49 protein-coding genes and 1 tRNA gene are annotated in these 48,171 nt (G+C 30.4%); 23 read left to right on the plus strand and 27 right to left on the minus strand.

The window, feature by feature from the left end; genetic code table 11:
- Positions 1-282: 282 nt before the first annotated feature.
- The 8 genes from ITB9_RS00005 to trmD form a co-directional block, all read right to left on the minus strand.
- A complete protein-coding gene (locus tag ITB9_RS00005) occupies positions 283-525 on the minus strand; it encodes a DUF6095 family protein (RefSeq protein ID WP_054850618.1) in 243 nt (80 codons plus the stop codon).
- Positions 515-1,333 (minus strand): N-acetylmuramic acid 6-phosphate etherase, encoded by an 819-nt coding sequence (murQ, locus tag ITB9_RS00010; protein WP_054850619.1) that lies wholly within the window; start codon positions 1,331-1,333, stop codon positions 515-517. Before murQ ends, ITB9_RS00005 begins: the two co-directional genes overlap by 11 nt.
- A gap of 104 nt (positions 1,334-1,437) precedes the next feature.
- Positions 1,438-2,250, minus strand: a complete 813-nt coding sequence (locus ITB9_RS00015; protein WP_028607068.1) for a DUF4249 family protein — start codon at positions 2,248-2,250, stop codon at positions 1,438-1,440.
- 4 nt (positions 2,251-2,254) lie between these two features.
- The gene (locus ITB9_RS00020) at positions 2,255-4,630 is read right to left on the minus strand and encodes a TonB-dependent receptor (protein ID WP_054850620.1); all 2,376 of its coding nucleotides are present in this window, start codon (positions 4,628-4,630) and stop codon (positions 2,255-2,257) included.
- A gap of 135 nt (positions 4,631-4,765) precedes the next feature.
- The gene (locus ITB9_RS00025) at positions 4,766-6,991 is read right to left on the minus strand and encodes an NADP-dependent isocitrate dehydrogenase (RefSeq protein WP_054850621.1); all 2,226 of its coding nucleotides are present in this window, start codon (positions 6,989-6,991) and stop codon (positions 4,766-4,768) included.
- A gap of 155 nt (positions 6,992-7,146) precedes the next feature.
- Entirely contained in the window at positions 7,147-7,719 is a 573-nt protein-coding gene (locus ITB9_RS00030; protein WP_054850622.1) for a pentapeptide repeat-containing protein, read from the minus strand.
- A 567-nt stretch (positions 7,720-8,286) separates the two neighbouring features.
- A complete protein-coding gene (gene rplS / locus ITB9_RS00035; RefSeq protein WP_054850623.1) occupies positions 8,287-8,640 on the minus strand; it encodes a 50S ribosomal protein L19 in 354 nt (117 codons plus the stop codon).
- A 148-nt stretch (positions 8,641-8,788) separates the two neighbouring features.
- On the minus strand, positions 8,789-9,466 hold the full coding sequence (gene trmD / locus ITB9_RS00040) for a tRNA (guanosine(37)-N1)-methyltransferase TrmD (protein WP_054850624.1): 678 nt from the start codon (positions 9,464-9,466) through the stop codon (positions 8,789-8,791).
- Positions 9,467-9,817: 351 nt separating this feature from the next.
- Between trmD and ITB9_RS00045 the strand changes: the two genes are divergently transcribed.
- Both ITB9_RS00045 and ITB9_RS00050 read left to right on the plus strand, forming a co-directional pair.
- On the plus strand, positions 9,818-10,441 hold the full coding sequence (locus ITB9_RS00045) for a hypothetical protein (protein ID WP_054850625.1): 624 nt from the start codon (positions 9,818-9,820) through the stop codon (positions 10,439-10,441).
- Between the two features lie 178 nt (positions 10,442-10,619).
- The gene (locus ITB9_RS00050; protein ID WP_054850626.1) at positions 10,620-12,257 is read left to right on the plus strand and encodes an ABC-F family ATP-binding cassette domain-containing protein; all 1,638 of its coding nucleotides are present in this window, start codon (positions 10,620-10,622) and stop codon (positions 12,255-12,257) included.
- A gap of 1 nt (position 12,258) precedes the next feature.
- Here the strand turns inward: ITB9_RS00050 and ITB9_RS00055 are convergent, their stop codons facing one another.
- Genes ITB9_RS00055 through ITB9_RS00065 form a run of 3 tightly spaced genes read right to left on the minus strand, consistent with a single transcriptional unit; the run spans position 12,259 to position 15,081 of the window.
- Positions 12,259-13,185: a DUF4421 family protein gene (locus ITB9_RS00055; protein WP_054850627.1), complete on the minus strand. Its 927-nt coding sequence runs from the start codon at positions 13,183-13,185 to the stop codon at positions 12,259-12,261.
- Positions 13,186-13,187: 2 nt separating this feature from the next.
- Positions 13,188-13,859, minus strand: a complete 672-nt coding sequence (locus tag ITB9_RS00060) for an NAD-dependent deacylase (protein WP_028291314.1) — start codon at positions 13,857-13,859, stop codon at positions 13,188-13,190.
- Between the two features lie 4 nt (positions 13,860-13,863).
- Complete coding sequence (locus ITB9_RS00065; RefSeq protein ID WP_054850628.1) at positions 13,864-15,081, minus strand: lipopolysaccharide assembly protein LapB; 1,218 nt, start codon at positions 15,079-15,081, stop codon at positions 13,864-13,866.
- A gap of 249 nt (positions 15,082-15,330) precedes the next feature.
- Here ITB9_RS00065 and ITB9_RS00070 point away from each other — a divergent pair, with 249 nt between their 5' ends.
- Positions 15,331-15,999, plus strand: a complete 669-nt coding sequence (locus ITB9_RS00070) for an RNA methyltransferase (RefSeq protein ID WP_054850629.1) — start codon at positions 15,331-15,333, stop codon at positions 15,997-15,999.
- 67 nt (positions 16,000-16,066) lie between these two features.
- On the opposite strand, the gene ITB9_RS00075 is transcribed toward ITB9_RS00070, so the two are convergent.
- The 4 genes from ITB9_RS00075 to ITB9_RS00090 all read right to left on the minus strand — a co-directional run bounded on the left by ITB9_RS00075 (position 16,067) and on the right by ITB9_RS00090 (position 20,934).
- Entirely contained in the window at positions 16,067-16,912 is an 846-nt protein-coding gene (locus tag ITB9_RS00075) for a carboxypeptidase-like regulatory domain-containing protein (RefSeq protein ID WP_028291317.1), read from the minus strand.
- A gap of 113 nt (positions 16,913-17,025) precedes the next feature.
- Positions 17,026-18,888, minus strand: a complete 1,863-nt coding sequence (locus ITB9_RS00080) for a DEAD/DEAH box helicase (RefSeq protein WP_054850630.1) — start codon at positions 18,886-18,888, stop codon at positions 17,026-17,028.
- 327 nt (positions 18,889-19,215) lie between these two features.
- The gene (gene arsB / locus ITB9_RS00085) at positions 19,216-20,262 is read right to left on the minus strand and encodes an ACR3 family arsenite efflux transporter (RefSeq protein WP_054850631.1); all 1,047 of its coding nucleotides are present in this window, start codon (positions 20,260-20,262) and stop codon (positions 19,216-19,218) included.
- Positions 20,263-20,358: 96 nt separating this feature from the next.
- Positions 20,359-20,934, minus strand: a complete 576-nt coding sequence (locus ITB9_RS00090; protein WP_054850632.1) for a non-canonical purine NTP diphosphatase — start codon at positions 20,932-20,934, stop codon at positions 20,359-20,361.
- 59 nt (positions 20,935-20,993) lie between these two features.
- Between ITB9_RS00090 and ITB9_RS00095 the strand changes: the two genes are divergently transcribed.
- Together ITB9_RS00095 and ITB9_RS00100 are read left to right on the plus strand one after the other, a co-directional pair.
- Entirely contained in the window at positions 20,994-21,188 is a 195-nt protein-coding gene (locus tag ITB9_RS00095; protein WP_054850633.1) for a hypothetical protein, read from the plus strand.
- Between the two features lie 15 nt (positions 21,189-21,203).
- Positions 21,204-21,710 (plus strand): tetraspanin family protein, encoded by a 507-nt coding sequence (locus ITB9_RS00100; RefSeq protein ID WP_054850634.1) that lies wholly within the window; start codon positions 21,204-21,206, stop codon positions 21,708-21,710.
- Between the two features lie 8 nt (positions 21,711-21,718).
- Here ITB9_RS00100 and rlmH read toward each other — a convergent pair whose 3' ends face one another.
- On the minus strand, positions 21,719-22,192 hold the full coding sequence (gene rlmH, locus ITB9_RS00105) for a 23S rRNA (pseudouridine(1915)-N(3))-methyltransferase RlmH (RefSeq protein ID WP_054850635.1): 474 nt from the start codon (positions 22,190-22,192) through the stop codon (positions 21,719-21,721).
- A 102-nt stretch (positions 22,193-22,294) separates the two neighbouring features.
- Here rlmH and nadC point away from each other — a divergent pair, with 102 nt between their 5' ends.
- From nadC to priA, 4 genes are read left to right on the plus strand one after another with little or no spacing between them, the layout of a single operon-like run.
- Entirely contained in the window at positions 22,295-23,155 is an 861-nt protein-coding gene (nadC, locus tag ITB9_RS00110; RefSeq protein WP_054850636.1) for a carboxylating nicotinate-nucleotide diphosphorylase, read from the plus strand.
- Positions 23,156-23,166: 11 nt separating this feature from the next.
- Positions 23,167-24,138, plus strand: coding sequence for a YihY/virulence factor BrkB family protein (locus ITB9_RS00115; RefSeq protein ID WP_051419304.1), 972 nt, complete (start codon positions 23,167-23,169; stop codon positions 24,136-24,138).
- A 2-nt stretch (positions 24,139-24,140) separates the two neighbouring features.
- Positions 24,141-24,560: a DUF2147 domain-containing protein gene (locus tag ITB9_RS00120; protein WP_028291326.1), complete on the plus strand. Its 420-nt coding sequence runs from the start codon at positions 24,141-24,143 to the stop codon at positions 24,558-24,560.
- 33 nt (positions 24,561-24,593) lie between these two features.
- Entirely contained in the window at positions 24,594-27,047 is a 2,454-nt protein-coding gene (priA, locus tag ITB9_RS00125) for a primosomal protein N' (RefSeq protein ID WP_054850637.1), read from the plus strand.
- Positions 27,048-27,103: 56 nt separating this feature from the next.
- On the opposite strand, the gene ITB9_RS00130 is transcribed toward priA, so the two are convergent.
- A complete protein-coding gene (locus ITB9_RS00130) occupies positions 27,104-27,799 on the minus strand; it encodes a LytTR family DNA-binding domain-containing protein (protein ID WP_028291328.1) in 696 nt (231 codons plus the stop codon).
- 205 nt (positions 27,800-28,004) lie between these two features.
- Between ITB9_RS00130 and rpsF the strand changes: the two genes are divergently transcribed.
- The 4 genes from rpsF to ITB9_RS00150 all read left to right on the plus strand — a co-directional run bounded on the left by rpsF (position 28,005) and on the right by ITB9_RS00150 (position 32,387).
- Positions 28,005-28,343, plus strand: a complete 339-nt coding sequence (gene rpsF, locus ITB9_RS00135; RefSeq protein WP_054850638.1) for a 30S ribosomal protein S6 — start codon at positions 28,005-28,007, stop codon at positions 28,341-28,343.
- 2 nt (positions 28,344-28,345) lie between these two features.
- Positions 28,346-28,642 (plus strand): 30S ribosomal protein S18, encoded by a 297-nt coding sequence (rpsR, locus tag ITB9_RS00140; protein ID WP_028291330.1) that lies wholly within the window; start codon positions 28,346-28,348, stop codon positions 28,640-28,642.
- Positions 28,643-28,655: 13 nt separating this feature from the next.
- Positions 28,656-29,099 (plus strand): 50S ribosomal protein L9, encoded by a 444-nt coding sequence (gene rplI / locus ITB9_RS00145; RefSeq protein ID WP_054850639.1) that lies wholly within the window; start codon positions 28,656-28,658, stop codon positions 29,097-29,099.
- 135 nt (positions 29,100-29,234) lie between these two features.
- On the plus strand, positions 29,235-32,387 hold the full coding sequence (locus ITB9_RS00150; RefSeq protein WP_054850640.1) for a carboxypeptidase regulatory-like domain-containing protein: 3,153 nt from the start codon (positions 29,235-29,237) through the stop codon (positions 32,385-32,387).
- Positions 32,388-32,473: 86 nt separating this feature from the next.
- Here the strand turns inward: ITB9_RS00150 and ITB9_RS00155 are convergent, their stop codons facing one another.
- Together ITB9_RS00155 and ITB9_RS00160 are read right to left on the minus strand one after the other, a co-directional pair.
- A complete protein-coding gene (locus tag ITB9_RS00155; RefSeq protein ID WP_028291333.1) occupies positions 32,474-32,848 on the minus strand; it encodes a hypothetical protein in 375 nt (124 codons plus the stop codon).
- 14 nt (positions 32,849-32,862) lie between these two features.
- Positions 32,863-33,186, minus strand: coding sequence for a roadblock/LC7 domain-containing protein (locus ITB9_RS00160; RefSeq protein WP_028607086.1), 324 nt, complete (start codon positions 33,184-33,186; stop codon positions 32,863-32,865).
- Between the two features lie 217 nt (positions 33,187-33,403).
- On the opposite strand from ITB9_RS00160, the gene ITB9_RS00165 reads away from it, so the two are divergent.
- The 5 genes from ITB9_RS00165 (at position 33,404) to ITB9_RS00185 (ending at position 37,268) form a co-directional block, all read left to right on the plus strand.
- Positions 33,404-33,796, plus strand: a complete 393-nt coding sequence (locus tag ITB9_RS00165) for a hypothetical protein (RefSeq protein WP_054850641.1) — start codon at positions 33,404-33,406, stop codon at positions 33,794-33,796.
- A gap of 150 nt (positions 33,797-33,946) precedes the next feature.
- Positions 33,947-34,891: a glycerophosphodiester phosphodiesterase family protein gene (locus ITB9_RS00170; protein WP_148638287.1), complete on the plus strand. Its 945-nt coding sequence runs from the start codon at positions 33,947-33,949 to the stop codon at positions 34,889-34,891.
- A gap of 4 nt (positions 34,892-34,895) precedes the next feature.
- The gene (locus ITB9_RS00175) at positions 34,896-35,363 is read left to right on the plus strand and encodes a DUF6495 family protein (RefSeq protein WP_054850642.1); all 468 of its coding nucleotides are present in this window, start codon (positions 34,896-34,898) and stop codon (positions 35,361-35,363) included.
- Between the two features lie 149 nt (positions 35,364-35,512).
- A complete protein-coding gene (gene hisS, locus ITB9_RS00180) occupies positions 35,513-36,895 on the plus strand; it encodes a histidine--tRNA ligase (protein WP_054850643.1) in 1,383 nt (460 codons plus the stop codon).
- 13 nt (positions 36,896-36,908) lie between these two features.
- The gene (locus ITB9_RS00185; RefSeq protein WP_054850644.1) at positions 36,909-37,268 is read left to right on the plus strand and encodes a hypothetical protein; all 360 of its coding nucleotides are present in this window, start codon (positions 36,909-36,911) and stop codon (positions 37,266-37,268) included.
- Here the strand turns inward: ITB9_RS00185 and ITB9_RS00190 are convergent.
- The 3 genes from ITB9_RS00190 to ITB9_RS00200 form a co-directional block, all read right to left on the minus strand.
- Positions 37,261-38,598, minus strand: a complete 1,338-nt coding sequence (locus ITB9_RS00190) for an exonuclease domain-containing protein (protein WP_054850645.1) — start codon at positions 38,596-38,598, stop codon at positions 37,261-37,263. The genes ITB9_RS00185 and ITB9_RS00190 overlap by 8 nt on opposite strands.
- Positions 38,595-39,368, minus strand: a complete 774-nt coding sequence (locus ITB9_RS00195; RefSeq protein WP_054850646.1) for a LexA family transcriptional regulator — start codon at positions 39,366-39,368, stop codon at positions 38,595-38,597. The genes ITB9_RS00190 and ITB9_RS00195 overlap by 4 nt, the downstream gene beginning before the upstream one ends.
- Positions 39,369-39,637: 269 nt before the next feature.
- Positions 39,638-39,711 (minus strand) — tRNA-Met (locus ITB9_RS00200).
- 142 nt (positions 39,712-39,853) lie between these two features.
- On the opposite strand from ITB9_RS00200, the gene ITB9_RS00205 reads away from it, so the two are divergent.
- Together ITB9_RS00205 and ITB9_RS00210 are read left to right on the plus strand one after the other, a co-directional pair.
- Positions 39,854-40,240 carry an START-like domain-containing protein gene (locus ITB9_RS00205; RefSeq protein WP_028291342.1) on the plus strand — a complete coding sequence of 129 codons (387 nt, stop codon included), beginning with the start codon at positions 39,854-39,856 and terminating at the stop codon, positions 40,238-40,240.
- 52 nt (positions 40,241-40,292) lie between these two features.
- Entirely contained in the window at positions 40,293-41,135 is an 843-nt protein-coding gene (locus ITB9_RS00210) for an aminotransferase class IV (protein ID WP_054850647.1), read from the plus strand.
- Here ITB9_RS00210 and ITB9_RS00215 read toward each other — a convergent pair.
- The 5 genes from ITB9_RS00215 to ITB9_RS00235 form a co-directional block, all read right to left on the minus strand.
- Positions 41,132-41,692, minus strand: a complete 561-nt coding sequence (locus ITB9_RS00215) for a YqgE/AlgH family protein (RefSeq protein ID WP_054850648.1) — start codon at positions 41,690-41,692, stop codon at positions 41,132-41,134. The two genes, ITB9_RS00210 and ITB9_RS00215, sit on opposite strands and share 4 nt — an antisense overlap.
- A 123-nt stretch (positions 41,693-41,815) precedes the next feature.
- The gene (locus tag ITB9_RS00220; RefSeq protein ID WP_028281811.1) at positions 41,816-42,088 is read right to left on the minus strand and encodes an HU family DNA-binding protein; all 273 of its coding nucleotides are present in this window, start codon (positions 42,086-42,088) and stop codon (positions 41,816-41,818) included.
- 193 nt (positions 42,089-42,281) lie between these two features.
- Positions 42,282-43,232, minus strand: a complete 951-nt coding sequence (gene fmt, locus ITB9_RS00225; protein WP_054850649.1) for a methionyl-tRNA formyltransferase — start codon at positions 43,230-43,232, stop codon at positions 42,282-42,284.
- Positions 43,229-45,130 carry an ATP-dependent DNA helicase RecQ gene (locus tag ITB9_RS00230; RefSeq protein ID WP_054850650.1) on the minus strand — a complete coding sequence of 634 codons (1,902 nt, stop codon included), beginning with the start codon at positions 45,128-45,130 and terminating at the stop codon, positions 43,229-43,231. Before ITB9_RS00230 ends, fmt begins: the two co-directional genes overlap by 4 nt.
- Positions 45,131-45,673 (minus strand): AAA family ATPase, encoded by a 543-nt coding sequence (locus ITB9_RS00235; RefSeq protein WP_054850651.1) that lies wholly within the window; start codon positions 45,671-45,673, stop codon positions 45,131-45,133.
- 89 nt (positions 45,674-45,762) lie between these two features.
- Here ITB9_RS00235 and ITB9_RS00240 point away from each other — a divergent pair, with 89 nt between their 5' ends.
- From ITB9_RS00240 to murA, 3 genes are all read left to right on the plus strand, one after another.
- Positions 45,763-46,056, plus strand: coding sequence for a DUF493 family protein (locus tag ITB9_RS00240; RefSeq protein WP_028291348.1), 294 nt, complete (start codon positions 45,763-45,765; stop codon positions 46,054-46,056).
- A gap of 71 nt (positions 46,057-46,127) precedes the next feature.
- Positions 46,128-46,787 (plus strand): DUF4290 domain-containing protein, encoded by a 660-nt coding sequence (locus ITB9_RS00245; RefSeq protein WP_054850652.1) that lies wholly within the window; start codon positions 46,128-46,130, stop codon positions 46,785-46,787.
- Positions 46,788-46,795: 8 nt separating this feature from the next.
- Complete coding sequence (gene murA, locus ITB9_RS00250; protein ID WP_028291350.1) at positions 46,796-48,112, plus strand: UDP-N-acetylglucosamine 1-carboxyvinyltransferase; 1,317 nt, start codon at positions 46,796-46,798, stop codon at positions 48,110-48,112.
- Positions 48,113-48,171: the final 59 nt, after the last annotated feature.

Below are 48,171 nucleotides of genomic sequence, written 5' to 3' on the forward strand. Positions count from 1 at the left end.
GTATACTCATCATATTTTAAACTAATTACAGAATACTTTAATCCTTAAAGTGTGTTTCATCTATTTATTAAGAAAAAGAGTATAATACACGAGGTCATATCCATTTAATTTAGGTCATAGTGTGACAAGTTACCTAGTATTAAAACCAAAGACTATTACTGTAGAATAAAATTAATTTAATAAGAGTTTAGAACACGAAATCAAATTTATATCAACACTAGATACTAAATTTGAAAATTAGATGTTTTATTATAGTCTTTAAATAAGATTGTCCAAAAAAGATTATTTATACTTCTTACTTTTAAATATACTATCTAAAATAGTATTGATACCTTTAAATATAAATATTACAGCTATACAACATATGATTATCGATATTGTTAATAGCAAATAAAAGAATGGTCGTTCTCTGTTGGTTAATACTAAATGTAATAAAGTAGGTCCAAGTATTAATAGTGTAAGTGCAATACCTAATTGTTTTATTCCTTTTACTAATATATCTTTATCTGTAGATTTAGTTTTCATTGTTGTAGGTATTTATTGCTTTACGAACCGTTTTATGTTTTGTAAGTAATGAGTTAGCTTCAGTATATGGTATATTTAATTCGCTCATGATCATTTTTATACCTCTATCAACTAATTTATCATTGCTTAATTGCATATCAACCATTTTGTTGCCTTTTACTTTTCCTAATTGAATCATTGTTGAAGTAGATATCATATTAAGTATTAGTTTTTGAGCAGTTCCTGCTTTCATTCTAGAACTACCAGTCACAAATTCAGGTCCTACAATTACTTCAATTGGGAATTGTGCTGTTTGACTTAACGGACTGTTTTTATTACAAGTAATGCATCCTGTAATTATATTGTTTTTATTGCATTGTTGTAATGCTGAAATTACATATGGAGTTGTACCTGATGCTGCTATCCCAATAACTACATCATTATCTGAAATTTTATGTTTTTGTAAATCTGTCCAACCTTGGTTTGTAGAGTCTTCAGCAAACTCTACAGCCTCTCGGATTGCTTTATCTCCTCCAGCTATTAACCCTATTACTAAATCATACGATACTCCGAAAGTTGGTGGACATTCTGATGCGTCTACGATACCTAATCTTCCGCTTGTTCCTGCTCCAATATAAAATAATCTTCCTCCTTGCTTTAACTTTATGACTATTTGATGTACTAAAGTTTCTATTTGGGGAATGGCTTTTTGAACTGCAAGAGGTACTGTTTGGTCTTCTTTATTTATATTGTTTAACAGGTCTGACAAGGACATTTTTTCTAAATGATTGTAATTTGAATCTTGTTCGGTTGTTTTTATAAATGACATTGCTTAATTATTGTTGTGTTTTGCGTTAGGGATTGAGGCATTTGTTGAAGCTCCTCGCAGAGAGCGACTGCCGAAAGCGCGACCCTTGTGGTAACGCCCAAATTTTATTGTACAATATAGGTAAATTGATAGGCTTGTGAAACCCTAAAGTATCCTAATGGATAGTTTTCTGGATTTGTTATATTGACACAGTTACCTCTAACGGTTGCTGGTTGTGTTTCAAAAGGACCTCCAGAATCAGAACTTGATTGTTGTAATAATAGATCCATGAATTGATAGAACTGTTGTGAGATACCATAATTTGTGATTGTTACTTCGTCTCCTGATTGTAAGTCTTCTTCTGTATAGAATGCAAAAATTTGGTTTCCGTCTGTAAATTGATCATCATATACTTCAAGATTTGGTATCTGTGCTATGTTTGTTTCGAATTGATAGAAGTAATAATTATCGATGTTTGCTGGATCTGTGTAATAGGCTTTAAGTTCTATATCTTCTCCAGAAAATCCGCCTTCATCATTTTGTTCTACATAGTCTACAGCTGTTGTTGTAATTAATGTTTCTGTACCAACATAGGTTTGATTATTATAAATAATTGTTAGATTATATTCTTGATTTATTTCTGGTATGAAATTGTTTGTTTGATAGATTCCTGTGTTATTAATTTCTGTAAAATTAAATAGGTTTCCGTTTGAATCTTCAACGTTTATTATGGCATTATTTGCTGGTGGAACCTGACTGTCAAAAAAAGGAGCTGATAGTGATAGTTTTATTTGTTGTTGAGATCCATCTGTACCTTCAAACCAATTTAAAGAAGCCTCTATTACTAATTTTGGATTAGCAGTTGGTAAATCTAATTCTATTACATCCTCACAATTAAATAACAATATTGTTATTATTAAGTATATTGTTTTTTTCATGTTATTAAAATTTAAAATTGTAAGATACTGAAGGTATAAGCCCAAAAATTGCTAGTCTTGTTGCTTCGTTATTACCTGACATTCTATTTTCTCCAAAAGTTATTGAAGCAGCATTACGACGATTATACGCATTATAAATACTAAATACCCAATAGCTTTGCCATCCCTTATTTGTTTCGGATTTAGGTGTGTAATTTGCCGAAAGATCTAAACGATGGTAACTTGGTAATCTATCGGCATTACGATTACTATAACTTGGTATACTTATATTATTATAAATATATTGACCGTTTGGATACGTTGTTGGTTGTCCTGTTTGGAATAAGAAATTTGCATTAAACACCCATTTTTTATTATAGTCATAACTTGTCGTTATAGATAAATCATGAGTTTTGTCGTAAGCTGTATTATACCAATTACCATTATTTATTCCTGTTTCTTGTGGTGTTCTTCCAGGTGTTTTTTGTTCTGATTTAGATAATGTATAGGCTAACCATCCTTTAAATTTACCTTGATTTTTACGAAGTAATACTTCTAATCCGTAAGCTCTAGCTTCTCCGTTTAAAATGACTTGCTCTATTGCATCATTTGCTATAAGATCTGCTCCATCTATATAATCAATTCGGTTTTTTATTTTTTTATAGAAACTTTCTACTTCTAGTGAGTATTTGTCTTCATTTATACTTTTAAAATAGCCAATTGCAACTTGATCTAATTTTTGAGGTTGTATGTATTTACCACTTGGAGCCCAAACATCCAAAGGTGTAGGAGAGGATGTATTGGATAATAAATGTAAGTATTGAGTCATTTTATTATAACTGGCTTTTACAGATGTATCTTCATTTAATTGATAAGATAATGCAAATCTTGGTTCAAGATTTGTAAAAGTCTTTATTATGTGACTACGATTAAAGCTTTCAGTTCCTGTGGGTTCTGCTTTTTGATAAATTTGAAAATCTTCATTAAATACTACAGCTTGATTGTTGTTGTATGTGTTTAATTGATCTTGCCCTAATCTTAAAAACGAGCTTAATCTAAATCCATAACTTAAAGCTAATTTATCGTTTATAGTATGTTCTGCATCTACATATAGTGCATTTTCAAAAGCATATTTGTCTGTAAGTTTAAAAGAATTAATACCAGATGATGGTGTTGAAGGTTCTATTTGTCCAGGATTAAATTTATAATACATACTATTTAAACCATATTGTAACTTAAATTGATTTGAAACATAGTGCTTAAGATCGTATTTAAAATTAAAATTTTGAATACCTGAATCCCAATCAAATTCGACAAAATTTAATTTTAAACCATAATAATAGTCCGAATAAATTAAAGACATATTAGAAAATAATTTATCAGAAAATAAATGATTCCATCTAAAATTTACTACTGTATTTCCATAGGTATTGTCAAAGCTATCTGCAATTCTAAATACATCTCGACCAAAATATCCTGATAAGTAAATGCTGTTATTATTATCTAAATCGTAACTTAACTTAGTATTTAAATCATAAAAATAGGCTTTGTTATCAATATCAAAAAGTGGTAAAAATAGGTGAGCGTAACTACTACGACCTCCAAATAAAAAAGAACCTTTGTCTTTTTTTATAGGTCCTTCTACCAATAGTCTGCTGGACACTAAGCCAATTCCACCATTCATATGAAACGCTTTACTATTTCCTTCTTTTTGGTAAATATCTAAAACAGAAGACACACGTCCTCCATAGCGTGCTGGTATTCCGCCTTTATATAATTTTAAATCTTTTATGGCATCAGGATTAAATACCGAGAAAAAGCCGAAAAGATGTGAAGAGTTAAAAACTGTCGCTTCGTCTAAAAGAATAAGGTTTTGATCTACTGCACCACCACGAACATTAAAACCAGAAGACCCTTCTCCAGCATTTGTAACTCCTGGTAGTAATGTAATTGCTTTAATTACATCTGCTTCACCAAGTACCACAGGTATGCTTTTAATAGTTGATGCACTAAGTGCATTGACACTCATTTGAGGTTTTTTGATATTTAATTTTTCGATGTTTTCAGTAATAATTACTTCGTCTAAGTTTTCAAAAGATTCTTCTAAGCTAAAGTTTTTACTAATATTTTTATTTAAATCAATAGTTTCGGTTATATCCGAAAATCCTAAATATGAGACAACAACTTTATAATTTCCTTTAGGGATTGTAATAGAGTAGAAGCCATATTCATTTGTAACTGTACCAGTATTTAATTCTGGAATAATCACATTTACACTAATTAAAGTTTCATTACTACTAGCTTCTGTTATTTTTCCGCTTAAAGTATAGTTTTCTTGGGCAAAAATGTTTGCTGCAGATAATAGGAATGCGATTAGGAGTCCTTTTCTTATTAATTTCATTTTTTGATTTTGAATAGTAAAAATAACTAAAAATCAAGTTATATATTACTTTTTAATGTTCTCAAATTGTTGTTTATAACAAAAAAAAGCTTCTTTAAAAAAAGAAGCTTTTTACATTATAATTAAAAGTATGTTTTAGATACTTTTTAATAAGTTATTAAATAATTGAATAGGTCTCATAGCCTCAGAGGTTAGTGTTTCGTTTGGAGAATAATATCCTTCAATGTCAACAGCAACTCCTTGTATGTCATTTAAAGCAGAAACTATAGTGTCTTCTTCTGCTTTAAAGGCTAATGCAACTGGTCCAAATTGTGCTTTTAAATCAGCATCTTTTTCTTGATTAGCTAAAGCTTCAGCCCAATACATTGCTAAATAAAAGTGACTTCCTCTGTTATCAATTTCGCCAGCTTTTCTTGATGGTCCTTTTTTGTTTTCTAATAGTTTCTCGGTAGCATCATCTAATGCATCACCTAAAACTTTAGCTTTTGGATTATCATTTACTTGGCTAAAATGCTCTAAAGAAACTGCAAGTGCTAAAAATTCTCCTAAACTATCCCAACGTAAGTGGTTTTCTTCAACAAATTGTTGTACGTGTTTTGGAGCAGATCCTCCAGCACCAGTTTCAAATAAACCTCCACCATTCATTAATGGTACAATAGATAACATTTTTGCAGAAGTACCTAATTCTAAAATAGGGAATAAATCTGTTAAGTAGTCACGTAATACGTTTCCTGAAACAGAGATTGTATCTTTTCCTGCTTTTACTCTTTTTAGAGTAAATTCTGTTGCTTTTATTGGAGATAATATATGAAGCTCTACACCTTCAGTATCATGATCTTTTAAGTAAGTATTTACTTTAGTAATTAACTCAGCATCATGTGCTCTGTTTTCGTCTAACCAGAAAACAGCAGGAGTTTGAGAGGCTTTAGCACGAGTTACTGCTAATTTTACCCAGTCTTGGATTGGTGCATCTTTAACCTGACACATTCTCCAGATATCACCAGTTTCTACAGTATGCTCAATTAATACTTTTCCGTCAGCATCAATAACCTGAACTTTTCCATCTGCAGAAATTTCAAACGTTTTATCATGAGAACCATATTCTTCAGCCTTTTGAGCCATTAGCCCAACGTTTGGTACAGTTCCCATTGTTGTTGGGTCAAAAGCACCATGCTCTTTACAAAAATCTATAGTTGCAGTATAAATCCCAGCATAGCTACTATCTGGTATTACAGCTTTTGTATCTTGAGACTGTCCATCTGCATTCCACATTTGACCAGAGTTTCTTATCATTGCTGGCATTGAAGCATCAATAATAACATCACTTGGTACATGTAAGTTTGTAATACCTTTATCACTATCTACCATTGCCAAAGATGGGTTTGCTTTAAAAGCAGCATCAATATCAGCTAAGATTGTATTACGTTCAGCTTCTGGTAACTCGTTTAAATTACTTAATAAGTTTCCAAAGCCATTATTTACATCTACACCAATTTTTTCAAATGTTTCGCTATGTTTGGCAAATACATCTTTAAAAAATACACGTACTGCATGTCCAAAAATAATTGGATCTGAAACCTTCATCATTGTTGCTTTCATGTGTAATGAAAACAATACACCAGTTTCTTTAGCATCTTTAACTTGTGCTTCTAAAAATGATAATAACGCTTTTTTACTTAATACAGTAGCATCAATAATTTCGCCTTTTAATAAAGCTAAATCACTTTTTAAAACTGTTTCAGTTCCGTTATTGTCAGTATGTACTAATTTAACTGTTGTAGCATCAGTTAAGGTTACAGATTTTTCGTTATGTGCAAAATCACCTTCAGTCATTGTTGATACATGTGACTTAGAGTCTTTAGACCATTTACCCATCGAATGTGGGTTTTTCTTAGCGTAGTTTTTTACAGCTTTTGGTGCACGTCTATCAGAGTTACCTTCACGTAAAACTGGGTTTACAGCACTACCTTTAATTTTATCGTAACGTTGTTTAGCGTCTTTTTCTTTGTCGTTAGTTACTTCTTCAGGATAATTAGGAATAGCAAAACCTTTAGCTTGTAGTTCTGATATTGCAGATTTAAGCTGTGGTATTGAAGCACTAATGTTTGGAAGTTTGATAATATTTGCTTCAGGTGTTTTAGCCAAGTCTCCTAAATAAGCTAAATCATCAGACACACGTTGGCCTTCTGTTAAGTAATCAGGAAACACTGCTAAAATACGTGCAGCTAATGATATGTCTTTGGTTTCTAAACCTATTCCAGAAGAGGCAGTAAATGCTTGAACAATTGGTAAAAATGAACGCGTCGCTAATGCAGGCGCTTCATCTGTAATAGTATATATTATTTTTGATGAATTTGACATAAATATAATTTGAATTTTTGTTTAGTTTTAAGCTTGGCGAATATACAAAAAATAGAAGGTTTTTTAAAGCGAAAACGTTTACTTAACATCTATATTTACTTGAATATTAGCTACAACGAAGTTTATTGCGAATTTAATAAAATATAGATGTTTTTTTAAGAAATATTAATTTTGTAGTGTTTTAGTAGTCCTTCAATTTGGTCTTTCGAAAATTTAGCGCCTTTAATTTTATTATTTTCTGGCTGAATAGAGTAGTGTATGGCAGTTCTAAAATCTGCTTTTTCTAAATTGGTTCTATCAAAAATAGCATTTTTAAAATCACAATGGTCAAAAATACTTTCTGTTAAGATAGCTTCAGTAAAATCTACACTAATACATGAAGAATTTAAAATAGTAGTTTTGGATAATTTTACTTTATAAAAAGAAGCAAAATCTAATTGACAATGTTCAAAGTTTATAGATAACAGAAGTTGGTCACAATCATTAAATAATACACCTAATAATTTACAATTTTTAAAAGAGGAGTCTTTAAAAATCACACCCTTAGTTTTGCTATTACTTAAATCGCAATCTTCAAAATGACAATCTAAAAATGAAATTGTAGATAAATAACTATTATTAAAATTACAATTAGTGAAGGTGCAATTATCATATTCTGCTTTTTGTAAAGCGTTTTTAGTAAAATCTATATTTTTAAAGTCTTTATCAGCAATAAACGGTACACTCATGATTAGTATTTATAGTAAAAATACAAGTTTTAGTGTCATCAAAAAATAAAAGCCATAACATAATAGAATTAACTATTTATTGTCATGGCTTTTTTGAAATAACATTTAGCTGTCTTATTTAATTTTCATTAAATCAATCCAAAACTATTGTTTTGCATTTTTTTAGATCAAGCTTTAGTTAAATCAAGAGTACATTTATGTGTAACTTTCAAAATGTATTGACCTGTTACTAAATGTACTTGAAAAATTGTTTTTTTTGATTTATTATAATATTTATTTGATTAAATATTATAAATCTAAGGTTTGTATTTAAAACCTAATGTGACTACAACTATGTTTAAAATAAGAAAAAACAATTTAACTAAATCAAATTCAACATTTAATTGAAACCAATATTACTATAGTAATTAATTGTTGTACCAATTTAATTTTTTTTTTAATTAAATTATAATATTTAACTGTTTAAATATCAATTAGTTGTAAACACTAGTTATTAACAAAAGTTAATAACTAAAAAAGCCTAGCTTAGTTAAGTTAGGCTTTTTAATATATTTAAGGTCGAAAAAATTACTTTCTTCTAGCTTCTTTAATTCTAGCTTTTTTACCTGTAAGGTTTCTAAAGTAAAAGATTCTTGCTCTTCTAACTTTACCTCTTTTGTTAACTTCTACTTTTTGTAAAGCAGGTAAGTTGATAGGGAAGATACGCTCTACACCAACTGTTCCTGACATTTTTCTAATTGTGAAAGTTTCAGAAGATCCTGTTCCTCTTCTTTGTAATACAACTCCTCTAAAAAACTGAGTTCTTACTTTTTCTCCTTCTCTAATTTCGTAGTACACAGTGATTGTGTCTCCAGCTGAAAATTTAGGAAAGTCCTTTGTTGTTACAAACTCGTCCTGTACAAATTTAATTAAAGATTCCATCTTTATTTTATTTTAAATGATTGATTCAGAGCAACATTCACGTATCTCGCCAGAGGTTAATCCGAAATTGGGTGCAAATATAAGTAAATTGTAAAACTTATAAAGTAAAACTTTAAAAATATTTAGTTCTTTTTTTTAGTCTATAAATTTAGTCGTCTAATAAGTCTGGACGTCTCTCTTTGGTACGATTATAAGCTTGATCTTCTCTCCATTTATCAATATTTGCTGCATGACCAGTTAGTAGTACTTCTGGAACATCTAAGCCTTTATAACTCCTTGGTTTTGTATAAATTGGAGGTGCTAATAAATTATCCTGAAAACTATCTGTTAAAGCAGAAGTTTCATTTCCTAAAACCCCAGGAATTAATCTTATAATTGCATCACAAAGTACAGCTGCACCAAGTTCTCCTCCAGATAAAACATAGTCACCAATACTAATTTCTTTAGTAATAAAAAGATCGCGTACACGTTGGTCAACTCCTTTATAGTGACCACATAATATAATAATATTCTGTTTTAACGACAAGTGGTTTGCAATACCTTGATTTAAAGTTTCGCCATCAGGTGTCATATATATGACCTCGTCATAAGTTCTTGCTTCCTTTAATTTTGTAATGCATTTGTCTATAGGTTCAATACTCATAACCATTCCTGCTCCACCACCAAATTGAGTATCATCAATAGATTTGTAGTTGTCTGTAGTATAGTCTCTTAAATTATGAAAATGAACTTCAACTAAGTCAGCTTCTATGGCACGTTTTAAAATGGAAGCTTCAAATGGACTTCTTAATAATTCAGGTAAAACGGTTATAATGTCAATTCTCATAATTCTATTTTAATGGTTGCAAATATAGAAGAAATGTTTGAGTAGAAATTGCTGCATAGTCTTAAAATGATATTTAGTATTTAATAAAAATTAAGTTTTTTGTGTTCATTATAAAAAAAAAAGAATATTTATTGAATAACTAGCTTATATACTAATTTAGTCTTAATATCTTAAAATTTTGTGAAAAGACTGTATATTATTTAATAATATTGGATTATTTAACCTTTTTGTGGTTTTTTTTATTAAAAAAAAGGTGTTTTGTTGCGAAATATTTAATAAGTTTTTTTGATATGTTCTTTTTTTTTTAATTTTGTAATTCCTTAAAACTTAATTAATTTAACCACGCTTATTATGAAAAAAATTACTAAAACCTTATTTGGTACTTCACTTCTTGTTGTAGTACTTTTTACATCTTGTAAATCAGAGCAAGAAAGTGCTTCTCAAAATTCTTATCAAAATAGAGATATGATAGTAAAAGCCAAATTAGAAAAAAGAATAAAATCAAAATTAGAATATCCAGATAGTTACGAGTTTGTTGAACTTACATTAAAAGATTCAGTTTTATTTAGTGATAATGTTAAATACAACAAAAATTACTACTCACAAATTATAGAAGCTGACAAAAAAATTATACAAAAACAAGAAATGTATAAAAAAGAAGGTTCTTCTTCATATAAACAAGAAAAGGTAGAGCGTTTACATGCAGCTATTTCTAAAAACGAAAAAATATTAGCTGAAATAGAGAGAGTATCTTCAGGTTTAGGAAACAAAGCTTATGAAACAGCTTCTTGTACTTATACTTATTCTTTTAAAAGTAAAAACACTTCAGGAAAAGATGGTTCTTACACTTATGTTGTACAAGCAGAACATGCACCAGAGTATAAAGTCACTATGGTTTCAAAAGAGTCTAATTTATTAGCATCTAATTCTCATTATTTCCCAGGTTATGATGAAATAATGAAATCTTTTGAATAATTAATATTTCTACATAATACATTAATATAGTCTTAAAATTATATAACAATTAAAGGCCAGATTTGATTAAGTGTAAAACACTTTTTCTAATCTGGCCTTTTGACTTTTAGTAATTATAAGTGCGTATTTGTATTACATACTAGTCTTTTTATTACTTTCGCAACTTAAAAAACAGACCATGATTTCTATAGATAATTTAGCAGTAGAGTTTAGCGGAAGTCCACTTTTTAGTGATGTATCTTTTGTTATTAATCCAACAGATAAGATTGCTTTAATGGGTAAAAACGGAGCAGGAAAATCTACAATGATGAAAATTGTTGCAGGACAACAAAAAGCAACAAGAGGTCATGTTAGAGCACCTAAAGATGCAGTTATTGCATACTTACCACAGCATTTATTGACTGAAGATAATTGTACCGTTTTTGAAGAAGCAGCAAAAGCTTTTAAACATGTGTATGCCATGAAAGATGAAATGGACGCACTTAATAAAGCTTTAGAAACTAGGACAGATTATGAGAGTGATGAATATATGTCAATTATTGAAAAGGTCTCTGATCTTGGTGAAAAATACTATGCTTTAGAAGATGTAAATTACGATGCAGAAGTAGAAAAAGCTTTAAAAGGTCTAGGTTTTAAGCAAGAAGATTTTACAAGATTAACTAACGAGTTTTCTGGTGGATGGCGAATGAGAATAGAGCTTGCTAAGATTTTATTACAAAAACCTGATTTAATTTTATTAGACGAGCCTACAAACCATATTGATATTGAGTCTGTAATTTGGTTAGAAGACTTTTTGGTAAATAAAGCAGATGCTGTTATGGTAATATCACATGATCGTGCATTTATTGATAATATTACCAATCGTACAATTGAAGTTACAATGGGTCGTATTTATGACTATAAAGCTAATTATAGTCATTATCTACAATTAAGAGAAGATAGAAGAAGTCATCAAATTAAAGCGTATCAAGAGCAACAAAAATTCATTGCAGATAATATGGCTTTTATCGAGCGTTTTAAAGGAACATACTCTAAGACAAATCAAGTAACTTCAAGAGAACGTATGTTAGAAAAGTTACAAATTATTGAGATTGATGAAGTCGATAACTCTTCCTTAAAATTAAGTTTTCCTCCAGCACCAAGATCTGGTGATTACCCAATTACTGTACAAAATTTAACTAAAAAATACGATGACGTTGTTGTGTTTAGTCAGGCTAATATGTCTGTTAAACGTGGTGAAAAAGTAAGTTTTGTTGGTCGTAATGGAGAGGGTAAGTCTACCATGATTAAAGCTATTTTAGGTCAAATAGATTATGATGGAGAATGTAGTTTAGGTCATAATGTTAAAGTTGGTTATTTTGCACAAAACCAAGCTGCTTTATTAGATAATGATTTAACTGTTTTTCAAACGGTTGATGATGTCGCTAAAGGAGATATCAGGACTGGAATTAAAAATATTTTAGGTCGCTTTATGTTTAAAGGTGACGATATAGATAAAAAAGTTGGTGTATTATCAGGAGGTGAAAAAACTAGGTTAGCTATGGTAAAACTATTATTAGAGCCTGTTAATTTGTTAATTTTAGATGAGCCAACCAACCACTTAGATTTAAAATCAAAGGATGTTTTAAAAGATGCGTTGAAAACTTACGATGGTACTTTGGTTTTAGTGTCTCACGACAGAGATTTTTTACATGGGTTATCTGAAAAGGTTTTTGAGTTTAAGGACCAGCGTGTTATTGAGCATTTTGAAACTATTGATGCCTTTTTAGAACGCAACCGAATTAAAAGTATTGCAGATATAAATTTAATGAAATAGATTATAAACCTAAACGGTCTTCGATATTACTAACGGTTTTTTTTAAAAACTTTGGTGGATTAAATCTATATCCAAAATAAAGACTAGCATAACTTTTATCATTTACCATACTTTGTTTTAAATCTTTATTTACTGCATTGTTATCAAAGTTAAATCGTGCTCCTGCACTTATAGTTCCAGAGGTGTATCCAAACTGAAATGTAAGGTCTAAAGATCGCGTAATAAACGTATCTTTTTGTGTATTTTCGTTTAATTTTTCAGTTGTGAAGCGTACACCAATAGCAGGAGCAATAGAGGAGGATATAAACCAATACTTTTTAAAAGCCCAAGTATAATAGTAAGCAGGAGCAATGGATAAGTCAAAACTGTTTTCTACTACTTTTTGAGCATCAATATTATTACTTAATCTATTAAAACCATAATGTAGTGTTGGTGTAAAACTACCAGCAGTTACACGTTGCCATTCTGTTAAATGAGTTAAGTGTTTTAAAGAAAAATCATGATTTAATACATAAGAAGTTTTACCAGTCCAGCTTGTTGTTTTTAAATCCGGAAACTCAGCCAATTCTTGTGCATTGGTTTCTTGGTAAAAACCTTGAACTTTACGGTATTCAAAACTTTGAATCCATTGTTTAATAAAAATATTTAATTGCGGATTTAAAAACTTTGATTTTAACCCAGAAGACTTGTTACTTGGTGAAAAACCAATTTTTAAGCCTAAAAATTTGTAATTAGCACCAACTTCTAGTCGGTATGTATTATTAGCATTAACTAAAATAGATTGTCCATTGTTTTGTACAGAAAAAGATTCGGTTTGTGTATTAATATTAGATTTTAATAATAGTTTTTCTTTAAATGAAAGTACGCTATTTTGACCATAGGTTATGGTACTTAGTAAACCAATAACTAACAAGTGTTTAATAGACATAGTTATAATATTGAAATAAAAGTATTCATACCGTTTGTAGCTGTTTCAGGAATAACTGTTAAGTGCTTAGTACTAGAAATTGATGGATTAGGATCTATAAAATACTTTGGTGTACTTTCTGGCACATAATGCATTAAGCTTGCAGCTGGATAGACCTGTAACGAAGTTCCAATAATTAAAAGTAGGTCTGCTGTAGCACAAATATCTACAGCTGTATCAATTAAAGGCACAGCTTCTCCAAACCAAACTATATGAGGACGTAACTGGTTTCCGTTTTTGTCTAAATCTCCTAAATTTAAGTCTTCTTTCCAGTCCAAGATAATAGTTTCATCTTTAATGCTTCTAGCTTTTAGTAATTCGCCATGTAAATGGATCACGTTTGTGCTTCCTGCACGTTCATGTAAATCATCTATGTTTTGTGTTACAATAGTGACTTTAAAGTGCTTTTCTAAAGTCGCTAAGTCTATATGTGCTTGATTAGGATTTACAGTTAATAATTGACGTCTGCGTTGGTTATAAAATTCTAAAACAAGTTCTGGATTGGTTTTAAAACCTTCAGGAGATGCGACTTGCATAACATCGTGTCCTTCCCAAAGTCCATCTGCACCTCTAAATGTTTTAATACCACTCTCTGCACTCATACCAGCACCTGTTAAGACTACTAAATGTTTCATTTTTTTAATTATCGCTTTTAAGTTTCCAGTTTTTATAGCTTTTAGATTCTACTAAGGGTTGTAGTATGTTTAAGCCAAAGGCATCATTTTCTTCAATGTAATTAATAATGTCTTGTTTTGCATAACCATCTTTTATTAAAGACGCTACATATTTAGTGGCTTTATCATAATTTTTCATCATAACTAAAGTGCTTAAATAACCAGCTTGACCTTCAAAAAAATCAGGATAATTATCAATAGTATATTTATAATTATTTAATGCAAAGTCATAATTTTTGTCTTCAAAGGCAACATTAGCTTTTAGGTAATTTAAAAAATCATCCTCAGTTTCTTCTTGTAATTGATTAATCACTTGAATAGCTTCAAAATATTCGTTTTTATAAATATGATAATCAATTTTATTTAAAACAATAGTTGGGTCGTTTGGGTAAGTGTTTATTAATTCTTCTAAAGCAGCTAAATATTTATTATCATCTACATTACTTGCAATAAGTGTTTTAAAAATTAAAAAAAACTTATCCTTACTAACTTCAGATTTTATAGTGTTTATTAGTTTGTATGCTAGCTCATAATGGCCAGAGTTTTTAAATTTTAAGGCAACAAAAAGATTGTCAATATCTTTGTTTTTTGGCGAGTCTACTAAGCCTAATATTTTGTCTTTTGGTGTGACATAGCTCATTAATCTTGACATGGTTTGCGATAAATTTTCTCCTGAATAATAAATATAGGCGTCAGAAAATAGCATTTCGCCATTTTTTTTATGCACTCTAAAATCATGATAATTCATGCCACCTTCGGTTGAATATAGTCTAAATAATAAATAATAAGTTTGCAAATATTGATCGTATCTGTAATTTACAAAGTCATAATAAGAACCATTTTGGACTTCTGTGACAATCTCGTTTGGAAATTTATCTAATCCTTTTTTGATACCACTAACAAAAGTTTTGGCGTAATCAGCAGTCATGCTGCCAGAATTTGGGTTTAAATCAATGATACGTTTAATAAATACATTTTTATACCATTTGGAAATAAAATCATCTACCTGATTGTTATGGACAGCAGTTTCAATAGCGCTACCCAAGGCAACTACTTTTTCGCTGTTACTATCATTATAAGTGATGGTGTCGTTAGGGTTGATTTTAAAAGTCTGTTGCGCATCAACTGTCTTAAATAATAGTAATAATATAACTAAAGAGGATATGAGTTGTTTTAAAGCCATTAATATTTTATTACTTTTGGTGTTTAGATTATAAACTTAAGATTAATCTCTTTACTATCTTAATGCTTTGCAAAAAAAAGTTGATATTTAAATATTAATCTCTAATAAATATAAAACACTTTTGTTAATTATTAAAATCACTGTTTTTACAAATTGTTCAGATAATAGTAATTAAGACCAGATTGCTATTTTAGATTTTAAAATTTTGATATTAAAGACTCTAACAACTAAGTTTTTTATTTTAAATATATGGTAGACTTACAATTATTAAAACATTTAGAGACGTATTTAACGGATCATAGATTACAACGTTTTACAAAAGTTTTAAAACAACGCACCAAACACTTTACAGTTGCGACAGAAGATGTGTATCAATTACATAATACTAGTGCTGTAATGCGTAGTTGTGATGTTTTTGGTATACAAGAAGTTAATATTGTTGAAGAAGTTAATAGTAAAAGTATTGATGGAGAAATAGCAATGGGAGCACAAAAATGGGTAGATTTAAATAGATACCATTCCGTTACCAATTGTATAACCGATTTAAAAGCTAAAGGTTATCAAATAGTTGCAACGACACCACATACTGAAGATTGCGAATTATATGATTTTGATGTAACAAAAAAGTCTTGTTTTTTCTTTGGAAGAGAAACCGAAGGTTTATCTGACGAGGTTATTAAACATGCAGACAGTTTTTTAAAAATCCCTATGGTTGGTTTTACTGAAAGTTTAAATATATCTGTCAGTGCTGCCATAATATTACAACATGCTACATCTAAATTAAAAAAATCTAATATTGATTGGCAATTAACTGAAACCGAAATATTAGAAAAACGACTAGATTGGTGTAAAAAAACAATCAAGAGTTATGATGATATTGTGACTAGATTTTATGAGAATAATTCTATAAATCAATAGGATAGGATAAGACATAAAAAAACTCAAATTTAACAATTTGAGTTTTTTTTTATTATTGTGTGTAAAATTAAATTCTTTTTTTACGACCTCTGTTAAGTACCTTATACTCTTCATAACACTCACTAATTGCATCTAATATTTGAAGGTCATTGGCAGTTGTTACAAATTCTTGCGAATAATTACATTGGCTAACAATCTCATCTAAGTCAACTTTATTGACACCAAGTAATGCTGTTAGCATTTCTCTGTCAAATCGTGTTGCTAAAGTGTTTCGGATGTTATCATCATCTTTCATCTTTTTTAGTTTACGTAACTCTTTACCTTTAGAGCTAAACGTATTATATAAAAAATCTAATGGATTAAATATAGAGCCTAAAACCTTGGTAACTGCACTTGGTTGTCTTTTTCCAGCTTCATAACCATTTGATAAACCAGAAATACTATATCTGTAATTTGTATTTATATTAACCTGTTTAATGTCTACTTCTAAGTAGCCAGTTAATTGTAAACCTGTAACAACAACTTCTTCTAAAGCTAAAGCCAACTCTGTTAAAGTGATGGTAGATTTTTCAATTTTATTCACCCAGTCATTAGTTACTTTTACCTTAATAGATTTAAATCCTAAATAGGAAAGGTGTAGTGTATCATTAGCTTGTGCACGTAATTCAAATTCACCTTTATTATTTGTTGCAGTACCAATAACTTGATTTAAGTTAACAATATTTACATTTTCTAAAGGTCTTTTTGAAGTGGCATCAATAATAATACCTTTTACAGTTGAGTCTTTATTGATAGATGTCGAGTCTGTATTTTTTTGTGTAGTTGCAACAGTCGTTTGGCCTTCAGATTTTACTTGTGCTAATCCAAAAGTTGTGCTTAAAGCCAATAGAACAATTAATAGGTAGTACTTCATGTATATGTTTATAAATATAAAAATACAAAGAAAACGCTAAATATGGCGTTTTCTTTGTATTTTGACTAAATATTAACAGAAAGGTTTAATTAAAATTAAACTAAAGTTTAGTTTTAATCTTTACGTCTAGAGCGTGTTGGTCTAGAGTGAGAAGTTTTAAAAACCGATTTATCTCTATCTCCACGTCTTTCTCTTCCTTCTGAGTTTCCATCGTTATTTCTGCGTCTATCGCTTCTGTTTCCAGAGTTGTTATCACTACGTCTAGAACGTCTATCTCCTCTTGGTTTATCATCACGACGTCTACGGTCTCCACTATCACGACGTCTTCCGCCACCTCTATTTCTGTCGCGTCCACCACGACCACCACGTCCACCTCTGTCTTCTGTAACTTCTACATTAACAAAGCGTCCATTGTCTTTATAATCTGTGAAAAAAGCTAATACTTTTTCTTGGTGTTCTTTTTCTGTATTGAAAAAAGAGAAAGTTTCTTTTACATCTACTTTAAATACATCATCACGTCCTAAGTCTAAAACTTCTTTTAAGAAATCTTTTAACTTCATCCAGTCATAACCATCTTTTTCTCCTACATTAATAAAGTAACGTGTTGCGCTTCCAGAAGACTGACTTCTTCCTTCACGATTACTATCTCCAGCTGAAACATTTAAATTTTTAGCTTTTTGGTAGTAGTTAAAGAAACGTGTAAACTCAACTGAGAAAAACTTTTTAATTAATTCTTCTTTTGAAGTCTCTTCAAATAATGTGTTTATTTCTTCTAAATATGGATCAATCTCGTGATTGATTTCAGTAGTGTGAATTTTGTTTGCTAAGGACTTAAGTTGTACTTCACAAATTTCCATTCCGTTAGGAATTTCTTTTAATTCAAACTTTTTATTTATAATACGTTCTATACTTTTTAAACGACGCATTTCGCTTCTAGAAACAATTACCATAGATACACCAGTTTTACCTGCACGACCTGTACGACCACTTCTATGTGTATATGTTTCTACTTCATCACTTAATTGGTAATTAATAACGTGTGTTACATCATCTACATCAATACCACGTGCAGCAACGTCTGTAGCTACTAACATTTGTATTTGACGTGTTCTAAATTGCTTCATCACAATATCACGTTGATTTTGACTTAAATCACCATGCAATGCTCCAGCACTATAACCATCTTCAATTAATTGTTCTGCAACTTTTTGTGTATCACGTTTTGTACGACAGAAAATAACAGAAAATATATCTGGATTAGCATCTGCTAAACGTTTTAAGGCTTGGTAACGGTCACGTGCATTAACCATGTAATATTCGTGAGAAACGTTACTTGTACTTTCATTTTTATGTCCAACTGTAATTTCTTTTGGATCTAACATGAAGTTTTTGGCTATTCTAGCAACTTCTTTTGGCATTGTTGCAGAAAATAACCAAGTGTTTTTGTCTTCAGGAGTACCAGATAAAATTTCTGTAATGTCCTCTTTAAAACCCATGTTTAACATCTCATCAGCTTCATCTAAAACTGAATATTGAATTTTTGTAATGTCAACTAATCGTCTGCTAATCATATCTTTCATACGACCAGGAGTAGCAACAATTATTTGTGCACCACGTTTTACTTCTCTAGCTTGATCAGTAATACTTGAACCACCATAAATAGCAACCACATTTAAACCTTTACAGTATTTACCATAGGCTTTCATCTCGTTTGCAATTTGTAAACAAAGTTCACGAGTTGGAGATAATATTAAACCTTGAGTTGTACGACTGTTAACGTCAATTTTTTGCAACATTGGAAAACCAAATGCTGCTGTTTTACCAGTTCCAGTTTGCGCTAATGCAACTAAATCTGTTTCTTCACTTAATAAAATTGGGATTGCTTTTTCTTGTACTTCAGATGGTTTTTCAAATCCTAAATCTGTTATACCTTTTAATAGATCTTCGTTAAGACCTAAATCTTGGAATGTGCTCATTCTTTAAATATGTATTTCAATGTCAATCTGTTTGGTGTTACAAATAGAAGTGCATTGAACATACTTAACCTAAAACTTCTAGTAACACATCCTCTCTCTGAGGAGTAATAAACCACTTGGGTTTTTCAAGTTGCAAAGGTACACTTTTATTTAACATTACTACTAAAGGGATGTTATTATTGCTTTAAGTTGCTAATTGTATAGTGTTTAAAGGTAATTACAAAGGTTTTACATTTTAAAAAAAAATGTTTAATTATAGTTTTAAAAATATAAAAGCGATTTTGAAAACATCAAAACCGCTAGAGATTGTATTTTTTATGGTAAAATTTATGTTGCACTTTTGCTAAAGTACTTTTTACGCAACCAAAAGGACACACGTACTAATAGTATTAAAGCTGGTACTTCTACCAATGGACCAATAACACCAGCAAATGCTTGTCCAGAATTTAGTCCAAATACAGCAATGGCTACCGCAATGGCTAATTCAAAATTATTACCTGCTGCAGTAAAAGCTACAGCTGCTGTTTTATCATAATCTGCTCCCATTGCTTTGGTAAAGAAAAAGCCAATTATAAACATTAAAGTGAAATATATTAATAAAGGAATGGCAATGATTAAAACATCCATAGGGATTTCTACTATTAACTCGCCTTTTAAAGAAAACATGATTACAATTGTAAATAATAATGCAATTAACGTCATTGGTGAAATGGTTGGTATAAACTTGTTATTATACCAATCTTCTCCTTTTATTTTGACTAATAATAATCTGCTTAAAATTCCTAATACAAAAGGGATACCTAAATAAATAGCAACACTTTCTGCAATTGTAGCTACAGATATGTCAACGATAGCACCTTCAAAACCAAAGTAAGGCGGTAAAACCGTTATAAACAACCAAGTATAAAAACTATAAGCAAACACCTGAAAAATACTGTTTAAAGCCACTAATCCAGCTCCATACTCGCTACTACCTTCAGCTAAGTCGTTCCAAACTAAAACCATTGCAATACAACGTGCTAATCCAATTAAAATCAAGCCAACCATGTATTCTGGATAATCTTGTAAAAAAGTTATTGCTAAAATAAACATTAAAACAGGTCCAATAACCCAGTTTAATAACAATGAAATAGAAAGAATTTTAGTGTTTCTAAAAACTTTAGGTAATAAAGAATAGTTAACCTTTGCTAGAGGAGGATACATCATTAATATTAATCCGATTGCTATCGGAATATTTGTCGTTCCGCTATTAAATGAATTGATAACATCCGGAAATGATGGAACAAAATATCCAATTGCAACACCAATTGCCATAGCGACAAAAATCCAAAGGGTTAGATTTCGGTCAAGGAAACTTAATTTTTTTTTAGCCATTTTTATTATATTAAAATTACTACTCAATTTGTATATCGCAATATTACGATTAATAAATTTTTACAACAAGCTATTTTAATTTAAATGTATGTTAAATTACATTGAGTTTAAAAAATCAATTAGAAGTTGGACTGCTTTACCACGATGACCTATGGTATTTTTTTGTGTTAAATCCATTTGTGCAAAAGTTTTGTCAAACCCATTAGGTTTAAATATTGGATCATAACCAAACCCTTGATTACCTTGTTTAGTAGATGTAATTTCTCCTTTACAAATCCCTGTAAATGTATTTAGTTTACCATCTAATTCTAAGGCTATGACAGTTTTAAATTGTGCGTCTCTTGTAGGTTTGTTGTTAAGATTTTTTAGAAGTAAATCCATGTTGTCCTGATCATTACGTTGTGGTCCAGCATATCTAGCCGAAAACACACCTGGAGCTCCATCTAACGCTTCAACTTCTAAACCAGTATCATCAGCAAAACAATCGTAACCATAATGTTGTTTAATGTAGTTTGCTTTTTGTTTAGCATTACCTTCAATGGTTGATTGTGTTTCTGGTACTTCTTCAAAGCATTTAATATCTTTTAAGCTTAAAAGTTTGATATGACTAGGTATAAGACTTTGGACTTCTTTAACTTTATTTAAGTTGTTGGTAGCAAAAACAATTTGCATAATTTAAAATTTTAATTAAAATTGTGTAACAAAGTTATAGAATTTACGTCTTATCCAGTATGAAAAAAATAATTATAATCAACGCAGTTATTTGGGCAGCTTTTATATTGCTAGGCTCATATTTATTTAAAGACAATGCTAATTGGAAATATTTTTTTGGATTTGCATTAATGTCTGCTACAATAATGAATAGTTTACTATCAAATGCTTCTAAAAAGGAGACTAAAACTTGTAAGGTTAGAAGTAAAAAGTAACACCTATTTTTTAAATTGAAATATAATATTACACACCAAGATTTAGAAAAAAGGAGTTATGGTATGTCTTTTAGGTCCTTTAATGATGATTTTTTGAATTATATAGACCTTCAAAAAAAGCAAAACAATCCTATTTTAACTCATGCAAATATTAGTTTAATTGAACAGAAAACTTTAAAAAGTATCAATCAAAGTATTGTGTTATTTTCCGTTTTTGGTTTGTTAGCTATCAGCTATGGTGTGTTTGTTTTTATAAATTATCAACCTAGGTTAGCTGTAAATTTATATACTCAATTTCCTTACATTGATAATGGTTCTGTAACAATAGTTTTAGGTTTAGCTTGTTTAATCGGTAGTTTTATTAGTTACATAAAACGTGATGCTGTATTAATAAGTAAAGTTAAAACAAAACTAATTGAAGATTTAAAAAAAGAGAAAAACCATTATAAGCCTTCTACAGTTTCAAAAAAGCAGAAACGTTTCAGACAAAAGTTTAAACATCATAAAAAGTCTAAACGCTAATCATATCTTTATCTATGATGGTAAGGTTCGTTTCTTAAAATAGTAAATCCACGATATAATTGCTCAATAACAAAAAGGCGTACCATTTGATGTGAAAATGTCATTTTAGATAACGATATTTTACCTTGCGCTTTAGCATAAATTTCAGGACTAAACCCATAAGGTCCACCAATTACAAAAACCACTTGTTTAACACCAGAATTCATGTGTTTTTGAAGGTAATTAGAAAATCCAACCGAGTCAAATTGCTTTCCATTTTCATCCAATAAAATCAAAATATCAGTAGGTTTTAGCTTATTTAAAATAAGCTCACCTTCCTTTTGTTTTTGTTGGTCTTCGCTTAAGTTTTTTACCTTCTTTAAATCAGGAATAATGTCTAAGTCAAATCCAATGTAAAAACCTAAACGTTTTGTATATTCATCAATTAAGTGTTGTAATTGCTTATTGTCCGTTTTGCCTATGGCTAGTAGTTTAATAGTCATACGCAAATTTACAATTTAAGATTTTACGGATTATACTTTTTTTATTCTAAAAATAGTATTTCAAAAATCAATTCTTATTTTTACATTAAATAAATACACAACATGATAAGTAAAGCTCAATTTGATAAAGAAATAGATTTAATTATTGCCAATGCAATCCGTGAAGATGTTGGAGATGGTGACCATAGCTCACTATCATGTATTCCTGCGTCAGCACAAGGTAAAGCAAAATTACTTGTAAAAGACGAAGGGATTATTGCAGGTGTAGCATTTGCTAAACAAGTGTTTAATTATGTTGATCCAAATATGACTGTGGAAACCTTAATTGAAGACGGAAGTCCTGTCAAATATGGTGACATTGTTTTTTATGTTACAGGTGCATCACAATCTATTTTAAAAGCAGAGCGTCTAGTGCTTAATGCTATGCAACGGATGAGTGCTATTGCAACTAAAACCAGACAATTTGTAGATTTACTTGAAGGTACAGGTACAAAAGTATTAGATACACGTAAAACAACTCCAGGTCTAAGAGCTTTAGAAAAATGGGCAGTAAAAATAGGAGGAGGTGAAAACCATAGGTTTGCATTATATGATATGATCATGCTAAAAGATAATCATATAGATTTTGCAGGAGGTATTACCAAAGCAATAGATAAAACCAAACAATATTTAAAAGACACTAATCGTGATTTAAAAATAATTGTTGAAGCTAGAGATTTAAACGAAATTAAAGAAATTCTTGAATCTGATGGAGTTTATAGAATCTTGATAGATAACTTTAATTACGAAGATACTAAAACAGCAGTTAAACTAATAGGAGACCAATGCTTAACAGAAAGCTCTGGTGGTATTAACGAAAAAACAATTCGCGAGTACGCACTTTGTGGTGTGGATTATATTTCTTCAGGAGCTTTAACACATTCAGTTTACAATATGGATTTAAGCCTAAAAGCTGTAGACTAAAAATATATTTGATGCCAGAAACAATAGAAGAGGAGCTGATTAAAGAACAAATGGTGGAAGAGCAGTTAAAAGAAAAATTGCTAAAAATACCAGTGCTTAATATTTTAATCAAACTACTAAGTAAAGTCAAGCTTCCAGGATTAGTAGGATTATCCTTATATGACTTATTAGAGCTTTACATCATAGGTATTGCAAAAGGAGCCCTAACAGCACGTGCAAGTGCAATTGCCTATAGTTTTTTTATGGCATTGTTTCCGTTTTTGTTATTTGTTATTATTGTTATTCCTTACGTGCCAATAGAAGACTTTCAAACAGATTTTTTGATGTTTTTAGAGTCCTTTTTGCCTCCAACAACATCAGATTTTTTCTCTGATAATATCTTTAATAACATTGGAGGTAACCAAAGTGGTAGTTTAGTGTCATCAGTTTTTTTATTGTCTATATTCTTGATGGCCAATGGTATAAATGCTTTGTTTTCAGGTTTTGAAAATTCATACCATCAAATTCTTACAAGAAACGTTTTTAAACAATATATTTACGCTTTAGGTGTGGCATTAATTTTGTCTATACTATTAATGTTAACAGTAGCCTTTTTAGGATATTTTAATATTTATGTATTAGACAATTTAAAAGATCATGGTTTTATAGAAAAACGTCAAGTTAGCATCTGGAGCACTTTAGCACAATATGGCTTTTTTGTGTTAATGGTATATCTAGCAACAGCAGTATTGTATTACTTTGGAACAGCAGAAGGGAAGTCTTCAAGGTTTTTCTCGGTTGGTGCCTTATTTACTACAATACTAATTATGGTAACTTCGTTTTTATTTGGAATCTATATCGAAAATTTTGCCAAATATAATGAGCTTTACGGTTCCATTGGAGCCATTTTAATCTTGTTGTTTTATTTATGGTTAAACGCCAATATCCTTTTATTAGGATTTGAGCTAAACATGTCATTAAAGCAACTCCGTAAAAATTTTTAATTATGAAAAAAAGTATTTTAGTATTAGCCGTATTTTTAATCAGTTTATCAACTCAAGCGCAAAGTATATTTGGGCAATGGACAACAGTTGATGATGAGACTGGAGCCAAAAAATCTATTGTAGAAATCTACAAGAAAGATGGAAAAGTATTTGGTAAAATAGTTAAGATTTTTGATCCTGCTAAACAAAAAAATCTTTGCAAAAAATGTAAAGGAGAAGATTACAACAAACCAATTTTAGGATTACACCTTATTAAAGATATGACTAAAGATGGTAAGTATTACAAACATGGATCAATTGTAGATCCGCAAAACGGAAAAGTTTATGACTTACGTTTAGCTGTAACAGACGAGGACAAACTTCAAGTTAGAGGTTACATAGGGTTTTTATACTCGACGCAATATTGGGAACGCGTACAATAACACCCAATAATTAATCAAAAATATACGCATCCATTGCATTTTATAGATGTCATTCTTCCAATTCCTTTACAAAATCGCTTTACGTATAGTATAACGCAAGCAGAAAGTGGTTTTTTAAAGGAAGGAATGCGTGTTTCCATCCCTTTCGGGAAATCCAAAATTTACACAGGTATTGTAGCAGCAATACACCAAACCAAACCATTAATATACGATGCTAAGCAAATACATCAAATATTAGATGACACACCAATTGTAACTCAAAAACAATTGCAATTGTGGCAATGGATTGCAAAATACTATATGTGTACAGAAGGTGAAGTCATGCGTGCAGCTTTACCTAATGCTTTTTTGCTTGAAAGCGAAACTATTATTAGTAAAAACAATGCTAATCAATTAAATGAAACCGAGTTAAAAGACGACGAATATTTAATTTACGAAGCATTGCAACATCAATCTTCACTTAAGATTCAAGATATATCTAATATATTAGATAAAAAAAATGTGCTTCCTGTAGTAAAACGTTTGGTAGAAAAGGAAGCTATAATTTTAAACGAAGAAATTTACGATAAGTATAAACCTAAATACGTTAGATACGTAAAATTAACCCAAGCTTATACTTCCCAAGATAGTTTAAATCAGTTATTAGAAAACTTAAGTAGCAGAGCCACAAAACAACGCGATGTTATTTTAACTTTATTTTCAATAGCAGCAAAAACTAAAAATCCTGTAAAAGTAGCTGAATTAGTTACAGAAAGTAATGCAACATCCTCTACAATAAAAACATTGATAGATAAAGGTATTTTAGAAGATTATCATATACAAACAGATCGTGTGGTTTATGAAGGCGAAGACAATGAAGCCTTAAAACAATTAAACCAGTATCAAACCGAAGCTTTGCACCAAATACAGCAAAGTTTTAAAACCCAAAATGTGGTTTTACTTCATGGTATTACTTCTTCAGGTAAAACCGAAGTCTACGTAAAACTAATAGAACAAGCTTTATTAAATAATCAACAAGTATTGTACTTATTGCCAGAGATAGCTTTAACCACACAATTAGTGACTAGGTTACAAAATTATTTTGGAGAGCAAGTGGCTGTGTTTCATAGTAAATACTCGGCTCATGAGCGTGTTGAGGTCTATAATCAAGTGCTTAGTAATTCCGCGAAAGCGAAAATAGTTTTAGGTGCTAGATCATCTATATTTTTACCATTTAGTGATTTAGGATTGATAATTGTGGATGAAGAACACGAGTCTTCCTTTAAACAATTTGATCCTGCTCCAAGATATCATGCACGTGATGCTGCAGTAGTTTTAGCTTCAATATTTAAAGCTAAAACGTTGTTAGGTAGTGCAACACCAAGTATTGAAAGTTACCATAACGCACAACAAAAAAAATATGGTTTAGTAAACATCAATAGACGCTATAATAACGTCCAATTACCAGATATAGAATTGGTAGATATTAAGGATAAGCAAAAGCGTAAAAAGATGAAAGGTCATTTTTCGGATAGATTAATTGAAGAAATGAATGAAGCCATTAAAGAAGGGCATCAAATTATATTATTTCAAAATAGAAGAGGATATTCTCCAATTGTAGAGTGTAACACTTGTGGTCATTCTCCGCAATGTCCTAACTGTGACGTAAGTTTAACGTATCATCAATATCGTAAACAATTGCGTTGTCATTATTGTGGCTATAATAGTGCAATGTTAATTAAGTGTATGGCTTGTGGAACACCTGGATTAGATACTAAAGGTTTTGGTACAGAACAAATAGAAGCTGAGGTTAAACACATTTTTCCTGATCTTAAAGTGGGTCGTATGGATTTAGATACTACACGTGGTAAATTTGGTTACGAAAAAATAATTACAGCTTTTGAACAAAAAGAAATTGATGTTTTAGTTGGGACACAAATGTTAACTAAAGGTCTTGATTTTAGAAACGTAAAATTGGTTGGTATAATGAATGCCGACAATATGTTGAATTTTCCAGACTTTAGAGCTCATGAACGTAGTTTTCAGTTAATGCTTCAAGTGTCAGGAAGAGCAGGACGTACAGAAAAACGAGGAAAAGTATTAATACAAACCTATAATCCGTATCACAAAATATTACAACAAGTCTCAACTAATGATTATGTTGGTATGTTTAAAGAACAGTTGGAAGAGCGTTATAACTATAAATATCCACCATTTTACAGATTAGTAAAAATCACACTAAAACATCGTGATTATAATAAAGTAGATATGTCTGCAGACTGGTTGGCAAAATCATTAACGCAATTGTTTAAACATAATGTGTTAGGACCAGAGTTTCCTCCAATTTCAAGAATTAGAAATCAATATCATAAAAATATTTTAATTAAAATACCTCAAGGACAACCTTTAGGGAAAACAAAAGAAGCCATTAAAAAGGTACAAACGTCTTTTGAAGCTATTGGTAATTTTAAAGGTGTCAGGATTGTGGTAAATGTAGATAATTACTAAACAAAAAAAAGCCTACTTGAATAAGTAGGCTTTTTTTAGGGCTTATATTTTGTTAGTTAAATACTATTTAAAGCATCAACTAATTGTGTTTTTTTGTTTCGGCTTAAAGGTATTTCATAGGCACCAACTTCAACATTTTTACTATTAAATCTATCTACTTTGTCAAGGTTGACAATATAAGATTTATGGATTCTTAAAAACTTACCTTCAGGTAATTCGTGTTCAAATGCTTTCATTGTAGATAAAACAACAAGACTTGTATCTTCGGTCACTAACTTAACATAATCACCAAGTGCTTCAATCCATTTAATGTCTCTAATGTATACTTTACGTTTTTTTAGGTTACTTTTAACAAAAATATGCTCGCCTTCTTCTTGGTTAAAATCAAGTTTAAGTTTGTGTTGCTCTACAGCTTTATCAACCGCTTGACTAAAACGTTCTCTAGTAATTGGTTTTTGTAAATAGTCAGTAGCATCATAGTTAAAAGCTTTAAATGCATATTCTGTTTTACCTGTAACAAAAACAATCTGAGGTTTATTATTTAATACATCTAATAACTCAAAACCATTAAGTACTGGCATTTCTATATCTAAAAATATAAGATCAACCTTGTGTGTGTTTAATCCATTTTTAGTCTCTAAAGCACTGCTGTATTCCGCAATTAGATTTAGATGATTGTTATTTTCAATTAGCTTTACAATAGATAGTCTTTGTATTGCTGAATCATCAACTACTACACAATTTAATATCATAGTATATTTTTTAATAGGTTAATTTATCGACAATAGTACAAAAAATCCGGATTAAAACCAAAAAACATCGCTTAAATGTAAAAATTAACATTTTATTTATCATCTGTTGAATGTTATTTACTGATATGGATAAAAAACAATTTGTGAGATTAAATAAAAAGAAGTATTTTTGCACTCATTTTTAACACAAATAAATTAGATTTTTATGAATCATTATGAAACTGTTTTCATCTTAAATCCCGTTTTATCTGAGACACAGATAAAGGAAACAGTAAAGAAATACGAAGATTTTCTTGTTTCTAGAGGAGCTAAGATGGTATCAAAAGAAGATTGGGGACTTAAAAAGTTAGCTTACCCAATTCAAAACAAAAAAAGTGGATTTTATCACTTATTTGAGTACCAAGTAGAAGGAGAAGTAATTAATCCTTTAGAAGTAGAGTTTAGACGTGATGAGCGTTTTATGCGTTACTTAACTGTTGCAATGGACAAACATGCTGTATCATGGGCAGAACGTAGAAGAGTTAAATTAAAACAAAAAGCGTAATCATGGCAAGTATAGATCAACAAGCAAAAGGAAAAAAAGAAGGAGAAATCAGATATCTTACTCCTTTAAATATTGAAACTAACAAGAATAAAAAATATTGTCGTTTCAAAAAGTCTGGAATCAAGTACGTAGATTACAAAGATGCAGATTGGTTATTAGGTTTTGTTAACGAGCAAGGTAAAATTTTACCTAGACGTTTAACAGGTACCTCTTTAAAGTATCAAAGAAAAGTGTCTGTAGCTGTAAAAAGAGCACGTCATTTAGCTTTAATGCCTTACGTAGCAGATTTATTAAAATAAAAATAGCATAACAATGGAACTTATATTAAAACAAGACGTTGAGAATTTAGGATTTAAAGACGATGTTGTAACGGTTAAGAACGGTTATGGTAGAAACTTTTTAATCCCTACAGGACATGCAGTTTTAGCAACTAACTCTGCTAAAAAAGCATTAGAAGAAACTTTAAAGCAACGTGCTTTTAAAGAAGCTAAAGAAGTTGAAGAAGCTAATAAAGTTGCTGAAACTATCAAAGCTTTAGAAATTAAAATACCTGCTAAAGTTGGACAAGGAGACAAATTATTTGGATCTGTTAACAACATTGATGTAGCAGAAGCTTTAGCTAAAGAAGGTCAAAGTATAGATAAAAAATTCATTTCTGTAACTACAGTAAAACGTTTAGGTAAGTATACTGCTGCTGTACGTTTACATAGATCAGTAAATGTTGATTTAGAATTTGACGTTGTTGCACAAGCATAATTTTTAATTTGTTAACAAAAAGTTAATAAATTACATCTAAATATTAAAGCTACTCATATCGAGTAGCTTTTTTTTGTGTTAATTTTGTAAGATATTATGCACGCATAATATGTTTATAACATAACACACAACAACATGAAAAAATTACAATTAACTATTACTTTATTGTTATTCGCAGTTATGAGTTTTGCTCAAGTTACTACGTCTAATATCAAAGGTTTAGTCACAGACGACTCAAATGTCACCTTATTTGGTGCTAACATTGTCGCTGTACATGGTCCAACAGGTACTAAGTATGGTGCAATTAGTAATGTAGACGGTAGGTATAACCTATTAAATCTTAGGGTTGGAGGACCTTATACGGTTACTATTTCTTACGTTGGATTTACAGATAAAACTTTTGAGAATATTTATTTAACTTTAGGTAAAACAGCAAACCTAGATGCAACAATGAATACTAGCGAAGAGGCGTTAGATGAAGTTGTAGTTACAGGCTCATCTTCAGGTACTTTTGGTAGTGATAGGACAGGAGCAGAAACTAGTGTTGGAAGAAGAGAATTAACAACATTACCTACAATTTCAAGATCAGCTTCTGACTTTACAAGATTAGAGCCATCAGCTTCAGGAAACTCTTTTGGAGGAAGAAACGATCAGTTTAACAATTTTACTCTAGATGGAGCAGTATTTAATAATCCATTTGGATTAGATGCTGCAACTCCAGGTGGACAAACAGACTCTCAGCCAATTTCTTTAGATGCAATTGACCAAATTCAAGTGTCATTAGCACCTTATGATGTTACCTTGTCTGGGTTTACAGGTGCTGCTGTAAATGCAGTTACTAAAAGTGGTACTAATGAGTTTCATGGTACAGTTTACGGTTTTACTAGAAACGAAGATATGACTGGAGGAAAGATAAAGGGAGAAGATGTTTTTCAATCTGACTTAAAACAAAACCAATATGGTGTAAGTTTAGGTGGACCAATTATAAAAAACAAATTATTTTTCTTTGCAAACTTTGAAAAAGATGAACGTTCTGATTTAGGTACAAACGGTTTTGCTCCTAATAGAGGCACAGGTGCTATTAATGAAACTCGTGTTTTAGAGTCTGATTTAATAACTGTTCAAAATGGGTTAGCTAGTATTGGATATGATACCGGAAGATATGAGGGTTTTAATTACGATTCTAACTCTACTAAAGGAATATTTAAATTAGATTGGAATATTAGTGACAATCATCGTTTAGCTGTAATTTACAATTTTTTAAATGCGTCTAAAGAAAAACCTGCACATCCATCTGCTTTAGGATTTAGGGGACCAAGTTTTGCTACCTTACAATTTGAAAACTCAGGTTATGAAATTAATAATAATATAAATTCAGTTCAATTAGAATTAAATTCAACATTATCAAGTCGTATTACTAATAAATTACAAGTTGGATATACTCATTTTGATGATTTTAGAAACCCTTTATCGTCTCCAATGCCTGCTTTTAGAATATTAGATGGAGCAGGAACCAACTATATTGTTGCAGGGCATGAACCCTTTTCAATTAATAATAAATTAGACCAAAAGGTTTTACAATTTTCTAATAATTTAAATTACATTAAAGGAGATCACACATTTACAGCTGGAGTGTCTTATGAAAAATTTGAATTTGATAATTCATTTAACCTAGGTGCTTATGGTTATGGTTTTGGACCAGGTCAATACCCTGAGTATCCAGATGGTGGTTATGTAGGTGCTTTTTATGGTGATTTTGCTGATATTGAAGCATTTAACACGGCTATTTCTAGCGGTATGCTAGCAGATGCTATGGCTAATGCGCAAAATGTTTATGATACAAATACAAATAATGACAGTTGGGCTTTAGCAGAAACTAATGTTGGTCAATTTGCTTTTTATTTACAAGACGAATGGAATGTTACTGATAATTTCAAATTAACTTATGGAGTAAGATTTGATAAACCATTGTTCTTTGATTCTTCTACAAAAGCTCAAGAGGTAATTGATAGAGCATGTTGTTATTCTCCAGATATAGAGTATATTAATCCTAATACAGGAGAAGGCGTATTTTTAGATAATACTAAAATGCCTTCTAATAAATTTTTAATTTCACCAAGAATAGGTTTTAATTATGATGTGGAAGGAGATAATAGTTTTCAAGTCCGTGGAGGAACAGGTTTATTTACAGGGCGTTTACCATTTGTTTGGTTAGGTAACCAAATTGCTAACCCAGAAGTTTTCTTTTACCAGATGGTGGATCCTGATTTTAAATTCCCACAAGTATGGAGAACTAATATTGGTGCTGATTATAGATTTGATAATGGTATTGTTGCTACGGGAGATATTTCTTACACAAAAGATATTAATGGAGCACACGTACAAAATTGGGGATTACGTAATCCATCTGGTACTTTAGGTGCACCAGGTGATAATAGACCTGTTTATACAGATGCAGATATAATTAATAATGCCTATGTATTTACAAATTCTGATAAAGGACGTATTTGGAACTTTACTGCTAAAGCTCAAAAAACATTTGATAACGGATTGTATACTAGTTTGGCTTATAATTATTTGAATTCAAAAGACGTTAACTCAATTGAGGCAGAAATTACAGGAGATGCATTTGCTTTTAATCCTGTAGTTGGTAATGCAAATGATGATGTATTATCCTATTCTAAATATGGTGATACACACCGTTTTATTGGTGTTGCTAGTAAAAAGTTTACCTATGGAGATGACAAATGGTCAACTACAATTTCTACTTTTTTCGAGTACGCTCAAGGTGGACGTTTTAATTACACTTACGGAGGAGATTTAAATGGAGATGGTTCGGCATTAAATGATTTATTATATGTTCCAACTGCTTCAGAATTACAAAATATGCAATTTTCAGGAGCTGGTCAAGCAGAAGCTTATGAAGCGTTTATCCAACAAGATGATTACTTAAGTGAGCGTCGTGGTGATTACGTAGAGCGTTACGGAGCTTTAGCACCTTGGAGAGGTCGTTGGGATCTTAAATTATTGCAAGATTATAATTTTAATGTTGGTGGAGGTAAAACAAATACAATTCAATTAAGCTTAGATGTTTTAAACATTGGAAATTTAATAAATAGTGAATGGGGAGTTGTACAACAACCAACATCTGTTCAACCTGTAGGTGTAGATGTTGATGATTCAGGAGTACCAACATATACATTTACTGGAGTTACTGAAACTTTTTCATATGATACAAGTTTATTATCAAGATGGCAAGCACAATTTGGAGTTAGATATATTTTCTAACATTTAAATAGACAGATTTTATAAATAAAAAAGCGGATAATTCTAATTTTAGAATCATCCGCTTTTTCTTTAGTAAGAATTTAAGCTTATAATTGGCTTACAATTTCTTTCTTATATTTTTTAAGTAATGCTCTAGTCATACCTAAGTTTGCCTTGTCAGAATCAACAGCTAAGTAAATAAAATACTCACCGTTTTCAGATACATCAATAATGTGTATTTGACTGTTAAGTGTAATTAAAATATCTTGGATGTTAGCATCAAGATCTAAAGCTTTAATTGCATTTTTCTTAGCTTTAACAACCTCAAGGTTAAAAGCAGATGCGATTTCAGGATCAAAAGTAGGAGAGTTAGAGTGTGATACATAACATACACCAGAGCTAACCTCTGTTACAGATACAGCAATGTAACCTGGTACATTTGATTTAATATCCTCTGTGAATTGTTCTAGAAAGTTTGACATAATTGATTTGTGGTTTATTTATTAATATTTAATGAATTCATTTGTTTAAGTAGTAGTCCAAAACGCGAGATGTTATCGGACGCTAATAAAATTAAATTATCAGAGTCTAATTTATTAACAACCACAAAGTTTTCTTCAGACCTAGCTATTAACTGATTTAGATTACTACCTGTAATATCTTTAAGTAAGTCATTACACATAGCAAAACTTGTTTCAGTCATTAGTGCTAAATTATTAGAATGTTCAGTGTTAATAGAGTCTATTACATTACCGTCTTTATCAGCAAGTATAGCAGTAATAGCTCCAGTATCTTGAAGTAATTGTTGTAGGTTAATCATATTTAAATTTGGTGATAAGGTCGCAATGTAGTATTTTATTACATTTTGCAAAGTTAAATTATTACTAAATACTACACATATAGATTAAGTGTTTGTTTTTAGCGATTAAAAGCAGGTTTCGAATAGGGTAAATATGCTTTTTAATCACACATAAATAGGAGTTTAGCTAAATATTATTTAAAATTGCAAATTCAAAACTATAACCCAAGTTTAAAATATGAGCTTAAAAGAAAAATCTAGAGAAGAATTAGTAGACATCTTAGAAAACAGAAAAAAAAAATTTGAGGCAAATAAAACAGGGCTAAAAAACTATAAGGAAGAGGTAATACAAACTATAACTGAAGAAGCTGATCCAGTAATTGAAGCGATAGAAGTTGCCGAAGTACCTGTTGCTGAAATTTTAGAAATTGAAAACCAAGACATCGTTTTTGAAAAGGTGAAAGTGGATCAAGAGGTGAAACCGGATGAAGTTGAGAGTAAAATTGAAACAGAAACAGATAAAATTGACAGCGATTCTAAAGCTTCAGGGTTTGATCCAACAGCATCAGGTGCTAATAAAACATACAACGCACGTATGAAAAGCGGTTATTTTGGAAGAAGAAGACGATAAACAATACAGATAGTCATTACATAAAATAATTCTATTGATATTTAAAATCTAGAATTGCAGACTATATAAAACTACAATATATTATGTAAATTTGCGCTCCTTTTAAGGAGCGCATTTTTTTTTAATCATTTGTTACAAAATCTATTTTAAATGAAATTATTTTATCGCTTTCGCGGAAATCAGGCCATCAAACAGTTAATTTTATTAGTGTTTTTAATAAGCGTAGTGTCTTGTAAGGATGCAAAAGAAGATGTATCTAACACTACCGAAACTAATACTGAAACAAAAGCACAAACAGAAAAGCAATCAGTATTAATTGAAACTTTTAAATATAATCCAAAAGACGATCTAATTATAAGTGTACATCGTGGAGGTAAAGGTTTAAAGCACTATCCAGAAAACTGTCTAGAAACTTTAAAATATGTCAATGACAGCATACCTGCAATTTATGAGATTGACGTCGCACAAACCAGAGATAATGTATTAGTCTTAATGCACGATAACACTCTTGAGCGTACAACAACAGGAACAGATAGATTAAACAAATATACTTATGAAGAGCTTCAAGCCTTTAATTTAGTTGATGATTATGGTAATGAGACTACATTTAAAATTCCAACATTAAAAGAGGTTTTACTTTGGGCCAAACAAAATAATGTAGTGTTAACTTTAGACAAAAAACGTAGTGTATCTTTTGATGCAATTGTAGCATTAGTAAAGCAGGTTGAAGCAGAAGATGTTTCAATACTTATAACTTATGATATCAAGCAAGCAACAGAAGCTTACGCATTAGCACCAAATTTAATGTTATCGGTTTCAGCTAGAAATCAAAAAGAATTAGATTGGTTATTACATTCAAAAATACCAACACAAAATATGCTGGCTTTTACAGGTACAAAATTATCACCAAACCAGTTTTATAAAACCGTACAATCGCATGGTATAAAAACAATGTTAGGGACTTTAGGTAACCTTGATAAACAAGCCAAAGCTAAAGGAGAAGTACCTTACAAAGTTTGGAGAGATAAAGGTATAGATTTGTTTGCAACAGACAGACCATTTGACGTTGCAAAAGCATTAAATATAACAAAGTAACATAATGAAGTATTCAAGACTTACAAAAGAACAATTTGAAGAATTGCATCAAGAATTTATAAATTTTTTAGCCACACAATCTATCACAGCAGAGGAGTGGGCCACTATTAAAACAAAACAACCAGAAGTAGCAGAGCAAGAATTAGATGTTTTTAGTGACTTGGTTTGGGAAGGTGTTTTAAAATCAGTTAAATATGTCGAGCAAATATCAGCTCAAAATATACATCTTTTTAGTTTTAAAGAAGATCATATGCACGTTATTGGTATTAAAATAGATGGACCAATAGATGTGACCACAAAAGATGGATTTAATTGGCTTCGTGAGAATTTAATGGATGAAACCGTAACTTTTACACAAGGTAAAAAAGACTATTCTAAAGATAAAAACTTAGATAAATTTAAGTTAATCCAATCAGGAAGCGCTATTACAAAAGGCGAACTGTATGAGTATATGAATACGTTAATTAACTAAATCAATTTTAATAAAAGCAATACTATTGTTTTTCCTTGTAAAAGTAAACAAAGACAACAGTATTATATATTTTTGTATTGTTAGTATTTTAAATACTATTAAAGTAAAAAGTAATCATTAAAAACATTTCTGCTTTCGCAGGAAATATTATGGCACAAAAACCAAGCATACCAAAAGGAACAAGAGATTTTAATCCAGAACAAGTAGCAAAGCGTAATTATATTTTTAGTACTATAAAGTCTAAATTTCAACGTTTTGGGTTTCAACCAATCGAAACACCTAGTTTTGAAAACTCTGATACTTTAATGGGTAAATATGGAGAAGAAGGTGACCGTTTGATTTTTAAAATTTTGAATAGTGGTGATTATTTAAATCCAAAAAAAGGAGCTGTTTCTCAAGAAGATTACATAAAAAGAGATAGTAATTTGTTAACGAAGCAAATCTCTGAAAAAGCATTGCGTTACGACTTAACAGTGCCTTTTGCAAGATACGTTGTACAACACCAAAACGAAATAGATTTTCCTTTTAAACGTTACCAAATGCAGCCCGTTTGGCGTGCAGATAGACCACAAAAAGGACGTTTTAGAGAGTTTTACCAATGTGATGCAGATGTTGTAGGTAGCGATAGTTTATGGCAAGAAGTTGAGTTTGTACAATTGTATGACGAGGTGTTTACAGCCTTAAAACTTGAAGGAGCAACCATTAAAATTAACAATCGTAAAATATTATCTGGTATTGCAGAAGTTATTGGTGCCAGTGATAAATTAATAGATTTTACTGTTGCTTTAGATAAGTTAGATAAAATAGGTGAAGCTAAAGTCAAAGAAGAAATGCTTAGTAAAGGTATCTCTGAAGAAGGTATAATTAAGCTTCAACCATTATTTACATTATCAGGAGATTTTGGGTCTCAAATCGATAGCCTAAAAACGATATTGTCAACTTCTGAAGAAGGACAAAAAGGTATTGAAGAGTTAGATTTTATTAATAATGCAATTGAAATTTTAGGTCTAAAATCGGCTAAATTACAATTAGATGTTACTTTAGCTAGAGGTTTAAATTATTATACAGGCGCTATTTTTGAGGTTTCAGCACCAGAAGGTGTTGCTATGGGATCCATTGGTGGAGGTGGTCGTTATGATGACTTAACTGGTATTTTTGGTCTTAAAAATGTAAGTGGAGTAGGTATTAGTTTTGGATTAGATCGTATTTATTTAGTTTTAGAAGAGTTAGGTTTGTTTCCTGAAACAGTCACAAAATCTACCGAAGTCTTATTTATAAATTTTGGTGAAAAAGAATCGTTATTTAGCTTAAAAGCAATAAAAGCTTTAAGAGAACAAAATATTAATGCCGAGTTATATCCGGATAATGCTAAAATGAAAAAGCAAATGAATTATGCTAATAAGCGTAATATTCCGTTTGTTGTATTAGTAGGAGAAGAGGAATTGAAAAATAATCAATTCACTTTAAAAAATATGATTTCTGGTAATCAAGATAAAATTGATTTACAGACTATGATTTCTAGACTAAAATAAACACATTTAATATATGACTATCCAACAACTACCTGGACAATATCAAATTGAAGGTAGTAATCAGGATGATAATAGTTCAGGTTACAAAGGTGTTTTAGACTTACAGTTGGATGAAAATAACAGAGTTAAAGCTAAATGGCTAATTAATAATAATCAAGAGCAGTTTGGAACCGGTTTTTTTAAACATAACATCTTAGTTATTAATTTTAATTATAAAGGAGCAGATAATGTTATTTACAAAGGCGTTGTAGTTTACAAATGTGTAACCAATGATATATTAGAAGGTTTTTGGTCAGAAAAGCATGGTAATCCATTGTATTTAGGAGAAGAACGTTGCTTTAGAATTAAAAAAATGCCAATACCAATCAATTAGCTTGTATCGTTTTTCTTAAAATTTTCTGGATATCTAAATTGTCTTTTTGCGGAATTAAATAATATTCTAATTCTTCTTGATTATTAATTTGTTCTGTTTTATCAATAAATCCATAACCTTGATATGTGCTATCTTTTATAAGTATAAAACCCTCTTCGTTGGTGTGTCTACCTTTTTGTTTGATAACCATATCCTTTTTTGAATTAATTGTAAACTGTATCGCAGAATTTACCCTAAGGTTATAAGCCTCTATAGATTCATTAGCATCACAAATTCCTTTACAAGTTTTTATTTTGTAATGTGAGCATTGTGTAACACCATCTTGTAAGTGACAAAACTTGGGGCACAATTCAAAATCATTACAAAGTTTTTCTAAGTATGATCTACATTCTGCAATATTAGAAAAGGTTTCAATTGGGTTAGGTGTTGCTTTAAAAGTGTTATATGCTAAGTGTTTTATACCTTGTCTATCTTCATAACTAAAAATTGAAAATGCTTTAGGTGTGCGTTTAGAGACTATATTAAATTCTGGGTAATGTTCTTTTATAGCTGCATCTTCCATTAATAAAGCAATTAGTTCTGTTCCAGAAAGTTCAAAGTCTATATCAGAGGTGTTTCGGCATAGGTCTAAAGACTTTTGAGCTTTACTGTAAAAGTGGCTTAAAACACGTTTTTTGATGTCTTTAGCTTTGCCAATATAAATAATTTTTCCTTTTTTGTTTTTAAAGTAATATATACCAGCTTTATTGGGTAAATTATTAAAAACAGATGTCGGTAAGTTGGAAGGTAATGTCGCTTCTTTGGAAGATTTCTTTAAAAAATCATTAAACACGGTTTCAGAGTCTTGCTGATTAAGTAGTAATTCAAATAAAATAACCGTTGCTTCTGCATCTCCACGTGCTCTGTGTCTGTCTTCAATATTTATATCTAAATCGTTACAAAGTTTACCTAAGCTATAAGATTTGTGACCTGGTAAAAGTTTTCGTGATAGTCTTACAGTACATAATTTTTTTCGATTAAAATCTATGTCTATATCTTTAAATTCGTTTCTAATAACATTATAATCAAAATTGACATTATGGGCTACAAAAATGGTGTCTGAGGTTATTGCCAAAACATCTTCTGCAATCTCTTTAAATGTAGGTGCATTGGCTACAGTACCATTGTCAATTCCTGTTAGTGTTGTGATGTAAACAGGTATAAAAACCTCTGGATTTACCAAAGAAGTAAATTCATCTACAATTTTATTTCCATCGTATTTAAATACTGAAATTTCAGTAATCTTATTAGTTGGACCACTAGTTTCTACATCAATAATAGTATACATCATTTTATACTTTTTTCTAATGCTTTTAACTCAATACCTAACTGATTAAACATGTTAAGTATACTACTTATTTTTAATTCTTCTTGACTGTACTCTTGTGTGTTAATACTGCAGGTAAACTCCCATATTTCCAATACTTCGTTAATTGAAATACTGTATTCTTGATAGTTTGTATTGTCAGATATTAATGTTAAAGTTTGGTTTGCGTCAATGTTATTTTGGACGCGTTTATAAACCATACCATCATTGATGGTTACTAATACATATGTGCGACCACTTTTAATCTCGTTACTATCTTCTATAAAACGACCAATAACAAACGATCCGTCTTTCATGGGTAACATAGAGTCTCCTTTGATAGGAAATGCGCGATGTTTTCCGGTAGGTAAAAAGGGGAGTTTCATTTTTTGTAACTGCTCAATATATTCTGGGTCATCATAACCTGATAAATATCCAGCAGAGGCTTTTACAGGAACAATTTCAATTAAGTCATCATTTGCATCATCTACTGTAATAGGAAACAGTATACGTTGCTCATTTAACTGAATAAACGTTGTTGCATTACTTTTTGATAAGTCATACTTTAATAGTAAATCTATAGTGATTTTGAAATGTTTTGATAAAGAAATTAAAAACTCTATGGTTGGAGCAGATCTTTTTTCTTCATACGACCCAATTCGAGATCTTGACACATTAAGTATTTCTGCTAAATCTTGTTGAGATAGATTTTTAAGACCTCTTAAGTGTTTTATGTTTGTAGCGATGTAATTCATTATGCTACAAATATAGGTAAGAATAACTTGTATTTGTAGTTTTTATTTAAGTCAACGTTAGTTATTTTTCAAAATAAAACATTATGACTTGATCTTTAGTGTTTTAAAAAACTGAAAGATATTTTTTTAAATACTATAAAAGTTAAGTGTTCTGATTTACAATCCAAACGTATTCACAATCGTATGCAAAAGAAGTTGCATACATTAATATTAAGCATAAAAAAACGGTTTAGAAGACTAAACCGTTGATTTTTAATGTGTAAATTTTGTAGCGAGAACGAGATTTGAACTCGTGACCTCCGGGTTATGAATCCGACGCTCTAACCAACTGAGCTACCTCGCCATAATTTTGAGAGTGCAAATATATAAAGAATATTGAATGTGGCAAATAAAATTTCAAATAAAAATTTTTATTTCAATTTTTTTCTAAACTTATTAATTAATGTATATATTGGACAAATAATAATAGACAAGAATACAATTAAATGGAAGATAAAATAAAGTACGAGATGGAATTTGTAGTACATGCTTCTCCATCATTACTATACCAATATATATCAACACCTTCTGGATTATCTGAATGGTTTGCAGATAATGTAAACTCTCGTGGAGAATTATTCAAATTTATTTGGGACGGTTCTGAAGAGCAGGCTAAATTAATTACGAAAAAATCTGGAGAACGTATTAAATTTAAGTGGTTGGTAGATGAAGATGATTCATATTACTTTGAAATAAAAATTCAAGTAGACGAAATAACTAAAGATGTTTCAATTATTATCACTGATTTTGCAGAGGAAGATGAGGTAGAAGAAGCAAAAATGCTTTGGACCAATCAAATCTCAGACTTAAAACAAGTGATAGGTTCTGCTTAAAAATACATTCAATTAAAGTATATTTGTCCCATTGAAAAATGGGACTTTTTTTATGATAAATTTTAACGGAACACTTCAAGATAATAACGTAGTAATATCTAACACAAATCGTGGTTACTCTTATGGTGATGGACTTTTTGAAACCATCAAAGCTGTACATGGTAAGCTATTGTTTTTTGAAGATCATTATTTTAGACTAATGGCTTCAATGCGTATTTTACGTATGAAAATACCAATGAGTTTTACAATGGAATTTTTTGAAGAAGAAATAAAAAACACCCTTGAAGCTAATGGTCTACTTAGTAAATCTGCAAGAGTTAAAATTCAAATCGATAGAGTAGAAGGTGGTTTATACTTACCAAAATCTGATGGTGTAAACTATATTATAGATGTTAACGCTTTAGATGAAGATTTTTACTTGCTAAATGATAATAAATATGAAGTCGATTTATATAAAGATCATTACTTGTCACCAAGTTTGTTGTCTACTTTAAAGTCTAGTAATAAGGCTATTAATGTCATAGGTAGTATTTATGCTAAAGAAAACAGACTAGATAACTGTTTACTGATTAACACTAATAAAAGTGTTGTAGAGGCTTTAAATGGAAACCTGTTTTTGGTCAAAGGACAAACCATAAAAACGCCACCATTATCTGATGGTTGTTTAAAAGGAATTTTAAGACAACAATTATTAGAAATTATCAAACTAATACCAGAATATACTTTAGAAGAAGCTTCAATATCTCCTTTTGAGTTACAAAAGGCAGATGAACTGTTTACAACTAACGTTATTAAAGGAATACAGCCAATTACTAAATACCGTAAAAAAATCTTTACAAATAAAGTTGCTAAAATGCTACTACAAAAGTTAAATGTAAAAGTTAGATTAGGTTAGTTGTAACTTGGGTTTTCTGGAGCATTAGACCAAATAGAGTAATCTTCACCAAGTTCAATCATTTTTTCTTTCCAAAAGGTTTCATAGCTTTTTTCAATGATATTCTTTTTGTAAGTATTTTTGGTAACAACCCATGCATTAGATTTTAATTCGGTCTCAAGTTGGTTACTATCCCAACCAGAGTATCCTAAAAAGAATTTAATATCATTTGCTGTAATTTGATTATTTGCAATTAAATCTGCAACAATATTAAAATCTCCTCCCCAAAATATACCTAAAGATATTTCCACACTATTTGGTATTAGGTCAGGACGTTTGTGTATAAAGTAAAGATTGTCTTGTTCAACAGGTCCACCATTATAGACATCAAAAGAGGCATCTATTTGTGGTATCAAGTCGCTTATCGAGTAATTTAAAGGCTTATTTAAAATAAAACCAATAGCGCCTTCTTTATTATAATCTGTTAGAAGTACTATTGATCTATTAAATGATATATCTCCAATAATTGAAGGTTCAGCAATTAATAAGTCACCCTTTTTTGGTTTGGTTGTAGTCATTGTAAAAGGATTAGGTTATTTAAATGTAGTATTTTTTTGGTTAAAAAACAATTATTATCAATTATATCAAATAAAAAAAGCCTTCATATTGAAGGCTTTTTTGAAAATATTTTAAGCAAAGGTTTAGTTTACAGCGTTTGCTAAATCAGAACCAGCTTTAAACTTAACTACGTTTTTAGCTTTTATTTTGATAGTTTTTCCAGTCTGAGGATTTCTTCCGTCTCTAGCAGCTCTTTTAGATACTGACCAAGAACCAAATCCTACTAATGAAACTCTATTACCCTTTTGTAAAGATCCTTCAATTTCGATTAACGCACATTCTAAAGCTTTCTTTGCAGCTGCTTTAGTAATTCCTGCGTGTTCTGCCATAGCATCGATTAAATCTGTTTTGTTCATAATTTTAATTTTAATTATTAATAAATAGTTGATTAAACACTTTTTTGTTAAATCCTTTACAAATTTATACGGATTATGCTACTATGCAAGTAATAGCAAGGGAAAAGCATGTATTTGTTAATAACTTTAGTCATTTGTTAATAAACAAGGTGTGTTTTTGTTAATTTATTGTAACATCAATGGTGATAAGGGTTTACAGCATTTTTGCTTGCTGGTCAAATTGGTAACCATTTAAAAGTGATTTGATATCCATGTTACGTTTTCCTGGTAATTTAATGTCTAATATATTTATAAAACCCTCTTTTACAGCAACCTTAAGTGTGGACTTGTCACTTATAATTGTCCCAATATTAAGATTGTGTGATTCTATTTGTTTTTCGGCTTTATAAATTTTAACATCCAATTGGTCGTCATTGTTATGTAATTTACACCAAGCTGCAGGATATGGGCTTAATCCACGTATCTTATTATATATATTGTCTATAGTATCTGTAAAATCTATTTTACAGTTGTCTTTATTTAGTTTGTATGCAGTTTTACTTATTGCATCTTCTGGTTGTGGTGTAGTTTTGACCTCTCCAGTTTCAATTAATTTAATAGTTTCAATCACAAGACTACTACCAATATACATTAATTTGTCATGAAGGCTTCCTGCGTTTTCATTTGGATTAATATCTAACTCCTGTTGTAAAATCATTTCACCAGTATCAATTTTTTCATCAATAAAAAAAGTAGATACGCCTGTTTTTGTTTCACCATTAATAATAGCCCAATTAATTGGTGCTGCACCACGATAATTAGGTAATAAAGAGGCATGAAGATTAAACGTTCCATGTTTAGGCATTGCCCATACAACTTTAGGTAACATCCTAAAGGCTACAATAATTTGTAAGTCGGCGTTTAAAGCTTTTAACTGTTCTAAAAAAGTTTCACTTTTAAGATTTGTAGGTTGTAAAATAGTTAGATCTTTTGATTTTGCAAATACTTTTACAGCAGATTCGTTTAGTTTACGTCCTCGTCCAGCAGGTCTGTCTGGTGCAGTAATCACACCAACGACATTATAGTTATGTTCTAAAATGGTTTTTAAAGTGGTCACCGCAAAATCTGGTGTTCCCATAAAAACAATTTTTAAGTCCTTTTTCATAAATGTTTTAATTTGTAACTATTAGTTTTTGTAATTTCAATAGTATTGTCTTCCAATAATATTTTTATTGTAGCTTTAATTTGTGCTTCTGTAAAAGGTAAAGCTGTAAATAAAGCTTTTGATGTTTTTGCACCAAATTCTAAATTGGTAATTATACCATGTTTTACTGTTTTAATGTCTGTTTTTGGTTTCGCTTTCGCGGAAATACAAACACTACAAATTCCGCATTTGTCAACGTCTTTTTCACCAAAATAGGTTAATAATTGAAAGCTTTTGCAAATTTGGTCATTATTAACGTAATCTAAAACAGCTTTTACTTGTTTTTGTTTTAGTAAGTTTTGCTGTTTAATAATAGTAGCAACACGGTTTATTGTTTTTTCGTCTTCACGAGGTTCAATAAAAGTGATTTGAGCATCAGTTTTATTAATGTTTAAGGTTATAATTTGATCTTTTTCTAACTGTGTCAAAACCGAAATTAGTTTTTGTTCTTGCACATTAGCTTTTTCGGCAATTAGGCTACTATTTATTTTGGTGCTATGTTCAAAAATCCCACCATAGGTTCTTAAAATAGATTTAGTAATAATTTCAAAACTTTTATGTGTTTCTAAATATCTAAATAACGTATTGCTTGACACTGTAAACTGTACTTCAATACGTTTATTAAACTGTTTGCTTAAAGTTATAATACTTGTATTGTTAAGTATGTTTAGTGTGTTGTAAGTCGTTACAGTGTTAAACTTATAGGTTTTACAAAAGTCATTAAAATTAAAATCAAAAGTTTGATAGGTGCCTTCACCATATGAGATTTGAAAATAACTACACAATTTACGGTATACCAATTTAGTGAAGTCCACAGTTGGTAATACATTTAAAAACTGTTTGTTTAATGCGTTATCATCATTTTTGTTTTTAAGTATAACAGCATAAGCCTTAGTCTCATCACGACCTGCACGTCCAGCTTCTTGAAAATAGCTTTCAATACTATCCGGAAGGTTAATGTGTATAACGGTTTTAACATCAGACTTGTCAATACCCATTCCAAAAGCATTTGTAGCAACCATAACTTGTTTTTTACCTAAAAGCCAATCATTTAAATGTTGATCTTTAAGCGTGTTATTTAAGCCTCCATGATAATAAGTGCTAGTTATGTTTTTTTGTTCTAAATATTGAGTGATTTCAAGAGACAAGCGTCTGTTTCTAACATAAATTATGGATGGTTGTTTGTTTTTATTTAATATGGCTTCAAGTCTAAAGTATTTGTCTTCTTCTTCAAAAACCATATAAGCTATGTTTGGTCTGTAAAAAGATTGCTTAAATACTTTAGGGCTAATAAAATCTAATTCGGTTTTAATATCCTCGATAACTTCGGGAGTAGCACTTGCTGTTAACGCAATAACATTAACCGTAGGATGTAACTGACGTAAAATAGTTATGTTTTTGTAAGCAGGTCTAAAGTCATTTCCCCATTGACTAATACAATGGGCTTCATCTACAGCAATAAGGTTAACATTCATTTGTCTTATACGATCTTGAACTAATTCTTGTTGCAAGCGTTCTGGCGACAAATACAAAAACTTATAATTACCATAAATACAATTATCCAATAGAGTGTCTATATCTTTGCTGGATATTCCGCTAGTTAAAGCAATTGCTTTAACGCCTTTTTTTTGTAGCGCTTTAACCTGATCTTTCATTAAAGCGACTAAAGGCGAAATAACAATACATATTCCTTCTTTAGCTAAAGCAGGAACTTGGAAACACACACTTTTTCCTCCACCAGTTGGTAGTAAGGCAAAAGTGTCTTCATTAGCAATAACAGCATTAATAATATCTTCTTGAAGTGGTCTAAAGGCTGTAAATTTCCAATAACGTTCTAATATGTTAATTGGATGTTTCATTTACAAAGCTTTAACGACATCTAAAATATGTTGCGCTCTAGTTTCGATACTTTCAAAAGGCACATCTTGCAGATTGTAATCGTATTTTTGATACGTTTCTAATAGATTTTGGTGTATTATTTTGGCTTGTTCAAAACTTTCGTAACGTACAGCGTCACTTTTATATATTTCTTGCCAAGGTGCTAAAATAAAAACATAATCATAAGTGTTTTCTTGACATGACTTTACAAAGTTTTCTGGATAGTCTTCTTTTGCATATTCCATGTATGCCACAACGTCAGGTATACCTCTATCTAAAAATACAAACTCATTAGTGCTATTTGTAGCATCAATATATTGTTGCTCGCGACCTTTAAGTAACAACTCGCTAAATAATAAAGGTTGAGTTAAAAACATTTGATCAATGCCTTTTTCTCTAGCTTCCAGCGTTACTTGACGCGAAATCTCTTCATAACATGTGTAACCACGTTTGTTTAACTCGTTAATAATTGCCGATTTTCCTGTACTTGGGCCTCCTGTAATGACTATCTTTTTTGCTTTCAATTGAAAAAAATTTATTGGTAAAAATCCGAAATAAATTCATTAAAAAAAAATCTAAACAAAATGGTATATTTGTTGCTTATTAAATAGCTATGAATAAGACACCAAATCCAGAAGAATTTTACGCAAAATTAAAAGAACAATTACAAGATACTGCGCTTTGGCCAAATGAGTATTTGTATAAATTTATAGTGTTATCTGATTTACAGAAAATAGCAGAAGTAGAAGCCATTTTTGATAACATGGGAGCAGTTATTAAAACTAAAGAATCTAGTAATGGTAAATACACCAGTGTATCTATTAACGTTAGAATGAAAAATCCTGATCACGTTATTGAAAAGTACCTTGAAGTTACAGAAAAAGTAGAAGGCGTGATAAGTCTTTAATTTTTTTTTGTATTTTGCACAAGCATTATAAAAACTTCAATGCACACTTATAAATTCTACACTTTTTTATTTTGATAGACGACATAGAGTATAACACAGAGCGTGAACATTTAATTATTCCAGAATATGGTCGCCATATTCAAAAAATGATTAATCATGCTAAAGCACAAGACACTAAAGAAGAGCGCAACAAATTAGCAAAATCAATAATTGCAGTAATGGGTAACATGCAACCGCATTTGCGTGATGTACCAGATTTCCAGCACAAACTTTGGGATCAATTATTTATCATGTCTAATTTTGAGTTAGATGCTGATTCGCCATATGGAGCACCTTCTAAAGAAGAATTATCAGAACGACCTCAACCTTTAAAATATCCTCAGAATTTTCCTAAATATCGTTTTTATGGTAATAATATAAAAACAATGATTGATGTTGCCAAAACATGGGAAGAAGGTGAAATGAAAGAAGCTTTGACATATACCATTGCCAATCACATGAAAAAGTGCTTTTTAAATTGGAACAAAGACACTGTTGAAGATAAAGTGATTTTTGACCACTTATTTGAACTATCAAATGGTGAAATTAATCTTAAAAACTCTGAAGAAGATTTGACTGATTCTTCTAGATTAATGAAAGCATCAAGCGGAAAAAAATACTCCAATAACAATAATAAAAAAGGAGGTCACAAAAAAAATAATAATCAAAACCGAAACCGAAAAAGATACTAATCACATTTATGGGAACATTTAAAATTGAAGGTGGTCACCAACTAAAAGGAAACATACAACCTCAAGGTGCCAAAAATGAAGCGTTACAAATATTATGTGCAGTTTTATTAACTCCAGAAAAAGTAACCATAAATAACATACCTGATATTATTGATATTAATAAGCTAATATCACTTTTAAGTAACTTAGGGGTTAAGGTTGAAAAATTATCAGAAAGTACATACTCTTTTCAAGCGGACGATTTAAATTTAGAATATTTAGAATCTGCTCAGTTTAAAAAAGAAGGTAGTTCTTTAAGAGGGTCTATTATGATTGTTGGACCTTTATTAGCACGTTTTGGTAAAGGGTACATTCCAAAACCTGGAGGTGATAAAATTGGACGTCGTCGTTTGGATACTCACTTTGAGGGTTTTATAAATTTAGGAGCAAAGTTTAGATATAATCGTGAAGATTATTTTTATGGTGTAGAAGCCGATAAATTAATTGGTACAGATATGCTTTTAGATGAAGCTTCTGTAACAGGAACAGCAAACATTGTAATGGCTGCTGTATTAGCAGAAGGTACAACTACTATATACAATGCAGCTTGTGAGCCTTATTTACAGCAACTATGTAAGATGCTGAATAGAATGGGAGCAAAAATTTCGGGTGTTGGATCTAATTTACTAACTATTGAAGGTGTTGATAGTTTAGGTGGAACAGAGCATACTATGTTACCTGATATGATTGAAATTGGTAGTTGGATAGGTTTAGCTGCTATGACAAAATCTGAACTTACAATTAAAAATGTAAGTTGGGACGATTTAGGACAAATACCAGATGTGTTTAGAAAATTAGGTATTACTGTTGAGCGTAAAGGAGATGATATTTACATTCCTGCTCATAAAGATGGTTACCAAATACAAAATTATATTGATGGTTCTATTTTAACTATTGCAGATGCACCTTGGCCAGGATTTACTCCAGACTTATTAAGTATTGTTTTGGTTGTAGCTACACAAGCAAAAGGTGAAGTTTTAGTGCATCAAAAAATGTTTGAAAGTCGTCTGTTTTTTGTGGATAAATTAATTGACATGGGAGCAAAAATTATACTTTGCGATCCACACAGAGCCACAGTAATGGGACATGATTTTAAATCACAATTAAAGGCAACAACAATGGTATCTCCAGATATTAGAGCAGGTATATCGTTATTAATTGCTGCATTATCTGCAAAAGGAACTTCTACAATACACAACATCGAGCAAATTGATAGAGGTTATCAAAAAATTGTAGAACGTTTACAAGCTATTGGAGCCAAAATAGAACGTATAGAAGGAAATTAAAATTAAATAAAAAGACATAAAAAAANAGTATTGAAGTCTTTATGCTTTCATTTGTTTAT

The sequence above is a fragment of the Olleya sp. ITB9 genome (genome assembly GCF_001315805.1).
Taxonomy (GTDB): domain Bacteria; phylum Bacteroidota; class Bacteroidia; order Flavobacteriales; family Flavobacteriaceae; genus Olleya; species Olleya sediminilitoris.

What these genes read in the sequence shown, in the direction of transcription:
- ITB9_RS00115 (WP_051419304.1), top strand. Translation starts at nt 23,167, where the DNA reads ATGCCAGAAACAATAGAAGAGGAGCTGATTAAAGAACAAATGGTGGAA.
- ITB9_RS00025 (WP_054850621.1), bottom strand. Translation starts at nt 6,991, where the DNA reads ATGTCAAATTCATCAAAAATAATATATACTATTACAGATGAAGCGCCT.
- arsB (WP_054850631.1), bottom strand. Translation starts at nt 20,262, where the DNA reads ATGGCTAAAAAAAAATTAAGTTTCCTTGACCGAAATCTAACCCTTTGG.
- ITB9_RS00130 (WP_028291328.1), bottom strand. Translation starts at nt 27,799, where the DNA reads ATGATATTAAATTGTGTAGTAGTTGATGATTCAGCAATACAAAGACTA.
- trmD (WP_054850624.1), bottom strand. Translation starts at nt 9,466, where the DNA reads ATGAGAATTGACATTATAACCGTTTTACCTGAATTATTAAGAAGTCCA.
- ITB9_RS00170 (WP_148638287.1), top strand. Translation starts at nt 33,947, where the DNA reads ATGAAATTATTTTATCGCTTTCGCGGAAATCAGGCCATCAAACAGTTA.
- ITB9_RS00065 (WP_054850628.1), bottom strand. Translation starts at nt 15,081, where the DNA reads ATGGCTTTAAAACAACTCATATCCTCTTTAGTTATATTATTACTATTA.
- ITB9_RS00045 (WP_054850625.1), top strand. Translation starts at nt 9,818, where the DNA reads ATGAAAAAAATTACTAAAACCTTATTTGGTACTTCACTTCTTGTTGTA.
- ITB9_RS00205 (WP_028291342.1), top strand. Translation starts at nt 39,854, where the DNA reads ATGGAAGATAAAATAAAGTACGAGATGGAATTTGTAGTACATGCTTCT.
- ITB9_RS00160 (WP_028607086.1), bottom strand. Translation starts at nt 33,186, where the DNA reads ATGATTAACCTACAACAATTACTTCAAGATACTGGAGCTATTACTGCT.
- murQ (WP_054850619.1), bottom strand. Translation starts at nt 1,333, where the DNA reads ATGTCATTTATAAAAACAACCGAACAAGATTCAAATTACAATCATTTA.
- ITB9_RS00075 (WP_028291317.1), bottom strand. Translation starts at nt 16,912, where the DNA reads ATGAAGTACTACCTATTAATTGTTCTATTGGCTTTAAGCACAACTTTT.
- ITB9_RS00050 (WP_054850626.1), top strand. Translation starts at nt 10,620, where the DNA reads ATGATTTCTATAGATAATTTAGCAGTAGAGTTTAGCGGAAGTCCACTT.
- murA (WP_028291350.1), top strand. Translation starts at nt 46,796, where the DNA reads ATGGGAACATTTAAAATTGAAGGTGGTCACCAACTAAAAGGAAACATA.
- ITB9_RS00185 (WP_054850644.1), top strand. Translation starts at nt 36,909, where the DNA reads ATGACTATCCAACAACTACCTGGACAATATCAAATTGAAGGTAGTAAT.
- ITB9_RS00020 (WP_054850620.1), bottom strand. Translation starts at nt 4,630, where the DNA reads ATGAAATTAATAAGAAAAGGACTCCTAATCGCATTCCTATTATCTGCA.
- ITB9_RS00015 (WP_028607068.1), bottom strand. Translation starts at nt 2,250, where the DNA reads ATGAAAAAAACAATATACTTAATAATAACAATATTGTTATTTAATTGT.
- ITB9_RS00155 (WP_028291333.1), bottom strand. Translation starts at nt 32,848, where the DNA reads ATGTCAAACTTTCTAGAACAATTCACAGAGGATATTAAATCAAATGTA.
- ITB9_RS00150 (WP_054850640.1), top strand. Translation starts at nt 29,235, where the DNA reads ATGAAAAAATTACAATTAACTATTACTTTATTGTTATTCGCAGTTATG.
- rplI (WP_054850639.1), top strand. Translation starts at nt 28,656, where the DNA reads ATGGAACTTATATTAAAACAAGACGTTGAGAATTTAGGATTTAAAGAC.
- ITB9_RS00240 (WP_028291348.1), top strand. Translation starts at nt 45,763, where the DNA reads ATGAATAAGACACCAAATCCAGAAGAATTTTACGCAAAATTAAAAGAA.
- ITB9_RS00060 (WP_028291314.1), bottom strand. Translation starts at nt 13,859, where the DNA reads ATGAAACATTTAGTAGTCTTAACAGGTGCTGGTATGAGTGCAGAGAGT.
- ITB9_RS00175 (WP_054850642.1), top strand. Translation starts at nt 34,896, where the DNA reads ATGAAGTATTCAAGACTTACAAAAGAACAATTTGAAGAATTGCATCAA.
- ITB9_RS00030 (WP_054850622.1), bottom strand. Translation starts at nt 7,719, where the DNA reads ATGAGTGTACCGTTTATTGCTGATAAAGACTTTAAAAATATAGATTTT.
- hisS (WP_054850643.1), top strand. Translation starts at nt 35,513, where the DNA reads ATGGCACAAAAACCAAGCATACCAAAAGGAACAAGAGATTTTAATCCA.
- ITB9_RS00055 (WP_054850627.1), bottom strand. Translation starts at nt 13,185, where the DNA reads ATGTCTATTAAACACTTGTTAGTTATTGGTTTACTAAGTACCATAACC.
- ITB9_RS00230 (WP_054850650.1), bottom strand. Translation starts at nt 45,130, where the DNA reads ATGAAACATCCAATTAACATATTAGAACGTTATTGGAAATTTACAGCC.
- rplS (WP_054850623.1), bottom strand. Translation starts at nt 8,640, where the DNA reads ATGGAATCTTTAATTAAATTTGTACAGGACGAGTTTGTAACAACAAAG.
- ITB9_RS00095 (WP_054850633.1), top strand. Translation starts at nt 20,994, where the DNA reads ATGAAAAAAATAATTATAATCAACGCAGTTATTTGGGCAGCTTTTATA.
- ITB9_RS00005 (WP_054850618.1), bottom strand. Translation starts at nt 525, where the DNA reads ATGAAAACTAAATCTACAGATAAAGATATATTAGTAAAAGGAATAAAA.
- ITB9_RS00195 (WP_054850646.1), bottom strand. Translation starts at nt 39,368, where the DNA reads ATGAATTACATCGCTACAAACATAAAACACTTAAGAGGTCTTAAAAAT.
- rlmH (WP_054850635.1), bottom strand. Translation starts at nt 22,192, where the DNA reads ATGACTATTAAACTACTAGCCATAGGCAAAACGGACAATAAGCAATTA.
- ITB9_RS00215 (WP_054850648.1), bottom strand. Translation starts at nt 41,692, where the DNA reads ATGACTACAACCAAACCAAAAAAGGGTGACTTATTAATTGCTGAACCT.
- ITB9_RS00210 (WP_054850647.1), top strand. Translation starts at nt 40,293, where the DNA reads ATGATAAATTTTAACGGAACACTTCAAGATAATAACGTAGTAATATCT.
- ITB9_RS00070 (WP_054850629.1), top strand. Translation starts at nt 15,331, where the DNA reads ATGGTAGACTTACAATTATTAAAACATTTAGAGACGTATTTAACGGAT.
- ITB9_RS00220 (WP_028281811.1), bottom strand. Translation starts at nt 42,088, where the DNA reads ATGAACAAAACAGATTTAATCGATGCTATGGCAGAACACGCAGGAATT.
- ITB9_RS00120 (WP_028291326.1), top strand. Translation starts at nt 24,141, where the DNA reads ATGAAAAAAAGTATTTTAGTATTAGCCGTATTTTTAATCAGTTTATCA.
- ITB9_RS00080 (WP_054850630.1), bottom strand. Translation starts at nt 18,888, where the DNA reads ATGAGCACATTCCAAGATTTAGGTCTTAACGAAGATCTATTAAAAGGT.
- nadC (WP_054850636.1), top strand. Translation starts at nt 22,295, where the DNA reads ATGATAAGTAAAGCTCAATTTGATAAAGAAATAGATTTAATTATTGCC.
- rpsF (WP_054850638.1), top strand. Translation starts at nt 28,005, where the DNA reads ATGAATCATTATGAAACTGTTTTCATCTTAAATCCCGTTTTATCTGAG.
- rpsR (WP_028291330.1), top strand. Translation starts at nt 28,346, where the DNA reads ATGGCAAGTATAGATCAACAAGCAAAAGGAAAAAAAGAAGGAGAAATC.
- fmt (WP_054850649.1), bottom strand. Translation starts at nt 43,232, where the DNA reads ATGAAAAAGGACTTAAAAATTGTTTTTATGGGAACACCAGATTTTGCG.
- ITB9_RS00090 (WP_054850632.1), bottom strand. Translation starts at nt 20,934, where the DNA reads ATGCAAATTGTTTTTGCTACCAACAACTTAAATAAAGTTAAAGAAGTC.
- ITB9_RS00190 (WP_054850645.1), bottom strand. Translation starts at nt 38,598, where the DNA reads ATGATGTATACTATTATTGATGTAGAAACTAGTGGTCCAACTAATAAG.
- ITB9_RS00165 (WP_054850641.1), top strand. Translation starts at nt 33,404, where the DNA reads ATGAGCTTAAAAGAAAAATCTAGAGAAGAATTAGTAGACATCTTAGAA.